37 protein-coding genes and 1 tRNA gene (2 of these 38 only partly in view) are annotated in these 57671 nt (G+C 51.2%); 26 read left to right on the forward strand and 12 right to left on the reverse strand.

Features of this window, described 5'->3' with window-relative positions; all coding sequences use genetic code 11:
- The 4 genes from B9Y59_RS00890 to B9Y59_RS00905 all read left to right on the forward strand — a co-directional run.
- Positions 1–14, forward strand: the end of a protein-coding gene (locus tag B9Y59_RS00890; protein WP_085531222.1) for a DUF4349 domain-containing protein. It extends 994 nt beyond the left edge of the window; the window shows 14 of its 1008 coding nt (coding positions 995–1008); its start codon lies off the left edge, out of view; its stop codon occupies positions 12–14.
- Positions 15–29: 15 nt separating this feature from the next.
- The gene (locus B9Y59_RS00895) at positions 30–1292 is read left to right on the forward strand and encodes a serpin family protein (protein WP_158088905.1); all 1263 of its coding nucleotides are present in this window, start codon (positions 30–32) and stop codon (positions 1290–1292) included.
- A 36-nt stretch (positions 1293–1328) separates the two neighbouring features.
- Positions 1329–1934: a hypothetical protein gene (locus B9Y59_RS00900; protein ID WP_085531226.1), complete on the forward strand. Its 606-nt coding sequence runs from the start codon at positions 1329–1331 to the stop codon at positions 1932–1934.
- A 590-nt stretch (positions 1935–2524) separates the two neighbouring features.
- Positions 2525–7915, forward strand: a complete 5391-nt coding sequence (locus tag B9Y59_RS00905; protein WP_085531228.1) for a TIM-barrel domain-containing protein — start codon at positions 2525–2527, stop codon at positions 7913–7915.
- Positions 7916–8784: 869 nt separating this feature from the next.
- Here B9Y59_RS00905 and B9Y59_RS00915 read toward each other — a convergent pair.
- From B9Y59_RS00915 to B9Y59_RS00945, 6 genes are all read right to left on the reverse strand, one after another.
- Entirely contained in the window at positions 8785–9207 is a 423-nt protein-coding gene (locus tag B9Y59_RS00915) for a winged helix-turn-helix transcriptional regulator (protein WP_085531232.1), read from the reverse strand.
- 65 nt (positions 9208–9272) lie between these two features.
- On the reverse strand, positions 9273–9572 hold the full coding sequence (locus tag B9Y59_RS00920) for a hypothetical protein (protein ID WP_085531234.1): 300 nt from the start codon (positions 9570–9572) through the stop codon (positions 9273–9275).
- Between the two features lie 774 nt (positions 9573–10346).
- Positions 10347–10769 carry a winged helix-turn-helix transcriptional regulator gene (locus B9Y59_RS00930; RefSeq protein WP_085531232.1) on the reverse strand — a complete coding sequence of 141 codons (423 nt, stop codon included), beginning with the start codon at positions 10767–10769 and terminating at the stop codon, positions 10347–10349.
- Positions 10770–10834: 65 nt separating this feature from the next.
- The gene (locus B9Y59_RS00935) at positions 10835–11992 is read right to left on the reverse strand and encodes an MFS transporter (protein ID WP_085531239.1); all 1158 of its coding nucleotides are present in this window, start codon (positions 11990–11992) and stop codon (positions 10835–10837) included.
- 155 nt (positions 11993–12147) lie between these two features.
- The gene (locus B9Y59_RS00940; protein WP_143255345.1) at positions 12148–12786 is read right to left on the reverse strand and encodes an epoxyqueuosine reductase QueH; all 639 of its coding nucleotides are present in this window, start codon (positions 12784–12786) and stop codon (positions 12148–12150) included.
- On the reverse strand, positions 12783–13511 hold the full coding sequence (locus tag B9Y59_RS00945; RefSeq protein WP_054325045.1) for a metallophosphoesterase: 729 nt from the start codon (positions 13509–13511) through the stop codon (positions 12783–12785). The genes B9Y59_RS00940 and B9Y59_RS00945 overlap by 4 nt, the downstream gene beginning before the upstream one ends.
- A gap of 147 nt (positions 13512–13658) precedes the next feature.
- Here B9Y59_RS00945 and B9Y59_RS00950 point away from each other — a divergent pair, with 147 nt between their 5' ends.
- Positions 13659–14003, forward strand: a complete 345-nt coding sequence (locus tag B9Y59_RS00950; protein WP_085531241.1) for a hypothetical protein — start codon at positions 13659–13661, stop codon at positions 14001–14003.
- Between the two features lie 361 nt (positions 14004–14364).
- A complete protein-coding gene (locus tag B9Y59_RS00955) occupies positions 14365–15702 on the forward strand; it encodes an MATE family efflux transporter (protein ID WP_085531243.1) in 1338 nt (445 codons plus the stop codon).
- 1426 nt (positions 15703–17128) lie between these two features.
- Here the strand turns inward: B9Y59_RS00955 and B9Y59_RS00965 are convergent.
- The 6 genes from B9Y59_RS00965 to B9Y59_RS00990 form a co-directional block, all read right to left on the reverse strand.
- Positions 17129–24844, reverse strand: a complete 7716-nt coding sequence (locus tag B9Y59_RS00965) for a glycoside hydrolase family 2 TIM barrel-domain containing protein (RefSeq protein ID WP_085531247.1) — start codon at positions 24842–24844, stop codon at positions 17129–17131.
- 391 nt (positions 24845–25235) lie between these two features.
- Entirely contained in the window at positions 25236–27299 is a 2064-nt protein-coding gene (locus tag B9Y59_RS15575) for a hypothetical protein (RefSeq protein WP_085531249.1), read from the reverse strand.
- A gap of 80 nt (positions 27300–27379) precedes the next feature.
- Positions 27380–29113 carry a hypothetical protein gene (locus tag B9Y59_RS15580; RefSeq protein WP_085531251.1) on the reverse strand — a complete coding sequence of 578 codons (1734 nt, stop codon included), beginning with the start codon at positions 29111–29113 and terminating at the stop codon, positions 27380–27382.
- A 426-nt stretch (positions 29114–29539) separates the two neighbouring features.
- A tRNA-Arg gene (locus B9Y59_RS00980) sits at positions 29540–29616 on the reverse strand.
- Positions 29617–29881: 265 nt separating this feature from the next.
- On the reverse strand, positions 29882–31792 hold the full coding sequence (locus B9Y59_RS00985; RefSeq protein WP_085531253.1) for a glycoside hydrolase family 13 protein: 1911 nt from the start codon (positions 31790–31792) through the stop codon (positions 29882–29884).
- Between the two features lie 242 nt (positions 31793–32034).
- On the reverse strand, positions 32035–34506 hold the full coding sequence (locus B9Y59_RS00990; RefSeq protein WP_054324598.1) for a glycogen/starch/alpha-glucan phosphorylase: 2472 nt from the start codon (positions 34504–34506) through the stop codon (positions 32035–32037).
- A 401-nt stretch (positions 34507–34907) separates the two neighbouring features.
- On the opposite strand from B9Y59_RS00990, the gene B9Y59_RS00995 reads away from it, so the two are divergent.
- The 20 genes from B9Y59_RS00995 to B9Y59_RS01080 form a co-directional block, all read left to right on the forward strand.
- The gene (locus B9Y59_RS00995; protein ID WP_054324599.1) at positions 34908–35465 is read left to right on the forward strand and encodes a cell division protein ZapA; all 558 of its coding nucleotides are present in this window, start codon (positions 34908–34910) and stop codon (positions 35463–35465) included.
- Positions 35452–37560: a peptidase U32 family protein gene (locus tag B9Y59_RS01000; RefSeq protein WP_242967169.1), complete on the forward strand. Its 2109-nt coding sequence runs from the start codon at positions 35452–35454 to the stop codon at positions 37558–37560. The genes B9Y59_RS00995 and B9Y59_RS01000 overlap by 14 nt, the downstream gene beginning before the upstream one ends.
- Positions 37561–37702: 142 nt before the next feature.
- A complete protein-coding gene (locus tag B9Y59_RS16375) occupies positions 37703–37837 on the forward strand; it encodes a hypothetical protein (protein ID WP_256366510.1) in 135 nt (44 codons plus the stop codon).
- A 54-nt stretch (positions 37838–37891) separates the two neighbouring features.
- Positions 37892–38026 carry a hypothetical protein gene (locus B9Y59_RS16380; RefSeq protein ID WP_256366511.1) on the forward strand — a complete coding sequence of 45 codons (135 nt, stop codon included), beginning with the start codon at positions 37892–37894 and terminating at the stop codon, positions 38024–38026.
- Positions 38027–38080: 54 nt separating this feature from the next.
- On the forward strand, positions 38081–38449 hold the full coding sequence (locus B9Y59_RS01005) for a hypothetical protein (RefSeq protein ID WP_143255190.1): 369 nt from the start codon (positions 38081–38083) through the stop codon (positions 38447–38449).
- A gap of 176 nt (positions 38450–38625) precedes the next feature.
- Entirely contained in the window at positions 38626–38904 is a 279-nt protein-coding gene (locus B9Y59_RS01010) for a hypothetical protein (protein ID WP_085531257.1), read from the forward strand.
- Between the two features lie 48 nt (positions 38905–38952).
- The gene (dut, locus tag B9Y59_RS01015) at positions 38953–39393 is read left to right on the forward strand and encodes a dUTP diphosphatase (protein WP_054324602.1); all 441 of its coding nucleotides are present in this window, start codon (positions 38953–38955) and stop codon (positions 39391–39393) included.
- An 11-nt stretch (positions 39394–39404) separates the two neighbouring features.
- Positions 39405–39671 (forward strand): DUF4321 domain-containing protein, encoded by a 267-nt coding sequence (locus B9Y59_RS01020; RefSeq protein ID WP_085531259.1) that lies wholly within the window; start codon positions 39405–39407, stop codon positions 39669–39671.
- Positions 39672–39675: 4 nt separating this feature from the next.
- Positions 39676–40230, forward strand: a complete 555-nt coding sequence (locus tag B9Y59_RS01025; protein ID WP_054324604.1) for a Maf family protein — start codon at positions 39676–39678, stop codon at positions 40228–40230.
- A gap of 222 nt (positions 40231–40452) precedes the next feature.
- Entirely contained in the window at positions 40453–41466 is a 1014-nt protein-coding gene (locus B9Y59_RS01030; RefSeq protein ID WP_054324605.1) for a rod shape-determining protein, read from the forward strand.
- A 275-nt stretch (positions 41467–41741) separates the two neighbouring features.
- Positions 41742–42695: a rod shape-determining protein MreC gene (gene mreC, locus B9Y59_RS01035; protein ID WP_054324606.1), complete on the forward strand. Its 954-nt coding sequence runs from the start codon at positions 41742–41744 to the stop codon at positions 42693–42695.
- Entirely contained in the window at positions 42695–43207 is a 513-nt protein-coding gene (mreD, locus tag B9Y59_RS01040) for a rod shape-determining protein MreD (protein ID WP_242967170.1), read from the forward strand. The genes mreC and mreD overlap by 1 nt, the downstream gene beginning before the upstream one ends.
- Positions 43208–43378: 171 nt before the next feature.
- Positions 43379–45532, forward strand: a complete 2154-nt coding sequence (locus B9Y59_RS01045; protein WP_085531261.1) for a penicillin-binding transpeptidase domain-containing protein — start codon at positions 43379–43381, stop codon at positions 45530–45532.
- Between the two features lie 132 nt (positions 45533–45664).
- A complete protein-coding gene (locus B9Y59_RS01050) occupies positions 45665–46405 on the forward strand; it encodes a nucleotide-binding protein (protein WP_085531263.1) in 741 nt (246 codons plus the stop codon).
- A 35-nt stretch (positions 46406–46440) separates the two neighbouring features.
- On the forward strand, positions 46441–46845 hold the full coding sequence (locus B9Y59_RS01055; RefSeq protein WP_054324610.1) for a methylglyoxal synthase: 405 nt from the start codon (positions 46441–46443) through the stop codon (positions 46843–46845).
- A gap of 457 nt (positions 46846–47302) precedes the next feature.
- The gene (gene hisS / locus B9Y59_RS01065; protein WP_085531267.1) at positions 47303–48592 is read left to right on the forward strand and encodes a histidine--tRNA ligase; all 1290 of its coding nucleotides are present in this window, start codon (positions 47303–47305) and stop codon (positions 48590–48592) included.
- A 156-nt stretch (positions 48593–48748) separates the two neighbouring features.
- Entirely contained in the window at positions 48749–50539 is a 1791-nt protein-coding gene (aspS, locus tag B9Y59_RS01070) for an aspartate--tRNA ligase (RefSeq protein WP_085531269.1), read from the forward strand.
- Between the two features lie 83 nt (positions 50540–50622).
- Positions 50623–50796: a hypothetical protein gene (locus B9Y59_RS15585; protein WP_158088906.1), complete on the forward strand. Its 174-nt coding sequence runs from the start codon at positions 50623–50625 to the stop codon at positions 50794–50796.
- A 439-nt stretch (positions 50797–51235) separates the two neighbouring features.
- Positions 51236–54496: a lectin like domain-containing protein gene (locus tag B9Y59_RS01075; RefSeq protein WP_158088907.1), complete on the forward strand. Its 3261-nt coding sequence runs from the start codon at positions 51236–51238 to the stop codon at positions 54494–54496.
- A 412-nt stretch (positions 54497–54908) separates the two neighbouring features.
- On the forward strand, positions 54909–57671 hold the 5' portion of the coding sequence (locus B9Y59_RS01080) for a lectin like domain-containing protein (protein ID WP_085531273.1). The gene runs 462 nt beyond the window's last position; 2763 of the gene's 3225 nt are visible here — the first part of the coding sequence; the start codon lies at positions 54909–54911; its stop codon lies beyond the right edge, outside the window.

A 57671-nucleotide genomic window follows, 5' to 3' on the forward strand; every position in this document is an offset into this window, starting at 1 on the left:
ATCATCAAGAATAAATGGAGGAGACAAATATGAAATCATTCAAAAAAGTTACTGCTGCTGCGCTGATTTGCGCCCTGCTGATGAGCATGCCCGGCTTGGGGGTTCTCGCAAGTACGGAACCGGTTGCAACTTTGGAGGAACCGGTCTTAGTGAACACGGACCAAGAACAGAAAAACTATACATCTGCGGCGGCTGATTTTTCCATCAAGCTGTTCCAAAACAGTATGGATTCTCAAAAGAATAGCGTGATTTCACCGCTTTCCGTCTATTTGGCGTTGGGGATGACGGCAAATGGCGCCAGCCATGAGACCTTAAACCAGTTTGAGTCGGTGCTCGGCGGGGGGAAAGTCAGCCTGGAGGAGATCAACCGCTATAATTCGGAATTGATTTATGCACTGCGTTCCAACGATGACCGGAAGCTGCGCATCGCGGATTCCATCTGGTTTGATACGGCAAAGGACCTGACGGTGAATCAATCCTTCCTGGACAAGAACGCTCAATATTATGGAGCAGGTATTTTCCAGCAGAATTTTAAAGATCCTGCAACCATGGAACAGATCAACGGATGGGTGAGTGATAACACAGAAGGAAAAATCCCGGCCATTCTGGACGAGATGGACCAGGATGCGATCATGTACTTAATCAATACGGTCCTGTTCGAAGCAAATTGGATGGTTCCGTATAATGAAAGCCAGGTTGCTCCGGGGACCTTCCATGCAGCGTCTGGGGACCAGAATGCGACCTTCATGACCTCAAAAGAGACCTACTTGAAGGACGGCGGCGCCCAGGGAATGATGAAGTACTTTAAGGATGGGCGGATGGCCTTGACAGCAGTTTTGCCTCCGGCCGGTTTGAGTGCGGAACAGTATGTCAAGTCTTTGACAGGGGACAAATGGTTGTCTCTGATGGAGTCGGCTGGTGTGGAGGAAGCAAACAGCCACCTGCCAAAATTCAAATTTGAGTATGAAAAGAAGCTGGCACAGCCTCTGCAACAGATGGGACTGACCAATGCATTTGATGTGCAAAAAGCAGATTTCACCGAGTTGGGCTCGTATACAAACCGCAATATTTCGGTCAACGAAGTTCTGCACAAGGCGTTTATTGAAGTCGATGAGGCGGGTGCAAAGGCGGGAGCGGCCACTGCGGTAGAGATGATTGCGCGGATGTCCATGCCGGTTGGGGAGCCGGTGGAGCTGTGGTTCGACCAGCCGTTTGTCTGTGCGATTGTGGACACGGAGACAAATCTGCCCCTGTTCCTGGGGGTTGTACAGAATCCAACAGCAGAGGGCTAAAAAGGGTTCAAACAGACCTGCGGGGAGGCGGAAAAGATGGGGAGAAAAATGGCCGCCGTTCTTTGTGTGGCGCTCTGCACGGTATGGATGACCGCATGCGGTGGGCTACAAGCAGGAGGTGTACATCTGAAGGAATCCCGGCAAAATGTATCCGAAAGTAGCACGAACGCATCCGCCTTAAAGGAAGGGTCAGAATCCGATGCTGTGTTGGGGGAAGTAGTGCTTTCTGAGCAGGAACAGGAGGATCTGGCCGTTGTAAAGGCCATCTTCGACTGGCTCTATCCATTGGATGATGCCCTGAACGAAGGGATCGAGTGGATTGCCCTGGATACCACAGAACTAGAGATTTCCGATGTTGTGAAGAAACAGCTTTTCGAATACATTGGGGAACAGAGTGGGTTTTCTGTCCGAGAGTCCACTGCGCAGGAGTTAAAGGACGAAGGCTTGCTGGGTGAACAGGGAATCCGTACAGGGATTTTGCTCACAATGTCCATGCAAGCAGAAGAGGCGGATACCAGGCGCTTTTCCGCAGAAAAATACCGCAGTCCGTTGGGCGCAATCGGGGTAAATGATGGAATTGTGCAACGGGACGGAACGGTGTGGAAGATAGACGACAAACAGATCCGGGTATTCATTTCCTGAGCAATCCTATAGAAACAAAAAGGCCATCCGGCACGTATCTGCCGGATGGCCTTTTACGTAGGAACCTGGACTATATATCACAGCGGTTCGAAAAGGAAAACGGTTTACCCAACAGAAACGAATATACAATCCCCGAGGGATTGACAAATGAAAAGATAAAAAATCTTTAAAAGGATTCCGATAGGACAAATGAAAAATAGCGGAAAATACCATTTAATCAATTAAAATAGCAATATAATTTAGACAATCACAATTTATTCCATTGACAGACATTTCCATTTTTCGGTATATTTTACTTAAGTTCTTATTTATTGAAATTTTTTAGAGAGATTGTCACTATTTGATCGAGTGCGTTGGTTGTAAGCCCCACGACATGCCTTTTTCGATTGGATAGAGATGTCTCACGTTTTTATGAAAGGAGAGGATGGAGCACTTTTCTAAATGTTGATCCAATGGAGGGCTGGATGATCGTGCATCCGGCGTCGTATGAAAATGGAGGCGGTGGGTACTGCCTACGAAAATAGGTGTGGAATGGAAATCTGTGATAAGATTCTGCAACCTATAGGTCGTTGAAAAGGAGGAGAAAAGTCATGAAAAGGAATAAGAGCCGGATTGTGAGTCTGGTTCTTTGCGCAGCGATTGTTTTGTCCGGCGCTCTGCCGGCGACCGCTGCATCCGCAAAGGAAGAGAGCAAACCTGTTGCCGTTCAAATGAATACGCAGGGCTATGCTTCAGAGATTATCGGCAATGTGCGTGTACAGGTCCTGTCCCCGACAGTGGTCCGTCTGGAAGAAAAGGGTCCAAAAGGATATGAAGATCGGGAAACTTTCCATGTGACGAATCGCGACAATTGGGAAGGGACGGAAGTAACCCGTGAGGAAATGGACGGAAGCGTCATCCTGCGGACAAGCGCGTTTGATATTACGATTCCTTCAGACGCCCAGGACCTTTCCGGTATCACGATCAGCGATAAGGAAGGACGGTTGCTCTGGAAGTATAAGGGCCTGCCGGGCAGCAAAGTCTATTTACCCGACCCAGGCGAGGACGTTTTGGCTTGGGAAATGGGAGATAGCCCCCGCATGACCGTGCCGGAGTGGGGCTTCGCACCACAACCGGAAGACAACAGCGAGAATCGGGAAACAAATGGCTTTGATCAGAGCAACGATGCACCGGATATGTATGTTTTTCTCCCGCAGGGCGACGGCGTACAGCTGCGCAAGGATTTCAACAAGCTGACGGGCCAAACCGAAATGCTTCCGCTTTCGGCGTTTGGCGCTTGGGATAGCCGTTACTATGCCAACACCGACGAACAGGCTTTGCAGCAGATTAAGGATTATCATGAGACCTATCAGGTTCCGTTGGACAACCTCGTCATTGACACGGATTGGAGAAAAGCTTCCAGCGGTACGGGATATGAGATCAACACCGATTTGTTCCCGGACATGGAAGGTTTTTTGCAGGACGCCCACGACTTGGATGTCAACATTATGTTTAACGACCATCCGGAACCGTCCAAAAACAGCGAGGGACAGCAGAATAATGCGATTAATCCCGACGAAGTGAAATTCCGGTATGACAATCTCACAAAGTTGTTGAATATGGGCTTAGACGGATGGTGGTATGACCGCAACTGGTCCACAACCATTGTGGCGCCGGAAGGATTTACCCATGAGGCAATTGGCGCTTCGGCATATTCGTATGCACAGAAAGCCGTCTATCCGGATCAACGCCTGTTCATGATGAGTAACGTCGATGGCAGCTCCAACGGCGTTGACATCGGCGCGCCGGATGTAGCGCAGCACCGTTACGGGATTACCTGGACCGGCGACATCGGCGGTCATCAGGAAACCTTACAGGATGAGCTGGAGTTCACAGTTCAATATGGAGCAATTGGAGGGCTGCCCTACATTTCCTCTGACGTTGGCACGCACCAGACCAGCACCAAGGATATGACCGCAGACGAGTATGTCAAATGGATGCAGTATGGCGCGCTTTCTCCGATCTATCGCCCACACTGCGCATGGGTAGGTTCTGTGGACGAAGGCCGTATGCCTTGGTTAAAGGGCGAGGATGCGCTGAACATTATCCGTGATTATGTCAATCTGCGTTATCGCTTGCTCCCGACCTACTATAATCTTTCGCATGAAAACTACGAAACCGGCATGCCGCTGGTCAGAAGGCTGGACTTCGAATATCCGGAGTATGAAAGCGCTTCGAGAAATGACCAGTACCTGCTCGGCGAAGACATCTTGATTGCGCCGACGATCACCACATCGGAAAGCGGCGATCCAGCTGTTCCTTCCGCATGGTTAAAGACTCCAGACGGCGAGCAGGGTCTCAAAGCGGAGTTCTTTAACAATCTGAACCTGGAAGGCGAGCCGGTTGTTGTCAAGAATGTTCCCAATATCGATTTTGATTGGGGGAAAGAGTCGCCTGCACTCGGTGTAAACGAGGAAGGGTTCAGCATTCGCTTCACGGGCACGATCACCATCGGAGACAAGGATGTACAGCTGCAAACCTATAGCGACGATGGTTCCCGCATTTACATCGACAACGATCTGTTTGTTGACTCCTGGAAAGATCAGGAACCGACGGCAACCACCTCCGAGGGTACCTTGAAGGCTGGACAGACCTACGACATCCGTTTTGAGTTCTATGATAAGGAGAACGAAGCCGTTTGCAAGATGCAATATGTGCAGGCGGGCGAAAAGGATGAGGCTATTTGTACCAGAACGGTTTGGATTCCAGAAGGAGAATGGATTGACGCATTCTCTGGCGAGACCATCTATGGCCCGCGCAGTATTGAGGTGGAAGCACCGATCAGTGAGAATCCGATTTATATCAAAAAAGGTTCCATCCTTCCGTTGGCGGATGAGATGATGTCCACAAAAGAAGGGGATTGGAGTCACCTGACGTTGGATGTCTATCCGTCCACCCGTTATGAGGATTCGACTACCCTGTATGAGGACGACACCATTTCCAACGATTACACCGAGGGGAAATTCCGTACAACGGAACTTTCCACGAAGTTTGAGGATGGAAAGACCATCATCGACATTGGCGCGGCGAACGGAAGTTTTGACGGCGAGCTGTGCTTTGACAACCGCAGCTGGACCGTTCGGATTCATCAGCCAGAGGGCTGGGGTGAACTGAAAAATGTTGCGACATCGGATGGACAGACGCTTGCCTTTACAAAGGTGGAGCAGGACACAGATGCCATGCCTTTGGAAATCGAAGGCGGAGCGGCAGACGGAGCAGTCTATGAAGTGGAAGTGTCCGGAAACGTCTATGAAGCTATGCAGCTGGTAGCAGAATTTGAAAATGCAGTGGACCCGGAAGTGCCGGACCTGGAATATGACGAGGCAAGGGATTACGACAGCTACAAGCAGCCGGTGGACTATACTGTGGATATCACGGAGGATATGCCGTATGTGGTCGACCTGACAACGTTGGGCAACCTGGACTGGGTACAGCCGAACGTCAATGATTACAGGGAGACCATGAGAAAAAATACAACCACGCCGCAGATTACTTTCCTCAAGCAGAATGCCCGCAGTGTGGGAGGATTTGACGACTATTGCACAACCTTTAGTTATTCAGACGGTTTGCCGATTCAGTCGGTAGACGCAACCCGAAACGGTTCGGTTATCTTTGATGACAATGCAAGTTTTGAGTTCACCGTACAGGCAACGGAACAGCCCAAACAGCTGATTCTCTTTATCGGTGGATGGAAGAGCGAAGGTAAGTTGGAGATTTTCGACAAATCCGCAGATACGGAGGTCCAAACCTTTACCTTTAGCGACCCGGAGAAGTCCTATTATCGGAAGGTCACCATCGATATGACTTCTGAAACCGGAACCGATCTGGTGGTTCGTTACACAAAGACGAGCGGTAGCAATATTACGTTTGCCGCAGCAGCACTTCGCGATCCGAATGCAGAACCAGGCGAAGAAACCAATAAGGTTGTAGAGCGTGAAGTCGAAGTACTTGACTGGTATCCGGACAAACGCAATCTGACCGAAGAGGGCAACCTAGACTGGATTCACTTGGGACAGGCAGCGACCTCCAACATCAACCGTAAGAATGTCGCAGAAGAACAGCTCGTTCTGACAAATTCGGCTGATTTGGTCGGATTTAACGATCATAAGACGGCATTTACCTGGACAGATGGTACACCGGATAAGGAGGCAACCGACCTGATCACCGGATTGCAGCAGAGTAAACTGGGAAGCGACTTTACCCTCCAGGCGAAGGCAGGTCCGGAAGAGAAGAAGCTCACCCTCTACATCGGCGGATGGAAGGGGAAAGGAAAACTTACCGTTTACGACGCATCCGGTTTAACAGAAAATCAGGTATATGAATTTGGCGATTTGGATACCAACTTCTATCGTACCGTAACCATCGATATGAAGGCAGAGCAAGAGACTACCCTGTATGTACGATATGAGTTGATTGAACAGAATGGCGGAAATATTTCCTTTGTAGCAGCAACATTGAATGCTCCAGAAGTCGAGCCGGCGGAACACATGCTGACGGTAAGCTATCCGACAACGGTGAAGCTGTCGATCGACGGGGAAGAGCAGACGATTGCAAACCTGATCGGTGCATATAAAGACGTCGTAATGGCAAACACGAATCTCGACCTGACCTTTGAGCCGAGAGTCGAAGGCAGAGAGATCGCAGGCGTGACAGTCAATGGCGAGCCGGTAGAGGCGTTTGATGTCAATGAGTATGTATACAGCCTGGCAATGCCGAATGCAGACACCACGATTGAACTGGGCTTCACGATCGTAGATAAAGAAAATCTGCGCGAAGTGATCACGATCGCAGAGAGCGAGAGCGTGAAAGCGCAGGTAGCGGCGGCAGTCCCGTCGGTACAGAAGAAGTACAAGAATGCGTTGCAGGCAGCGAAAGCGATCGAAGAAAAGAAGACCGCAAGCCAGGACGAGATCAACAACGCGATGTTTGAGCTGATCGAGGCATTGCAGTATCTGAGCTTTACAGCGGGCGACAAGAGCCAGCTGGAAATCCCGATGGAGATTGCAGAGAGCATCAATCGAGAGAACTTCACGCCGGAGAGCGTACAGGCGCTGGACGACGCATACAAGGCGGCAGAGGATCTGATGGACGACGAGGAAGTACTGGAAGCAGACATCCAGGCAGCGGCAGAAGCACTGTATGAAGCGCTTAATAAACTGGTCTTCCGTGCAGATAGGACGGATCTGGAAGCTTTGGTAGCAGAAGGCAAGAAAATTGTAGAGAATGCTTCGAAGTACATCCAGGATGAAACATGGGCTACCTTTAAAACCGTCCTAGGCGATGCAGAAACTCTGTTGGAAAATGACAATGCAACCCAGGAGGCAGTGGATGAGAAGGCCGAAGAACTGCTCAATGCGATTACAGCACTGCGTATGATTCCGAACAAGGACGCTTTGAAAGACCTGATTGGAAAAGCAGAGGCAGTGAACACCAGCAAGTACACAGCAAAGAGCGTGGCAGCGATGCAGAAGGCATTGAGCAACGCAAAGGTTGTGTTGAACAATGAAGCAGCGACCGAAGAAGAGGTCAAGAGTGCCGTAGAAGCACTGGAAGCAAGCATCCAGAACCTGGAGACAAAGACGACGACAGCGAAGAAGAGCGGCTCCACATCGAGAAATGTAAGCAACACATATGGAGCAGCGGGTGTGGTTTCCGCAAGCCAGAGTGCAGCGGCAAGTGTGCGCAGTGATGCGGCAAATGCCATCACGCTGAACAGAGGAAGCATGTACACCTTCAAGATGACCGTGGTCAATGGAAACGGACTGGTACCGAGCTTCACAGTGGGCAACGGAAGCGTTCTGAAGACACAGTTTGTGTCCCAGATCGGCAATGACTACTACTACAGAGTGTATGCAGTTGGCACACCGGGCCAGAGCACAGGCGTTTACACCACACTTCCGGGCCAGAATGCGAAGCTGCATTGCGAGGTAGCCATTGGATGAACGCCGGGAAATTTGTGTAAGGTATAAACGTGTACTATTCGATCAAGCACCCGGCAGCCGATAGCAGAAAGCTTGCGTAGGAGACGCCGTAGGCGCGGAAGATGCTGTGTGTCCACAGGAGCATGGCCCAGCCATCCTTGGCGGACATCTTAGTAAATTGAGCGAAGGGAGCCCCTTTCGCAAAGAGCAGAATCCCCGCTCCGGGAAACCGGAGCAGGGGTTTTGCTGCTTTGAGACTTTGTGTACTTGGGATGCAAGCGAAAGATAAAATGTATGGGAATTTCCAAAAGGAAGCAAAAGATTGCAGGCCAAAAGGCGCTGTGGTCCGCCGGACCAGAGCACAGGCGTTTACACCACACTTCCGGGCCAGAATGCGAAGCTGCATTGCACGGTAACCATTGGCTGAACGCCGGTCAATTTGTGTAAGGTATAAACGTGTACATATTCGATCAAACACCCGGCAGCCGATAGCAGAAAGATGCGTAGGAGACGCTGCAGGCGCGGAAGACACTGTGCGTCCACCGGGTCAGAGCACAGGCGTTTACACCACCTTGCCGTGCCAGAATGCGAAGCTGCATTGTAGTGTAGAAATTGCGTAATCTCATAGAAGTGTTTCGAAGCGCTTCAAAGGAGGAATGTTTGATTCCCCTGTAAAAAACACCTGGGGTACATTCAAGTTCGAATGTACCCCAGGTGTTTTGTTCTGGAAAAGAACTGGTCAGTTGGCCGTAAAACCATCGGCTAAACTACAAAGGCGAATCGTGAATAAAGAAACGATTTCCCCATGGCAAACAGTATTTTTCGTGTAGGCCAAAGGATCATGGCTGCAATTAGCGCTGTAGAGCAAATACGGATGGAACCAACTCCTCTTATTTGTTGCTCGCTGCCTGCGTCATCTGACGTTCCCATTCGCATAGGGCAGTCAACGCAGGCAGAAATGTTTTCCCGGAAGAAGTCAAACAGTATTCGACCTTTGGAGGGATTTCTTGGTACTGCTGCCGGTACAATAATCCGTCCAAACAGAGTTCCTTGAGACTTTGGCTGAGCATCATGTCTGTGATGCCCGATACAGCGGACTTAATCTCTCCGTAGCGGCGGGTCTGCCCATCCCGCAAGGACCACAAAATGCGGATTTTCCATTTTCCGCCGGCAACACGTAAAAAATAAGCGAGCGGCGCCTCAGAGAATGTTTCTTGGATCTTTTCCCCCTCAAGGGGGGAAACTTCTGTTGATGCGGGTGAAGAAATTGCCCGTTTCACTCGTTTTTTCTTCTTTTCCTTATCCTTTTTCATACGCCGCTCCTTTCTATATTTGCTCATAAAATTAGAGTCAATCTACAAAACCGATGGTATCATATTTACCGCTTTTTGGCAAGCACATTTCCCTGGAAACACATGAACAGACCTGAAAAGCAGAATCCAGCCCCCAAAAGAAGGGCATACACAACGGAACGCTCTGCCAAAGCGCCAAATGCCAGATTGGTTCCAACTGCGGTCATATTCATCGCAAGGGAATGGATGGAGAGGATGGTTGCTCGGCTTGACACAGAGATGTGACGGTTTTGGAGATCCACGCGCAAGGGAACAAAGGCGGAATTCGCTGCACATAAAAGCATCATCCCTACAACAGAAAGCAGCGGATGTGCGCAGATGGCCATTAAAATGCATGCCAGGCCCCCTGCACCAAAGATCAGAATAACGGTTCGACGCTCTCCCAGACGAGTAGATAACCGNCCCCTTTCGCAAAGAGCAGAATCCCCGCTCCGGGAAACCGGAGCAGGGGTTTTGCTGCTTTGAGACTTTGTGTACTTGGGATGCAAGCGAAAGATAAAATGTATGGGAATTTCCAAAAGGAAGCAAAAGATTGCAGGCCAAAAGGCGCTGTGGTCCGCCGGACCAGAGCACAGGCGTTTACACCACACTTCCGGGCCAGAATGCGAAGCTGCATTGCACGGTAACCATTGGCTGAACGCCGGTCAATTTGTGTAAGGTATAAACGTGTACATATTCGATCAAACACCCGGCAGCCGATAGCAGAAAGATGCGTAGGAGACGCTGCAGGCGCGGAAGACACTGTGCGTCCACCGGGTCAGAGCACAGGCGTTTACACCACCTTGCCGTGCCAGAATGCGAAGCTGCATTGTAGTGTAGAAATTGCGTAATCTCATAGAAGTGTTTCGAAGCGCTTCAAAGGAGGAATGTTTGATTCCCCTGTAAAAAACACCTGGGGTACATTCAAGTTCGAATGTACCCCAGGTGTTTTGTTCTGGAAAAGAACTGGTCAGTTGGCCGTAAAACCATCGGCTAAACTACAAAGGCGAATCGTGAATAAAGAAACGATTTCCCCATGGCAAACAGTATTTTTCGTGTAGGCCAAAGGATCATGGCTGCAATTAGCGCTGTAGAGCAAATACGGATGGAACCAACTCCTCTTATTTGTTGCTCGCTGCCTGCGTCATCTGACGTTCCCATTCGCATAGGGCAGTCAACGCAGGCAGAAATGTTTTCCCGGAAGAAGTCAAACAGTATTCGACCTTTGGAGGGATTTCTTGGTACTGCTGCCGGTACAATAATCCGTCCAAACAGAGTTCCTTGAGACTTTGGCTGAGCATCATGTCTGTGATGCCCGATACAGCGGACTTAATCTCTCCGTAGCGGCGGGTCTGCCCATCCCGCAAGGACCACAAAATGCGGATTTTCCATTTTCCGCCGGCAACACGTAAAAAATAAGCGAGCGGCGCCTCAGAGAATGTTTCTTGGATCTTTTCCCCCTCAAGGGGGGAAACTTCTGTTGATGCGGGTGAAGAAATTGCCCGTTTCACTCGTTTTTTCTTCTTTTCCTTATCCTTTTTCATACGCCGCTCCTTTCTATATTTGCTCATAAAATTAGAGTCAATCTACAAAACCGATGGTATCATATTTACCGCTTTTTGGCAAGCACATTTCCCTGGAAACACATGAACAGACCTGAAAAGCAGAATCCAGCCCCCAAAAGAAGGGCATACACAACGGAACGCTCTGCCAAAGCGCCAAATGCCAGATTGGTTCCAACTGCGGTCATATTCATCGCAAGGGAATGGATGGAGAGGATGGTTGCTCGGCTTGACACAGAGATGTGACGGTTTTGGAGATCCACGCGCAAGGGAACAAAGGCGGAATTCGCTGCACATAAAAGCATCATCCCTACAACAGAAAGCAGCGGATGTGCGCAGATGGCCATTAAAATGCATGCCAGGCCCCCTGCACCAAAGATCAGAATAACGGTTCGACGCTCTCCCAGACGAGTAGATAACCGGTGGGATTGCATGGAAGAAAGTCCAGAGAAGGTTACCAGGATGGTACATATGCCCATTGTCGCCGGGGGAATTCCACTGCGCAAATATTGTAACTGGTTTAGGAAAACGGTGATAGTCTGTTTGCTTTCTTCGAGCAGTGCGCAGCCGAGAAGAAAGAGAAAAAAACGCCGGTCGCACAGCAAAAGTTTACAAAGCGCCCGTAGATGTGGCCGCGGAGCGGTGATTTCTGCTGGTACCGATGGCAAGAACACAGAAAGCAGCCAAGCTGCACCATAGGAGTAGACCGTTAGAAGGGCCGAAAGGCGATAATTCTCGCGGATAAACCATGAAAAAAGGACACACGCCAACACGAGCCCGGCTGTATTCATTGCCTCCCAACAGCCAAAAATGCGGCGGGATTCCCTTTCTGGACAATTTTTCCCGCCCATTGCCAGAAAAAGATACGCGGTATCGCAGCCGGATAATCCGGATAGAACCACGGAGAGTAAAAGCCGTTCTGCTAAAAACCAGGCGAATCCGTCGGCTCGCCAGAAGAAAACTTTCGAAAGAAAAAAGAGAAAATGGCAGATCACCAGGGTATTGCGATATCCAATGCGGTCTGCAATCCAACCCCAAGGAAGTTCCATAGCAAGGCTAACTGCCAGGGAAATGCTTTCGATCAGAGTAATCTCAAAAATGCTGATCCCATTTGTCTGCCGGTAAAGAGTGGAGATCGGTGCGTAAAATAAAAGGCCCTGCAAAAATGCGATTGCATAGCAGAGCCAAATCGTTCGCTTCTGCATAACAATTTCCCTTTCAACGTAATTGGGCAACAATCCCCTAAGCCTATCGGACGATGGGCGCCGAAGGCTAAAAAAGATAAATTCCGTTGATGGAAAATCAATGCGGATGCTTCATAAAAATGTTCCTTTGATGAATCAAATTTTATTAAAACCGGTTATGTCCGGTTGGCTTCCAGGGCCAAAGCAGCTGCGCGGGAATAGACACAACCGCAGTAATTCTGCCGGTAGAGGTGGTATTCCCGGCTCAGTTCGATGGAACGCTTATAGCCGTTCCGTTTCTTAAAATCGGAGAATAGATAGGGAACCCCATAAGTTTCCGCCAGTTCTGCGCCGATGGTGTTCAACTTTTCTGCGTTTTTATAAGGGCTGATGGAGAGCGTGGTCGTGAAAAAATCACAGCCCAGTTCTTTGGCGGCTCTGGCCGCTTCGGTCAAACGCAGGTGATAACATAAGGTACACCGGTCTCCGCCTTCAGGTTCTGCCTCGTGGCCTTTTGCAAGGGCAAAGAACCGTTCCGGTTCGTAGTCACCCAACGTGAGGACTACCGGGCTGGATAACGGCATCTCCTGCAATAGACGGCGGACCTCTGCCACTCGTTTTTCATACTCCTCCTGAGGGGAGATATTGGGATTATAATAAAATAGGACGATGGAGAAATAGCGCGAAAGATATTCCAATACATAACTGCTACACGGTGCACAGCAAGCATGCAGTAGAAGCTTGGGGTGTTTTTCCTCCAGCTCCAAACGTGAAAGAACCGCGTCCAATTCTTTCTGATAGTTGCGTTTGATCATGTTTTCCACCATCCATCCTCTTTCGGTTGAAAATCCACTTGACTGGTTCCCAAAGGAAGTAGATTTTGATACACAGCGGTATGATGCTCATCGATGTCCAAATCTTTATGTACATGCCCAAAATACCATCGTTTATAATGCAGGCGGGAGTCAATCCCTTCTAAAAAGCGATTGAAGGGCTCTTCTCTCGTCCTCTTGCGAAATTGATTGACAATTTTTAGTGGCGCGGTATGGGTAACCACATAGTCTACTTCAAAATGAGCGGCCATCAACGTGCGCATGGCCACCCCATATTCCACTGCGTTCGGCATCTCCTCTGGCCACCAGGAGATCCCCTCTGTGCGGAATTCCACATCTCCGGAGGCGCCACCCCCCATAGTAAAGATTCTGTGTCCTTCCAGGGTGAAGAGTTGACCGCGCATCAGGTGGAATACACTGTCTGTCACGCGGTGCACCTTGCCGCCGTTCCACTGTTCCACGGGATATTGGTTTAAAAGCTCAAAATTTTCATGATTACCATCTACAAACAGGGTTGTAAACTTTTTGCGTTTAAACCAGCGGAGCCAAAAGTCGTCCGAACCACCAGGGCCTGTCCAAATACCGCCAAAGTCGCCGCAAATCAAAACATAATCGTGCTTTGTCAGCTTTTTTTGCGCGGGGAACGCCTTGGTTGTCAGCTTTGTCACGTCGTATGGAATGTGCGTGTCGCCCGTGATATAAATCATTTGGCATCCCCCTTTTTTCCTATTGTAGCAAGCCCCCGGAGAAAAAGCAAATGGGAAAGAGGAAGATATGCTCCTATCCTTGCATCCCTCAGGCGGTTATGTTAGAATGGGACTACCAAAGGAACGGACAACGGGAGGGAAACGGAGATGTTGGAGGAAAAGGATCTGCAAGCGATTGCGCGGCTGATTTTGGCGAGCGAGGAGCGTTTGCGCGCCGAGTTTCACGCCAAGCTAGAGATGGAAATTCGTGCGAGCGAGGAGCGGATGCGTGAAGGAATGAGCGCGGAGTTCCATGCCGGCGAAAATCGCACCCATACGTACATAGAGAACGGCGTGATGAAGCCGATTCGCCTGTTGGCCGAAGGCCATGCGCAGATCTTAGAACGTTTGCCGGGAGTGGACGCGTTGGATTCGTTGCGTGGGCGGGTATGCAATTTAGAGCGAGTGGTCACGGAACAGGGACACGAAATCGACGAACTCAAGCGTGCATAAACGATTCTCGTCCGGTGGTATGCAGAAAGAGGAATCAAGGGATTTCCCTTTTTATGGCAGGTTGCAGCTTTGGAATGGTTGGTCTGTTGTAGTCTATCAAAGGTTATCTTATTTTGATCAGGCGAGGCCGGAGAACTTTTCTCCGGCTTTTTTGTATGGAAAATGGAGAAGGATTTGATCTGTAAGTCACCTACAGAACTATAGGAGGTTTTTCTGCCTTATACTTAAAAAAGGAAGTTGTGGGTGTGCTCGATTCAGCGAAAGATTTCTTTTCATAGATTAACGGCAGAATATTCGGTAGAGTGGCGGAAAGGGGAGAAACCACACGAAGAACGCACAGAACGATTTTACAAAGGGAAGTATGGCTGGAAACATCATGGGGATGGCGATGCCCATGATGTTGGCGCAATTGATCAATCTGCTGTACAGTGTCGTAGACCGCGTTTATATTGGGCGTATCCCCGATGTAGGAACGTTGGCACTGACGGGATTGGGCCTGACGTTTCCGATCATTAATATTTTAAATGCCTTTGCAAACCTTTTTGGCATGGGCGGCGCGCCGCTCTGTTCCATTGCACGGGGGCGTGGAGAAAATGAGGAAGCTGGACGCATTATGCGCTGCTCCTATACTTTATTGTTGATGAGCGGAGGGATTCTCACTGCCTTGGGGTATCTCTTTTTGAAGCCGCTTTTGTACTTATTCGGCGCAAGCGACGCTACATATCCATATGCGCGGGATTATATGCTGATCTATCTGGTGGGTACTATCTTTGTGATGGTCAGCTTGGGGATGAACAATTTTATCAATTCGCAGGGATTTGGACGCATCGGAATGTTGACAGTACTGTGCGGCGCGGTCGCCAATTTGGTGCTCGATCCGGTGTTTATCTTTGTATTTGATTTGGGAGTCCGCGGAGCGGCGCTTGCCACCGTACTTTCCCAAGGGCTGTCCGCGGTATGGGTGTTGCGCTTTTTGAGCGGAAAAAGGGCGATTTTGCGCCTGGAACCGGCAAAATTTTTCCTGCGCGGCGGGATGGTCAAACAGATCACCGCCATGGGGTTTTCAGGATTCACCATGTCGGCCACCAACAGTGCAGTACAAATCCTCTGTAATGCACAGATGCAGACATATGGTGGCGACCTCTATGTGGGCGTTATGACCATCCTCAATTCGGTGCGCGACATTCTTACCATGCCGGTCAATGGCCTGACCAGTGGAGCGCAGCCGGTTTTGGGCTTTAACTATGGGGCGCAGTCCTACCGGCGGGTCAAAAAGGGGATTGTATTTATGACTCTTACCTGCATGGTGTACACATTGGCCGCGTGGCTGCTGGTGTTCCTATTCCCCCAATTCTTTATCCAGATTTTTAATACAGAGGATGCAGCCCTGCTGCAGGCCAGTGTACCGGCATTACACATGTATTTTTTTGGTTTCTTTATGATGACTTTCCAATTCTCCGGACAGTCTACTTTTGTAGCCCTGGGCAAGGCAAAGCATGCGATCTTCTTTTCCATATTCCGCAAGGTGATTATCGTTATCCCACTCACGATTTTGTTGCCCCGTTTGTTTGGGATGGGTGTCGACGGTGTGTTTTGGGCCGAGCCGATTTCCAACTTTGTCGGTGGTGCAGCGAGTTTCATCACCATGTTGTGCACGGTCTGGCCGACGCTAAAAGAACAAAGAAAACGCACTGCCTAGGGGCCCCTAAAATTCCTTGGAAATACGGTTATCAAGAAATGGGATTTGATCGGGAGGGGCGCCTGCAAGAAAGAATCAAAACACCCTTGTTCCTTGAATGGACAGAACCGGCCCAGTAAAGATACACAGTAGAAAAAGCCTCCCGGTGGAGGAAGATAAAAGGTTCTGCGCCTCGGCTTCTCCCGCCCCCTTTGTTGGTACAATCAAGTAACAGCTGTGAAGCCGTTGCTTGCTCGATCAACAAAGATTTAGAATGACGCTCTGGCTTTTTCATAAATTGTAAAAAATTCTTGTCGCTGAGTTGGTTTTTTATTTTCTCCGTTGCCTCATCCTCCAATCACGCTTCGCCTTCCGGGGCTCGCGTTCTTGGGAAGGGACGTCGTCGGAAAAACGCTCCACAGGAGCCTTTTTCTCTCCTCTACTTCGGGTGCGCCACAAAAACCGACTTTTAATAGCGATAGGGATACCCTGCCTTTTGCGGCGGCTGTCCCTGTTAAAAATATTGATGGGGAGATTTCTGGTTCATTTTCAACGGGTTCTGAAATGAAGATCTATTACGCTTTTCGATGCTTCTGCCAAATACCGCGCATATTCTCAAAATAGCCGATCATTAGACGTTTGTTCATACGCTGCCGATCAAGTCCTTGGAATATTCATTAAAATCAAAACTGGTCGAAAATCCTTAGCTTTAGAGGAGCATCCATGTAATGTGTCGTCCAAAGCCGCATGCTCGTCAGAACTTTTCGATTTTACCGTTGTCCATCCCCCATGGTCAGGATCGTGCGATAGGATACATCCATTACATAATACGGAATGCGTCTCACAAGCTTTGTGCCAGATACCCAATTTTGAGCTTTTTGGATGGGATTCCATACCGTTGTCGATAGGTTCCCCCATGTAAATGGTCTCATATTTTATGATAGGATTGCACTTCAATCGACATATACCTTTGGAAAAACTGCCAAAGTTTATTTTAGAAGCGCTTATCTTGAAATGAGACAATAAAAAAATGTAAGGTACGAACCGCTTGAAATCCCCAAAAATTCTCGAGGCCTATATGATGAGAGAATCTCTTTGGAAACGTTTTCAGAAAAGTTGTATCGTATAGAACGCATTCTTTATGCAATAGGGATTTACGAGGTCCTTGTTCCGTTCGATAGGGAGCCGTTTTGCTACGTCCGCCCTGATTTCGGAGTGATCTGTTCAACGTTTTCCCGGGAGATCAAAAGAGAGGGTCCATCCGCTTTCAAATTTAAAAGCGGATGGACCCTTTTGCTGGGATCTAGGCATAGATGTTGGTTATAGATTGCCTTTGCATCTAAGATTGACCGCACCATCTATGCCGGATACCTTCTGTCCGAATGGAACTTTCCGTACCTTATGTTACAAGTTTATTTGGCGGCTTTGGATTCTTGTGCGATAGCATTCAGCCAATTGTAACCGTACAATGCTTGACAGCGTTTTGGCCGGGCAATGTTGTGTACACGCCCGTGCGATCGCCCGGATTCCCAATGGCCCAAATTCTATAATAATAATCGTTTCCAATCTGGGTCAGGAATTGTGTTTTCAGAACGCTTCCGTTGCCTACGGTGAAGCTCGGAACCAGACCGCTTCCATTGACCAGGGTCATCTTGAAGCAATATGCGTTGCCATGCAGCAGTGTGAAGTCCGTGGTCGTGTCACTGCGTACGCTTGCCGGAGTGACCATGTTTTGGGCGGCTGCCACAAGGGCGATCCCACTGGAACCGTATGTATTGGAACGGTTTGCGGAGGCAGAACCGCTGGAGTGTTTCTGCGGCTGCTGAGGAGATTCGGCTTTTACCAGGCCATCCCACGCATGTTGCACGGCCGTGTATGCTGAAGCGAGTTCCTCGTTGCTTGCATGGGGATCTGCGGCAACGGCCTTCGCGACGCGCAGGGCTGCTTGCAAACTTGCCGCACTTAGGTCGGTATATTTGTCCAGATCGATTGCTTCCGCTTTGTCAATCAAGTCCTGTAGTTCCTCGCGCGACGGGATTTTCCGCAGGGCTGCCATGGCGCAGTTCAGTTCCTCGGCAGCGTTCTGCACCTCTTCTTGTGTGGCGTCCCTGTTTTCCAGAACCGTTTTGGCCGCTTCAAGCGCGGATAAGAATTCTTCCTGCCCAACTTCCAGATAGTCCGAAAGGTCGATGTTTTCAGCCGCATGGACGACGGCCTGTAGATGGGTGGTATCGGCTACGGCTTGTAAGCCGGTCAGAGCTTCGTACAGAACATCGTACGCTTTTTCGACATCCGCCTGAAGCGGTTCATCGTCCTGCAACAGGGCTTGCGCCTGTTCCATTGCAGCTTGGAGTGCCGACCAGCTGGAGGAAGTATAGTCCTCTTCTCCCAGTAAACCGGCGATGCCAAGCAATTCTTCCAGTTCGGTAGTATCGCCTTCGGCAAAGCCCAACAGATGAATCGCGTCGAGCAAGCCGCTCCATGCGTTGTTGATGTCCTCTTGACTGGCCTTCGGATTGCCCTCTGCATCCTTTGCGGCCTGTAATGCACGGTCAAATACTTTTTGTACAGTTGGAATGGCAGCATGGTATTCATCGCCATCAGCCAGACCCTCTGCAACCGCGATGACTGTGCGAAGAATCTGTTTGTCCACAGTGGTGAAAGTAAATTGTAGGGTCTGTTCCGCAGCACTCATAACCCCTTCATAGGTAAAGGAAGAAGTATGTGTTTCTTCATCAAAGACGATTTGATCGCTGTAATCCTCGCCGTTGACCAGGACATTGGAAAACTCCTTGCCCTCCACTCTGGGGGCAAAGACGAGCGTATAAGTGTCGCCCGGCTTGAAGGAGGACATATACCGGCCGGTCAGGTTTGCGATTGTTGCATCTTCGCCGTTTACAGTAACCTGTGCATTGGTAGTAAAGTTGGCTGTGAATGCGTATTTTTGATCGGGGTCCGTGGAACCGGAAACCGTCACAGTGCAGGATGCTTGCGCACCGAACCCATCCGCATAGCCATATACCGTAAAGCTGCCTTCCTGTTGGTAGGCTTCCGCGGGGATTTCCTCCCAGACGATGGGGAGGGTTCCTTCAGTACCGTCTACGTAGGTGACAGCAGCGGATTCCGGCAAAACCGGGGCTACGCCGGCCGTGGTTTCGGCCGTAGTGGCTGCAATTTCAGAAACTAGATTGATGTCGCTGTATACATACAGGCGGCAGACTGCCGGACGATCGGTGCCTTCCACTGTACCGGTGAGGACGTGTTCGCCGAGAATGGACGTTGCGCTGCTGGGATCGTCCCACGAGACAGCACGGGCTTCCTGTGCGCCGTCTGCCATGGTGACGGTCACCTGCTGCGGCAGAGAAGCCGTTCCTTGGAGCGGCGCCGAAACGCGGCTTTCCTCTACTGTGGAAACAACATTGGTCTTATGAACGTCAACGGTACATATGGCCTTGATGGAGGTGCCCTCTACAGTGCCTTCTACCGTGAAGGAGCCTTCCTGGGCATAGTCACTGGATGCTATATCGGCCCATTTCAGACCAATCATACCGCTCGTATTGTCCGAATATGTGACACGGACCTCTTCGGGAAGGTTTGGCGCTTGGCCCACAAGGGTAGCGACAGCCTCTTTCTGAACAGCGGTGATGGTCGGCTCCTCCTCGTAGACGCTGACAGGGATGGAATAATACTGGGACTCAAAGCCCTCCTTGTTGAGAGAGACCAGAACTTCAGAATGTCCAGTCTGTTCGCCGGTGATCTGGTTGTTCTGTATGGAAAGTGCGTTATCCGTAGATGCCACGCCGTAGGAGATGGTTACATCTGCGGGAACGGTCTCCACAGAGAGTGTATAAGAAGAACCCTTTTTCAACTGAATTTGTTCGGGTAGGCCGGTGACTTCGATTTGTTCCAGATCGCCTTCCCCTCTGGGGAGGAACCTGGCGTTGGCCCAGTCACTGTGATCGTGTGCATTGGCCCCCAGTGGATCGACCACAAGTTTGAGTTCCTTAGCGCCAATGATATTCAAACGAACGTGTTCCGCTTCGGTGTCCTGTGTCATAACGGGGGAGATGTAGGCCTGTTCGCCGTCCACCCAGATTTCGAACCGGGCTTCACCGCGGGATTCAGAGCCGTCGCTGGCGACACTCCCCAACCAATCCAGACCAAGATACGTCTCGAAGATGTCGTAACCGAGGCCTTCAATGTCGTAGACAATTTCAGAGGCTGCATGGACCCCTAATCCACTGTAAAATTGCTTGCGCCCTCCATTGACGGTCAGTTCCATAGGATCGCCTTCAAGGTTGGTCCCTTTGGTGATCTCTTTCCAACCGGTGGTCGCGGATTTCCATACCACATTCTCCAAAGGAATCTCATCCTGTTTTGTGAAGTGGATGGTATACACCTGTGGATTCCCTTCCAAATCATCGATATAGACCTCTGCCGTGTCATCAAAGGATGTGGGCTGTTTTACATTGGCGGAAATGGAGGAGTGTGCAGGAACCGCTTCCACATGAGGGAGTTCTGTGCGGTTGCTCAGGTAGGGGATGGTGTATGTGTGTTTATCCAGCGAGAAATCGGGCAGGGGGCGTCCATCCACCTCGATGCCGTTGAGTGTCTGGGTGATAATCGCCTTTTGTGCCTGTGCCATTTTCTGTTCGACCGAGTTTGTCTCGCCGGTGACAGGACGCATTCGATAGGTAAACGTGTACTGCTTGTTGGAATTGACCTTGTACTTTTCCAGCATAGTTGGGCCGCAGCTTCCATTGCCAACGCCGGTTTGCATGTAATCCAACGTCAAATAGATTTGATCGGAGCGGGTCAACTGATAGGGATGGGCTTTGCTGTTCAGTTCAGAAGCGGAATAGTGCAGGGCGCCGAATTCCATGGGAACATCGGCTGAGAACAGAAGGCCGTCGCCCTCTTCATCGGTCAGGGAGACCCAGCGGACATCCGTACGGTTGCCATTCTCCTGGGGTTTCATATAGGGGACAAACATACCGTCTACGGTGTTGTCATATACGCCGATCAAGGAACCGGTATTTCGGTCAATGTAGTTTTCTTCCGGACCTCTGCCATAATACGTGATATTTTCATAACCCGCAGGCAGCTCCATTTTCATACCGACACGGCCCAACATTTCGGATGCTTTCGAGTCGAATACGCTGTTGACCACAAGGTCGCCTGTCGGGTAAAGCGTGTATGTAATCTGATTGGTGGAGTTGTTCAGAGTAGAATAGGAGAGCGGCACGGTAACGACAATTTTGTTCTCTGATTTCTCGACCTGTACCTCGCCTACAGTAGTTGCCGGATCGCGATACTTGGTATTAATCGTCCCATTATCGATTCGGGCACGCCAGTAATTCGGTTCCGGTGCACGATAAATCTGTTCTTTGCCATTGTTCTTAAAGGAGGTCAATTCACCTTTTTGGATGTCAAAAGTGACTTCAAATCCTTCTCCCTTTGCAGTCAACTGGTTTCCAGATTCACTCACTTCCGTAAATTTCAGAGAGGTATCCAATGCCTCACCGGGTTCTGTTGCATCAAAACCCAATTCAAACTGTTCGAAAGCTACGACGGTGCCTTTGTCCGCCCAAAGGGTATCTTCTTTCAGACGGAACGCAATGTTTAGTAGGAACTCGCTGCCTTCACGGACGGATTCGGGCGCATGGTAACCGATGGTGACCACCTTGGTTTCACCGCCTGCGATGTCCAGTTGATCGTCCGACAAGACGCCGGACTGAACTTTTTCATGGTTGTTATACAGAGTCCAGATTCCCTCGTATTCATTTAAATTGGTGAATTCGAGGAGATTTTCAATCTGAATTTCGCCGGCTTCCAGGTCCTTTGCCGTAAGTTTTACACCCTGATACGCTTTTTTAACCTCTTGGTATGCAGGGTGCAAAGTGCGGTCGGGAAAAACAACGCCGTTGCTGCAGAAATTGCCATCATTGGTATTGTCGCCCCAGTCGCCGCCATAACCGAAATAGGACTGTTCATTCTCACCAGTGTCCACTTCGGTAATGGAGTTGAAGTCCATCCAAAGGACGACGCCCTCGTCGTTCGGGGTACGGCCTTCATCACAGATCTCCTCGGGCGAAAGTGCACGGTTATAGATGCGCACGTTATCGATCTTTCCTTGGAATTCGCGGCCGGTACGTTCGGTATCCGTACCAATGGCAACCGCATAGTCATTGGTGGAGATGGTCTTTTGGCTGACTTCTTTGCTGGCTGCCAGTTCCCCATCGATATAAATGTTGATGGTGCCGGCCGTTGCATCAAAGGTCGATACCACCTGATGCCAGTTCTCAAACCAGTCGGCTGGAACCTGAGCTTCCAAGCTGATCCACTTGGCGCTCGAACTGCCGGTTGCTGTGGCATCGTAGATAAAGAATTCTATGACGCTTTTATTTTGGGCCGTGTCGCCGATATATTTCATTGCATATTGGCTGTTGCCCTTCGTCACGATGGCGCCGTTCGTGCTACCCGAAACTTTCTTTGGATAGACGAGCGCTTCCAGCGTCAAACTGCCGGTCAAATTAAGTGCTTCGCTGGCTGGCAATGTAGCGGTACCTTCCAGGGCTGTGCCGTTGCCAATGCCGCCGCGGGCTTCTAAGGTCCCCTTATAAGTAGCATGAAGCCCCTTTGGACCAGCATCCATCAGCTTGTTTTCTGAATCCACTGCATTAAAGTCGCACCAGAATAGGACGGATTCATCAGCGGCAGAAATATTTGCCTGTTCAACCTCCCGTGCAGTCAAAGCACGGTTGTAAATACGCACTTCGTCGATCAAACCGGTAAATTCGCGGCCAGGACGTTCCAAATTTTCTCCGATTGTCACAGCATACGTGTTGGTATTGCGTACATTTTTACCACCAGTGGACACAGACTTGATCTCTTGGCCATCGACGTAGATCTTTAAAGTGCTGTCCTCTGCACAGAACACACCGGTGATACGGTGCCAGTGATTCAGCCAATCCGCAGGCGCAGGGACAGTTGCGGAAACCCAGGAACCTCCACTTTTAAAGCAGAATTCCAGATTTCCTTTGGTATATTGCAGTGTGAGTTGTTCGTTACCTTTTGCAAGGATGGTATCATATCCCTCGCTGTTCTTACCGGTCTGGCAGACCAACGCCTCTACAGTAAAACTTCCCGTTGTGTCAAATACTGCGTCAGCAGGAAGTTCCGCAGTACCTTTGAGGGCATTGTCCGCATCTTTTCCAGCAACAAGGGAACCAGTGAAATCGGCTTGCAACTTATTGGGGCTGCTGTCAGTCAGGACGTTTTTCTTTTCACCGCCCAGTTCAACGCGGATCGACTGGTCTACCCAATCCCAGATACAGCCGCCGATCAACTTATCGTACTTTTCAAATACATCCACATATTCTTGGAGGTTACCTGTGCTGTTGCCCATGGAGTGTGCATATTCATGGGCAAGATACGGCTTTGGATTGTTATCGGTTGCAACCTCCGGCAAACTGATGCGGCCGGAGAAAGACCCATCTACAGACGGATAGGTCGAGGAGCGGGTATCCGAATAATCGGCGTTACCGTCTCCTCTGGAATTGAAGTAATGGACAGGCCGGGTGGCATCGCGCGCTTTGGTCCAATCGTATAAGGTTTGGAAAACTTCTCCCGCGCCAGATTCATTGCCCAACGACCACATAATAACACTCGGATGGTTTTTATCGCGCTCAACCATACTCTTCATACGGTCCAGATGGACAGCGCCCCATTTCTCTTCGTCATCGCCGGGAATTTTATGCATAGCCCCGTGGGCTTCGATATTTGCCTCGTCGATGACATACATCCCATATTCGTCACACAGCTCATACCAGTAAGTGTCATTGGGATAGTGCGCTGTGCGGACGGTGTTGACATTGGCCTGCTTCATCAGGATGATGTCCTGTTCCATCAGTTCATGGCTGACCGTGCGGCCGGTATCCGGAGACGTTTCGTGGCGATTGAATCCCTTGATAATGACGTTCTGCCCATTCACAAATAGACCCGTGTTGTCGCGCAGCTCCACTTCACGGAACCCAATTCGAGAACTGGCAAATTCTACACTGGCGCCGGTTTCGTCACGCAGTTCAAGGACCAGTGTGTATAAATTTGGCTTTTCAGCGCTCCATAGCTTTGGAGATAGCACCATCTGTTCATAGTCCATGGTACAGACCGCATGTCCCATTTCATCGACATTGCTGCCAAATTGAATCGGGAAATCCTGCTCAACGATGGCATTTTGTGCGTCGTCCAACAGGCGAGCGTGAACTGTATAACCATCGGGCGCGTTTTGCGCCAGCTTGCGTGCTTTAATAGAGAGCGTAAACTGTGCATTTTCGTACTGGTCGTCGAGATCCGTAGTGACCTCATAATCGAAGATTTCGACCTCATCTTTGGAATACAAATACACATCGCGGAAGATTCCGCTCAAACGGATAAAGTCCTGATCCTCCATGTAGCTGCCGTCCGACCAACGGTAAACCTGTACGGATACAGAGTTTTCCCCCTCATGTAAATAAGGCGTTATATTAAAATCGGCTGGGGTGTAGCTGTCTTCGCTGTAGCCGACTTGGTAACCATTGATCCAAAGATAAAATGCGGATTCTACACCTTGGAAGGAAATAAAGACCTGTCGGCCACCTTCTAACATCTCTGGTTCTACGGTAAAGCTCCGACGATAGGACCCGACCGGATTATATTCCGTAGGTGCAGTGGCATTGGTAGAGTCGTTTTTACCACCACCGTTTAATGTCCATGGGTATGTGGAATTGGTGTAGATTGGTTTGTCATACCCTTGTGTCTGCCAGTTGCCAGGGACCTGAATGGTATCCCAATCACTGACATTGTAATCCTCTTTATAAAATTCCGTGTTTCGGTCCGCAGGTTTTTCCGCATACTGAAAGGCCCACTCCCCGTTGAGGAGTTGGTAATAGGCAGAGTTTTCCTCGGATCGGGCGAGTGCTTTCTCTTCCGTGTCATAAGGAATGAATGTCGTGTGTGCCGGCTCTCGGTTTACTTGGAATTGAGTGGGCTGTCCTGTCCACTCACTGCCCGTCCACTGAACGCCCGGTTCGGCGGGTGCTGCCATGGAAACAACATTTCCAAGGCCTGTCCCGCTGAACAGCATGGTTATTGCCAGCAGCCAAGCGATCTTTCGCTGTTTCATAATTCTTCTCCTTTTCAATAATCTCTCTTCCCAACATCACACAAAACCTAATAGAATAAGATCGGCCACCTCCTTTTCGGCGAATAGTATAGTACTTTTAAACTTTATCACAAATTTTTCTATGTATTTTTCTTGATCGTTTGTAATTATTTTATTCGCTTAATTTTTTGTATCCAAATTATGGGAAAACGCTCAGAAAGAAGAGAATACAACAATTCCATTGTATTCTCTTCTTTTGACGGGAGGAATTGATAAAAAGTTAGATGTGAATGGATGAAAAGTAGTACTTTTCCGACGATGTCCCATCCCAAGAACGCGAGCCCCGGAAGGCGAAGCGTGATTGGAGGATGAGGCAGCGGAAAAAATAAAAAAACCAACCCAGTGACAAGCACTAAGTTGGTTTTTGTGGCACGCCCGAAGTAGAGGAGAGAAAAAGGCTCCTGTGGAGCGTTTTTCCGACGACGTCCCTTCCCAAGAACGCGAGCCTCAAAAGGCGAAGCGTGATTGGAGGATGAGGCAGCGGAAAAAATAAAAAAACCAACCCAGTGACAAGCACTAAGTTGTTTTTTTGTGGCGCGCCCGAAGTAGAGGAGAGAAAAAGGCTCCTGTGGAGCGTTTTTCCGACGACGTCCCTTCCCAAGAACGCGAGCCTCAAAAGGCGAAGCGTGATTGGAGGATGAGGCAGCGGAAAAAATAAAAAAACCAACCCAGTGACAAGCACTAAGTTGTTTTTTTGTGGCGCGCCCGAAGTAGAGGAGAGAAAAAGGCTCCTGTGGAGCGTTTTTCCGACGACGTCCCTTCCCAAGAACGCGAGCCTCAAAAGGCGAAGCGTGATTGGAGGATGAGGCAGCGGAAAAAATAAAAAAACCAACCCAGTGACAAGCACTAAGTTGTTTTTTTGTGGCGCGCCCGAAGTAGAGGAGAGAAAAAGGCTCCTGTGGAGCGTTTTTCCGACGACGTCCCTTCCCAAGAACGCGAGCCTCAAAAGGCGAAGCGTGATTGGAGGATGAGGCAGCGGAAAAAATAAAAAAACCAACCCAGTGACAAGCACTAAGTTGTTTTTTTGTGGCGCGCCCGAAGTAGAGGAGAGAAAAAGGCTCCTGTGGAGCGTTTTTCCGACGACGTCCCTTCCCAAGAACGCGAGCCTCAAAAGGCGAAGCGTGATTGGAGGATGAGGCAGCGGAAAAAATAAAAAAACCAACCCAGTGACAAGCACTAAGTTGTTTTTTTGTGGCGCGCCCGAAGTAGAGGAGAGAAAAAGGCTCCTGTGGAGCGTTTTTCCGACGACGTCCCTTCCCAAGAACGCGAGCCTCAAAAGGCGAAGCGTGATTGGAGGATGAGGCAGCGGAAAAAATAAAAAAACCAACCCAGTGACAAGCACTAAGTTGTTTTTTTGTGGCGCGCCCGAAGTAGAGGAGAGAAAAAGGCTCCTGTGGAGCGTTTTTCCGACGACGTCCCTTCCCAAGAACGCGAGCCTCAAAAGGCGAAGCGTGATTGGAGGATGAGGCAGCGGAAAAAATAAAAAAACCAACCCAGTGACAAGCACTAAGTTGTTTTTTTGTGGCGCGCCCGAAGTAGAGGAGAGAAAAAGGCTCCTGTGGAGCGTTTTTCCGACGACGTCCCTTCCCAAGAACGCGAGCCTCAAAAGGCGAAGCGTGATTGGAGGATGAGGCAGCGGAAAAAATAAAAAAACCAACCCAGTGACAAGCACTAAGTTGTTTTTTTGTGGCGCGCCCGAAGTAGAGGAGAGAAAAAGGCTCCTGTGGAGCGTTTTTCCGACGACGTCCCTTCCCAAGAACGCGAGCCTCAAAAGGCGAAGCGTGATTGGAGGATGAGGCAGCGGAAAAAATAAAAAAACCAACCCAGTGACAAGCACTAAGTTGTTTTTTTGTGGCGCGCCCGAAGTAGAGGAGAGAAAAAGGCTCCTGTGGAGCGTTTTTCCGACGACGTCCCTTCCCAAGAACGCGAGCCTCAAAAGGCGAAGCGTGATTGGAGGATGAGGCAGCGGAAAAAATAAAAAAACCAACCCAGTGACAAGCACTAAGTTGTTTTTTTGTGGCGCGCCCGAAGTAGAGGAGAGAAAAAGGCTCCTGTGGAGCGTTTTTCCGACGACGTCCCTTCCCAAGAACGCGAGCCTCAAAAGGCGAAGCGTGATTGGAGGATGAGGCAGCGGAAAAAATAAAAAAACCAACCCAGTGACAAGCACTAAGTTGTTTTTTTGTGGCGCGCCCGAAGTAGAGGAGAGAAAAAGGCTCCTGTGGAGCGTTTTTCCGACGACGTCCCTTCCCAAGAACGCGAGCCTCAAAAGGCGAAGCGTGATTGGAGGATGAGGCAGCGGAAAAAATAAAAAAACCAACCCAGTGACAAGCACTAAGTTGTTTTTTTGTGGCGCGCCCGAAGTAGAGGAGAGAAAAAGGCTCCTGTGGAGCGTTTTTCCGACGACGTCCCTTCCCAAGAACGCGAGCCTCAAAAGGCGAAGCGTGATTGGAGGATGAGGCAGCGGAAAAAATAAAAAAACCAACCCAGTGACAAGCACTAAGTTGGTTTTTGTGGCGCGCCCGAAGTAGAGAAGAGAAAAAGGCTCCTGTGGAGCGTTTTTCCGACGACGTCCCTTCCCAAGAACGCGAGCCTCAAAAGGCGAAGCGTGATTGGAGGATGAGGCAGCGGAAAAAATAAAAAAACCAACCCAGTGACAAGCACTAAGTTGTTTTTTTGTGGCGCGCCCGAAGTAGAGGAGAGAAAAAGGCTCCTGTGGAGCGTTTTTCCGACGACGTCCCTTCCCAAGAACGCGAGCCTCAAAAGGCGAAGCGTGATTGGAGGATGAGGCAGCGGAAAAAATAAAAAAACCAACCCAGTGACAAGCACTAAGTTGTTTTTTTGTGGCGCGCCCGAAGTAGAGGAGAGAAAAAGGCTCCTGTGGAGCGTTTTTCCGACGACGTCCCTTCCCAAGAACGCGAGCCTCAAAAGGCGAAGCGTGATTGGAGGATGAGGCAGCGGAAAAAATAAAAAAACCAACCCAGTGACAAGCACTAAGTTGTTTTTTTGTGGCGCGCCCGAAGTAGAGGAGAGAAAAAGGCTCCTGTGGAGCGTTTTTCCGACGACGTCCCTTCCCAAGAACGCGAGCCTCAAAAGGCGAAGCGTGATTGGAGGATGAGGCAGCGGAAAAAATAAAAAAACCAACCCAGTGACAAGCACTAAGTTGTTTTTTTGTGGCGCGCCCGAAGTAGAGGAGAGAAAAAGGCTCCTGTGGAGCGTTTTTCCGACGACGTCCCTTCCCAAGAACGCGAGCCTCAAAAGGCGAAGCGTGATTGGAGGATGAGGCAGCGGAAAAAATAAAAAAACCAACCCAGTGACAAGCACTAAGTTGTTTTTTTGTGGCGCGCCCGAAGTAGAGGAGAGAAAAAGGCTCCTGTGGAGCGTTTTTCCGACGACGTCCCTTCCCAAGAACGCGAGCCTCAAAAGGCGAAGCGTGATTGGAGGATGAGGCAGCGGAAAAAATAAAAAAACCAACCCAGTGACAAGCACTAAGTTGTTTTTTTGTGGCGCGCCCGAAGTAGAGGAGAGAAAAAGGCTCCTGTGGAGCGTTTTTCCGACGACGTCCCTTCCCAAGAACGCGAGCCTCAAAAGGCGAAGCGTGATTGGAGGATGAGGCAGCGGAAAAAATAAAAAAACCAACCCAGTGACAAGCACTAAGTTGTTTTTTTGTGGCGCGCCCGAAGTAGAGGAGAGAAAAAGGCTCCTGTGGAGCGTTTTTCCGACGACGTCCCTTCCCAAGAACGCGAGCCTCAAAAGGCGAAGCGTGATTGGAGGATGAGGCAGCGGAAAAAATAAAAAAACCAACCCAGTGACAAGCACTAAGTTGTTTTTTTGTGGCGCGCCCGAAGTAGAGGAGAGAAAAAGGCTCCTGTGGAGCGTTTTTCCGACGACGTCCCTTCCCAAGAACGCGAGCCTCAAAAGGCGAAGCGTGATTGGAGGATGAGGCAGCGGAAAAAATAAAAAAACCAACCCAGTGACAAGCACTAAGTTGTTTTTTTGTGGCGCGCCCGAAGTAGAGGAGAGAAAAAGGCTCCTGTGGAGCGTTTTTCCGACGACGTCCCTTCCCAAGAACGCGAGCCTCAAAAGGCGAAGCGTGATTGGAGGATGAGGCAGCGGAAAAAATAAAAAAACCAACCCAGTGACAAGCACTAAGTTGTTTTTTTGTGGCGCGCCCGAAGTAGAGGAGAGAAAAAGGCTCCTGTGGAGCGTTTTTCCGACGACGTCCCTTCCCAAGAACGCGAGCCTCAAAAGGCGAAGCGTGATTGGAGGATGAGGCAGCGGAAAAAATAAAAAAACCAACCCAGTGACAAGCACTAAGTTGGTTTTTTATGGCGCGCCCGAAGTAGAGGAGAGAAAAAGGCTCCTGTGGAGCGTTTTTCCGACGACGTCCCATCCCAAGAACGTGAGCCCCGGAAGGCGAAGCATGATTGGAGGATGAGGTAGCGGAGAAAATAAAAAAACCAACTTAGCGACAAGCACTAAGTTGGTTTTTTATGGCGCGCCCGAAGTAGAGGAGAGAAAAAGGCTCCTGTGGAGCGTTTTTCCGACGACGTCCCTTCCCAAGAACGCGAGCCCCGGAAGGCGAAGCATGATTGGAGGATGAGGTAGCGGAGAAAATAAAAAAACCAACTTAGCGACAAGCACTAAGTTGGTTTTTTATGGCGCGCCCGAAGGGACTCGAACCCCTGACCTTCTGATTCGTAGTCAGACACTCTATCCAGCTGAGCTACGAGCGCATAAGCAGCTTACTTAAAGCTGCCATAGTATAATAGCATGTTTGTCCGAAAATTACAAGGGGTTTTTTAAAAATTCTTCCAATTATTTGTCGGTTGCTTAGAAAAATCTTTAATAGAGGGAAAATCGTCTTCCATCCGGCCACCCAAAAGAAAAATACCATTCTGTAAAGAAGTACAAAACGTAGGAAAACTTGATAGCAAAGCGCAGAGACCGCATTGTCCCTAAACCCTATATAGGAAAAGCAAAATGCGGCTTTCGGCCGGCCTATTGAAGATCCTTTGGACCGGGAGCTGGTTGAGCTGGCATTTCCTTTTCTGTTGGATAAGCCCATTTTAGAACGGTACATTCAAGAGGTGCAAGGGAAAGTGCGTTGCGGTCGTCTGGTAATTTACCAATCATTGGATCTGCCTCCTGCCATTCTGGGGGAAGATAGATACAGTGATCCTGTGCCCCAGCGTTGATGGCGACCAACAGGCGCTCTTTTCCGTCGTCACGCACATAAGCCATACAATGGTCCCCTGCCATCAGGGGATAAAGCGCGCCTTCTTTTAAACATGGACATGCGTTACGAAGTTTGGCGAGATGGCGGTACCATTCGATCAGTTCCTCGTCCTCCTTGCCCCAAGGATAGCAGCCTCGGTTAAAGGGATCGCGGTATCCTTCCAGACCAGCTTCATCCCCGTAGTAAATGCAGGGAATTCCCGGCAGCGTGTACTGCATCAATGCGGCTAAACGCAGTAGACGCAACCCCTTTCGCCTGCGTTCACGGGTGAGATGGGTGGTACTCTGCCAATGACGGCCGTGATTATGCATCGGTTCCCCGGCCAATACGGTGATTGCCCGTTCCGTATCGTGTGTACCGATGTGGTTCATCAACATGCGTAAAACCTGAGGAGGATAATTCTCCACGATATTCATAATGATTTCCATCATGTTGGAGGCGTCTGCCCCAGTCAGGAAACCCAGAATGGCATTGCGGAAGGGGTAATTCATCACGCTGTCGAGCTGATGCCCCTGGAAATATTTACGGCGCTGTCCATAGGCTTCCTTGTTGGAAGCATCTTCCCAGACTTCCCCCAAAACAACGGCGCCGGGTTTCTCTGCTTTCGCTGCTGCTCGCAGGTTTTCCAAAAATTCGTCCGGCAACTCATCGGCGACATCCAGACGCCATCCATCTGCACCAAGGGCCAACCATTTGCGGATGATTCCATGTTCCCCGTTGATATAGTCATTGTAGGAAGGGTCACACTCGTTGACGTCTGGCAAGGTATCAAAATTCCACCAGCAGTCGTAGTGATCGGGCCAGGGATGGAAATTGTACCAGGAAAAATAGGGGGATTGCTGCGAGTGGTAGGCGCCTTGAACCGAATAGCGTTTTTCACGGTTAAAGTAAATGCTGTCGCTGCCGGTATGGTTAAATACGCCGTCCAGAATGATATGCATCCCGTGTGCTTTCGCCGCCGTACACAAATGCTGGAAGTCGGCCTCTGTGCCAAGCAGGGGATCGACTTTGGAATAATCTGCGGTGTTATAACGGTGATTGGAATGCGCCTCAAAGATGGGATTGAGATAGATACAGGTCACGCCGAGCGATTTCAAATAGGGAAGTTTTTCTTCAATGCCTTTTAAGTCACCGCCAAAATAATCGGAATTGGTGATTTTTCCCTGTGCATCGGGCTGCCAGTCTGGCTGTTCACCCCATTGTTCATGTAACTTACGATCTTCGGGCACATTTGCCTTCGGCGTACCCGAATTATAAAAGCGGTCCGGAAAAATTTGGTACATAATTCCGCCGGACAACCACTTGGGGGTTTCAAATGCAGGGTCATAGACGGTAAGTTGCCACGGGCCATTGTGCGACTCAGTGGACCCTTCACCCCCAAATCCTTTTTTTAGTTCCAAGGTACCGCGCCATGTGTCGATGTAAAAGCGGTAGAAATACAGTCCAGGCGCCTTCGGCGTGAAGTGGCATTCCCACCATTCATGGGTTTCACCATCCATACCGCACCAGAACATGCCGAAATTTTCCGTTTGTCCCCAGTTGTCGTCCTGAACCACCAGACGCGCCGCAGAGCATTTTAAATCGCGCGGAACGTTGATGCGGAAATGAACCGGTGATTTTGCGGGCACTGCGCCCGTTGGGTTTCGGTAAGCTGGATTGCGTGAATTGAACATCGTGTTCTCCCCTTTTAAATGAACAATAGAATCGTTGTATTGATATCCTCTAGTACCATATCTTTCTCGGGACTTACCACATTTACCGTACAAAGCGGGCCCGCCATGGAACACGCCGTGTTCCATTACAAAAGCTGTGCACAGCTTTTGTGCCGAGCGCCGTGAGGCGCCCGGCGGCGGGCCCGGAATCCATTTTTGATCCGAGAATTGGTAGGAAAATGGAAGCGAACTCCCGATCGCTTTTAGCGCATTTTCTTGAAGATAGGCTTTTTGACCGCTGTTTTGACAGTCTTATCCACAGGTGGTGCCGGCGGGACAGGCGTTGCGTGCCAGATATTGTCGGCGTAGTCCCGGATGGAGCGGTCTGCCGCAAAACGGCCTGCTTTGGAAATATTGACCAGGCCCATCTGGTTCCAACGGCTCTGATCCTTAAAGAGCTCTACAGCGCGGTTCTGTGCCTGTGCGTAAGATTCAAAGTCCGCCAGGACCATGTACGGGTCTTGGTTCAGAAGAGAGTCCGTAATATCGTGGAACGACACGCCACAGAAGCCCTTGTTCATTTCATCGATAGCGTTACGAATCACCTGGTTGTTCTCATAGAAGACGCGCGGACGGTAACCGGAACGCTTCAGAGCCGCAACCTCGGGCGTAGTCATGCCGAACAGAATGATGTTCTCGTCGCCGACCGCCTCATGGATTTCCACATTTGCACCGTCGAGCGTACCCAAGGTAACAGCACCGTTAATCATGAACTTCATATTGCTGGTGCCCGAAGCCTCGGTGCCAGCCAGGGAAATCTGTTCGCTGATGTCTGCCGCCGGGGTGAGGAGTTCGGCCAGTGTAACGCGGTAATCTTCCACATAGACGACCTTGAGCTTCTGATTTACGCGGGGATCGTTGTTGATGGTTTCCGCCAAATCGACGATAAAGCGGATCATCTGCTTTGCAAAGTAGTACCCTGCCGCGGCCTTTGCACCAAAGATATATGTGTGCGGTGTAAAGTCGGCATTCGGGTTGTTGCGCAGCCACTGATACAGGGTCAGAATGTGCAGTGCGTTCAGGTGCTGGCGCTTGTATTCATGCATACGTTTGATCTGGATGTCGAAGATGGAATCCGGGTCGAGCGTGATGTTATTCGCTTTTTTGATATATTCAGCAAGACGAATCTTATTGTTGCGTTTTATTTTGCCAAGCTGTTCCAACACGGAGGCGTCATTTTTGAATTCGAGGAATTTTTCCAACTGAGCAGCATCGTGGATATAACCATCGCCGATTTTTTCTGTCAGCAAAGCAGCCAACTCCGGATTGGACTGGTTCAACCAGCGGCGGTGTGCAATGCCGTTGGTCACGTTCTGGAACTTCTCGGGCATTTCCGTGTAGAAATCGTTGAAAACAGTCTCCTTTAGAATGTCGCTGTGCAACGCAGACACACCATTGACGGAGTGGGCGCTGATGACCGCCAGGTTAGCCATTTTGACATAACCGTCATTCAACGGCGCCATACGGCCGACCTTATAACCATCTACATGACGCTGATGCATCTGCTCACAGAACCGGCGGTTGATCTCCTGGATAATCTGATAAATACGCGGCAGACGGAACTTGAAGAGCTCTTCGCTCCAACATTCAAGCGCCTCGGACATGACGGTGTGGTTGGTATAGGCGGTTGTGCGGGTAACAATATCCCACGCAGCTTCCCAAGTATAACCGCACTCGTCCAGCATCACACGCATCATCTCCGGGATGGCAAGCACCGGGTGGGTGTCGTTCAGATGAATTGCAACCGAATCCGGCAGATTGTCGAGCGTGCTATATTTGAACAGGTGACGGCGGATGATGTCTTGAATCGTCGCAGAGACCAGGAAATATTGCTGCGACAGACGCAGGCTCTTCCCCTCGAGATGGTTATCCTCCGGGTACAAGACCTTTGTGATGACCTCGGCCATGGCATTCTGCTCCATAGCGCGGAGGTAGTCGCCGCTGTTGAAGCGGGACATATCGAAGGCCTCGCCGCGGGCGGACCAAATGCGCAGGACGTTGATGCCTCTGCCGTCCATGCCAGATACATACATATCATACGGCACGGCCATCACTTTGTCGTAATCCTTATGGTTCACAATATGGTATTGGTTGTTCCAGTATTCTTCGATATGGCCGCCGAAGTGGACCTCGACGCGCTTTTCTGGAACTTCCTGCAACCAAACTTTGCCGCCCGGCAGCCAGAAGTCCGGCAGCTCGGTCTGCCAGCCATCGACCAATTTCTGGCGGAAGATGCCGTATTCGTAACAAAGGGAATAGCCCATTGCCGGATACCCTTGGGTGGACAAGCCGTCCAGGAAACATGCAGCCAAACGGCCCAACCCGCCGTTGCCAAGGCCTGCGTCCGGCTCTTTTTCATACAGGTTGTCGAGCTTCAGCCCCATTTCGGAAAGCGCCTTGCGGAAGTCCTCCTCGATTCCGAGGTTGAACAGATTGTTTTTCAGAGAACGTCCCATCAGGAATTCCATGCAGAGATAATAAACACGCTTGGTGTGTGTTTCCTCTGCGCGGGCCTTGAATTCCAGATAACCCTTTGCCATGAGGTCGCGCACGACGAGGACAACCGCCTTATAACATTGATCATCGGTTGCATTTTCCAGCGTCAGGCCAAAGTTATGCTGCAGCTTAGCTACAATTTGTTCTTTGATCGTATTGATCGGCAGCCGGTAGTTCATAAGAAATCCTCCAAATGTCCAAGAAGTATATATATGTGAGAGAACGACCTGTTGGTCATACATACTTATTATATACCAATTATTACTAATTTACAACAAAATCATTCGTTTATCCGCGGATTTCCTTTCCGGGGGAAATTCCGCATGGGGAAGCCAAAAAAGCCAAATTTACCACAGGAAGGGGCTCTGCGTGCCTTGCAAATGATTTTTGGATGAAATTTATGCACTTTTACTAAATTTCAACAATATGACTGTTTTGCAGAGCTTTCCCCTTTTTCAGAAAAGAAACGCTTCCTTATTTGACCAAAATAGACTATAATAATAGCTGCTATAGAGATTAAAAAGCCGGAACGGACGGTTTCCCGCGCCGTTTTCGGCTGGGAAATAGGGGGTATGTTTTCATGAGCAGGAACCGTATCCGGTTAAACATCTGCGGGGCGGAATTTGCCCTCACCTCAGACGACAGCGAATCGTATATCCATGCGATAGCAGAGGAGGTGGAGGCCGGAATCACCGAATTGGTGGAAAAGAATCCGCACATTTCGATCACAACAGCAGGGATTATTTCGGCGCTCAACTACTGCGACGCAAAGCATAAAGCGGAGGATGCAGCGGACAACCTGCGTTCTCAGATCAAGGATTACCTGGAGGATTCCTCTCACGCGCGTACAGAGGCAGAAGAGGCACGCCGGGAGGTGGAACGCCTGAAGAAAGAAATGCAGACCCTGCGGGCGCGCCTTTCTGAGCAAACCGAACAGATGGCGAAAGCTGCTCGCGAGCCACAAAAGGCCATCGATGTAGAACCGGCGGTACAACAAAAACCATCCAAGGCGGTTCCGCGGCAGCAGGGTTATGCCCGTACGGCGAGAGAACATATCCCAGGCGAGCGCGCCCAGACTGTGGTGGAGGACCCGGAAGGCTTTATGAGCTTCTTCGAGAAAAAAGATGATGAACGATAATCCGATGCCACCAAAGGTTCCCGAGGTTTTAGCGCCGGCAGGTGGCCCGGAAAGCCTCCAGGCTGCGGTACGCGCGGGGGCAGACGCCGTGTATTTGGGGGCGTCTGCATTCAGCGCCCGTGCCAATGCAAAGAATTTTGACGGGCAAGCGCTCAAAGAGGCCGTGTACTATTGTCATGCGCGCGGCGTAAAAGTATATCTTGCCTTGAACACGCTGTTACAGGAAAATGAGCTGTTGCCTGCGTTAGAGTTGTTGCAATACGCCTGTACCCTTCCGGTGGATGCGGTGCTGGTGCAGGATATGGGCCTTTTTCTCTTGGCGAAGAGATGCGCGCCGGGGATGCCCATCCATGCGTCCACGCAGATGTCGCTTCATACGCCGGCCGGCGTTCGTGCAGCATATGCGTCCGGAATGGCCCGCGTGGTGCTCTCCAGGGAAATGTCGCTTCGTGAAATCGCCGAGGTTCACACCGCCTGTCCGGTGGAATTGGAGGCGTTTGTTCACGGAGCCCTGTGTATGTCCGTTTCCGGACAGTGTTATTTCAGTTCCATGCTGGGCGCGCGCAGCGGCAACCGGGGATTGTGTGCTCAGCCGTGCCGTCTGCCGTTTTCCACGCCGGGTGGAACCGGCCATGACCTCAGCCTGAAGGATCTCTCGATGATTGAACGCATAGGAGAGCTGGCGCAGGCGGGGGTTGTCAGTGCCAAAATCGAAGGACGTATGAAACGTCCGGAATATGTGGCGGCGGCCGTGCGCGCATGCCGTCTTTCCGCCGATGGACATGCTCTTCCGCCAGATCTGATGCGCAATTTGGGCGCAGTGTTCTCCCGTTCCGGATTTACCACGGGGTACCTCGACGGACATCTGGGCCGGGAGATGTTTGGAACACGGACGAAAGAGGACGTGACCGGAGCGACGGAAGCGGTGTTTTCAGATCTGCGGAACCTGTACCGCCAAGAGATGCAGAGGGTACCGGTTGCCTTTTCACTGAAGGTCCATGCGGGGGAACCCGTGTGCCTCACGGCCCGAGACCACGATGGTCATGAAACCTTTGCGCAGGGACCTGTGCCAGAGCCTGCGCTGCGCCGGCCGGTGACCGCAGAGCGGTGTACGGACCAGCTGCAAAAAACGGGCGGTACGCCTTTTGGGGTGGAGAAGATTTCCTGCGACCTAGAGGACGGCCTGAGTATTCCGGTTTCGCTGCTGAACCGGTTGCGCCGGGAAGTATTGGAAAAGCTGGAATGGCTCCGCGCGGTGCGGGAACCCGTCGCATTTTCCATGAAACCATTCTCTCCCATGCCGCACCGGGTATACCTCCCCGGTGGAAAATTGCCATTGCGTGCACGTTTTTCAGGGATTGATCTTCCGGAGGCAGCAAAGGAATGCGAGCAGGTGTACCTTCCCTATACGGCCGCGCCGGAGAAACTGGCGGCATTGCGAAAAGAAGGGGTCCGCGTTGCTTTGGAGCTGCCGCGAGGGATGTTCGGTATGGAAGAAGCGGTCAGAACGCGGTTACAGGCGGCAAAAGAGGCCGGCATCACGCATGTGTGGGCGGGGAACCTGGGCGCTGCGGCGCTTGCAAAGGAGCTGGGGATGACCGTCCACGGCGGCTTTTCATTAAATGTGACGAATTCCGCAGCCCTGGAATGGTATTCTGATTTTGGTTTGACGGACACAGAGCTGAGCTTTGAATTGGCGTTGTCCGCAGCTGCTCAGCTGGGTGGGACGTTACCCCGCGGTTGGGTGCTCTACGGGCGATTGCCGCTGATGTTGACGAGGAACTGCCCTGCGGCCAATTCTGAGAAAGGATGCCTGCATTGTACAACGGCGCCGGAACTGACCGACCGCAAAGGGGTTCGCTTTCCGGTGCAATGTTACGGGGCGTGCAGCGAAGTGCTCAATTCCGTTCCGCTCTGGATGGCCGACCGCTTGAATGAGGTCAAGCATGTGGATTTCGGAGTCCTGCGGTTTACCACGGAGACAAAAGAAGAGCAGCAACGGGTGTTGGAAGCGTACCTACATGGAAAGGGAGTGTCTCCTCCATCCGGGACGTTTACCCGGGGGCTTTACTATAAAGGATGGGTGATGAGCTGATCGGAAAAGGGAACGTTTAAAAGCAGTGTGTGCGGGACCTTGTTATTTGGAAAAGCTGCCCGAATCATAAAAGGCTGGTGGTGGCTAGAACCTCGGCAGGTAGTTCTATTGGGATGAGTCCATGGAGAGGGAAGGATGTTCTTTGAAAAAGAAGACTTTTACGGTCTTTGCATGGATGGTGGCAATGGCTCTGATTGTCTCTGGCTGTTCGCTACTCAACCCTGGAGGGGCGGAAGCGATGGACTTTGATGCGGCGAAAAGAACTGGTGGTGGCTAGAACCCCGGCAGGTAGTTCTATTGGGATGAGTCCATGGAGAGGGAAGGATGTTCTTTGAAAAAGAAGACTTTTGCAGCCTTTGCATGGATGGTGGCAATGGCTCTGATCGTCTCCGGCTGTTCGCTGTTCAACCTTGGAGGGGCGGAAGCGATGGACTTTGATGCGGCGAAAAGAACTGGCGGTGGCTAGAACCCCGGCAGGTAGTTCTATTGGGATGAGTCCATGGAGAGGGAAGGATGTTCTTTGAAAAAGAAGACTTTTACGGTCTTTGCATGGATGGTGGCAATGGCTCTAATCGTCTCCGGCTGTTCGCTGTTCAACCTTGGAGAGGCGGAAGTGATGGACTTTGATGCGAAGATGGAGTTAAAGGCCCCGAACCCGGTGCCGGGCGAGACACCAAAGATTCTATTTGTCGGGAACAGTCATACGTTTACCAATGACTTGCCGGGAACCTTTTACGCATTGGCCGCGGAACTCGGCTATGAAGCGGACGTTTACGATCTAACCGAAGGGTATTATACGTTGGAAAACTTTGCCGATCCAGAGGATGAACTGGGTTCGGCGCTTGACTTGACGCTGTCCAGCGAACCGTGGGCTTTTGTTGTGCTGTAAGAGAATACCAGCAATGCGGTATCTCCCACCGCGGACGAAACGATGTTTCCCTATGCGCGTACATTGGAGGAAAAGGTCAAGCGTGCGGGGGGATAAACTGCTTTTTTGATGACCTGGAGCCCTAAAAACGGCGTGAAAAGCGATCTGTTGAAGCTGGACCGCAAGAGGTACCGTCCATGTTGGCGGAGAATTATATTTCAATTGCCGGGGAGTTGGACGACCTGTTAATCCCCGCGAGGGTGGCGTTCATGCGCTGTGCCGACCCGTATCCAGAGGTGGAACTGTGGGATGAGGATGGGCAGCATCCGTTGCCGGTGGGGACTTATCTTGCGGCATGTACTACGTTTGCAGTCTTTTTCCAGGAGTCGCCGGAAGGATGTCCCTATACGGCGGAACTGGATGCGGACACGGCGGCGAAGTTACAGGGGATTGCCGCCGATCTAGTGTTGGTATAATTCTTGGAATCGATTTTGTTATTATTGTGGAAGTGAAGGATGTTGTCTATGAAATCCTTAAAAATCAAACGTTTAAATGAAAATGCCATCCTGCCGGAGCGGGCAAGCGCTGGTGCGGCGGGGATGGATTTACATGCCTGCATCCCGTCTCCCGTGACGATTGCACCGCGTGAATTGGTGCGGATACCGACGGGGCTGGCGATTGCACTGCCCGACGAAAATACCGTTGCGTTGATCTTTGCGCGCAGCGGCCTGGGAATTAAACATGGGGTTTCCCTCTCCAATGCGGTGGGGGTGATCGACAGCGATTACCGAGGGGAAATCTGTGTCGGCCTGTGCAACGTAGGAGGGGAACCGTACACCATTGAGCCGAATGAACGGATCGCCCAAATGGTGTTGATGCCGGTCTTGCAGTTGCCTTTGGAGGAAACAGACGACCTGGGCGAGACGGAACGCGGGACAGGCGGTCTGGGTTCCACTGGCCGGTAAGGGGCGTTGCTATGAAAAAGACCTTGATTCGGAGCTTATTGCTCATTGTTTTGCTGCTTTTGGCTGTGGTGCTGGGCAGTGTCATCGGTTCAGCGGCCCAGGAGACTTCCTTCCTGTCCTGGTTGGGGATGAGCACTGGCTTTGGGCTGGAGCCTGTCACGTTGGATCTTGCTATTTTGCAGCTTACCTTTGGTCTGTCCATCCGGGTCAATGTGGCGCAGGCGATTCTGCTTTTGGCAGCCATCCTGGGGTATACAAGAATCCATGTAAAGGAGTAATTTGATGCTGTATCTTGCTTCCTCTTCTCCGCGCAGACAGGAGCTTTTGGCTCTGGCGGGGATTTCTTATACCGTTGCGCCGTCCGATGTGGATGAACATTTTGCGGATGGGACGCCGCCCAAAGAGGCCGTGTGCCTGTTAGCGCGGCGGAAAGCAGAGGCGTGTTTTGCACGTCATCCGGGCGCCGTTGTTCTGGGAGCGGACACGGTGGTCGCGCTGGAGGGGCAGATCCTCGGCAAGCCCAAGACCCCGGAGCACGCCGCGGATATGCTCCGGATGCTCTCCGGCAAAACGCATGAGGTATTCACCGGCTTTTGCATTTGCACCGATGACCGTTGTGACGTGGCGGCAGAGCGGACCGAGGTGACCTTCTATCCGCTCTCGGAGGGGGAAATTCAATCCTATGTCGCCACCGGGGAACCCATGGATAAGGCGGGCGCCTATGGCATTCAGGGAAGGGGCGCGCTGTTGGTCAAGGGAATTGACGGCGATTATTACAATGTGATGGGCCTTCCGATTGCCCGTGTAGCGCGAATTCTGCGGACATTTGCCGTTTAAAGTCGATTTTCTTCATGGCAAAATGTGGAATTTGCCAAAGTTTATTTGTTCACAATTTTTCTGTTGAGAATTGGCATACCAACGGGTATAATAAAGTTTATGTAAAATACCCGTGCCCTGTAGAAATGCGGAGCCGCCGGGTTTACTCATATACAAAGCCGTGCAGCGCGCCGCTTGATGAAAGCCCGGTTGTGGGCGTTGTTTGAAAGGGGAATGTTGGCCATGTTTTCGAAGGACATTGGAATTGATCTGGGTACAGCCAATACACTTGTATATATGAAGGGCAAGGGCATTGTCATGCGCGAACCCTCTGTTGTCGCGGTAGACGTCCGAACCGACACGGTGTTGGCGGTTGGCTCGCATGCGAAAGATATGATCGGCCGTACGCCCGGCTCCATTGTTGCCGTGCGTCCGCTAAAGGATGGTGTGATCGCTGATTTTGATATTACGGCGACCATGCTCAAGCATTTTATCAAAAAGGCGGTGAAGTCCACCGCTTTCAGCCGCCCACACATTGTGGTGTGTATCCCTTCCGGGGTTACGGAGGTCGAACGCCGCGCGGTTGAAGATGCGGCCCGGCAGGCGGGAGCCAGCCAGGTGGAGCTGATCGAAGAGCCCATGGCGGCGGCGATCGGGGCGGGCCTGCCGGTGGCGGACCCAACCGGCAGTATGGTCGTTGATATCGGCGGCGGTACGGCGGAGGTTGCCGTGATCTCCCTGGGCGACATTGTAACGTCCTGTTCCGTGCGCGTGGCAGGCGACAAATTTGACGAAGCGATCATCTCCTATGTCAAAAAGAAGTATAATCTCCTGATTGGAGAGCGTACTGCGGAGGAAATCAAGATTGCCATCGGTTCGGCTTTCCCAACCGGCAGTGAAGAGGACCGCGCGTCTGTCGAAATCAAGGGACGGAATCTGGTGGACGGTCTGCCGAAAAACGTGACGATCAGCGCAGAAGAGGTCCGTGAAGCGCTTTCCGATCCGCTCGCTGTCATTGTGGATGCGATCAAGAGCACTTTGGAAAAGACCCCGCCAGAGCTCTCGGCGGACATTATTGACCATGGAATCATGCTGACCGGCGGCGGCGCGCTGTTGCGCGGGTTGGATCAGCTGGTGGAGCAGGAGACAGGAATGCCTGTACATGTGGCGGACAGCCCGCTGGATTGCGTGGTGGATGGCACAGGCAAACGGTTGGAGGTTTCCATGCCTTCCTCCTATTATAAGGCGCGCAGATAATCGATGAGAAAACGGTGATGTCCATCGCGGAAGTTCCCAGTTGGGAGTGTATCCGCAGAAGAGAAGGTTTTATCCAGTCGCCGGGCGGCTGTAGCAGGGGAAACGGCCTGCTTTGGATGTGCCCCCGATGGGATTCTGAGAAAGGCCCCTGGAATTGTGAGGGACTTTCAATAAACGGAGAGGTTCCAAACAATGAATCACGGGCGTGCTTTGTGCGCCCGTGATTTTTGCAACGGCCCCTTTTCCCTCAAAAAGCAACGGGAGGTGTTTGCAAGATGAGAGACTTTATGCATGGAACAAGTGCGAAGGTCCTGCTGGCAGTGGTGTTTGTCATGCTGGCACTGATGCTCTATACAGCGGCCCAGGGCGGGTCGGTTGTGGCAAATGCATTGGGGTTGGTGGCAACACCGATGCAGCGCGTGAGTACCATTATCACAAACAACGCCGCTGTTGCAGCGGAGCCGCTTACTTACTCAAAGGAAGAGCTCCTGGAGGAAAACGCCGCGCTAAAAAAAGAAATTGAAGAGCTGCATGCAAAGTTGGTCAACTACGATCAATATCGTATGGAGAATGCGCAGCTGCGAAAGTACCTAGAATTGAAGGATGAAAACCGCGATTTTAAGCCCGTGCCGGCGGCCGTCATAGGGCGGGACCCGAATGTCCTGTACAAATTTACCATTGATAAGGGCACCAACGACGGGGTTTCGAAAAATGATCCTGTCATTACAGATGCGGGTGTCGTGGGTTTTATTTCTGCGGTAAATGCGAATTACAGCCAGGTGACGACTCTGCTCTCACCGGATACGAAAATTGCCGCGCTTGTGACGACAGAGGAAAAAACAGCGCCGGTCAAGGATTCCGTCGGGGCAGTTCCCTCCATCGACCAAGCGGAACCCACTCTGCGGCGCGACAGCGGCGTGGTGAGTACAGACATCAAATTGGCGGAGGATGGGCTCGTAAAGCTGGGGTTCTTGGCAGCGGACACCCCGGCCAAGGAAGGGGACATTGTGACCACCAGTGGATTGGGCGGTGTTTATCCGAGCGGTTTGGCCATTGGTGAAGTGGTTTCTGTGCAGAACGAGGAATATGATGTATCGCTTTATGCGGAGGTTAAGCCGTTTGTAGATGTCAACTCGGTGCGCGATGTGATGGTAATTACCGAATTTGAGGGGCAGGGACAGGCGCTGGATGATGCGTTCGGCACCAGCTCTGCGGCGGAGGAGCCGTGATGGACCGTTATAAAATCATTCGGTACTTTGCTTATACGATCGAGATTCTCATCTTGTACATGGTACAGGAGACCCCTGGTCTCTTGCCGGAAATTGGAGGCGCACGCCCGGTTCTGCTGATTCCAGCGGCGATTTCCATCGCCATGTTTGAAAGCGAGTTTGCGGGGATTGGCTTTGGGCTTCTCTGCGGGCTGTTTTTGGACATTGGAATGGGAGGTGTGCTCGGCTTCCACGGCCTGCTGCTGGCGGCCGCATGTTATGGAGTGGGGTTGCTCACGGCGGATCTGATTCAGACGAATTTTCTCACGTCCCTGCTGCTGGCAGCCGGAGCGATTGTTGGAATTTTATTTCTGCAATGGGTGTTTTTCTACCTGTTGTACGGTTATGACCATAGCGGCTATGCCCTGCTCACACGATATTTGCCGAGGATGGTATATTCCTTCTGTACCATGCCCCTTTGTTATGCATTCAACCGTGCTCTGGCGCAGCAGATTCGTTCAAAAGCCGAATAAACAACCAGGGTCCGGTTCCGCCGGAGAACGAAGGAACCGGACTTTTTTTGACGAATTCTTTTAAGGCGGGAAGGAATCCAGGGGGAAAATGGTATTCTTCTTGGAGGACGATGGGACAGTAGACATAAGAAGTGTCTCCATTGGTTTACATGGACACGGAGGTGAAACGGTATGAAGTCAAAAATATCGCTGCGCAGTTTTGCACTTGTGGGAATTGTGGTAGGGATTCTTGCAATTTATACGCTGCGATTGGTGGATTGGCAGATTCTGAACGGTGCAGATACGCGCCAACAGGCGGACTCTACCAGCGCTTCGATTGTGACCATGGATGCGGCCCGCGGAGAAATCGTCGATGCTGCTGGAAATCCGTTGGCAGCAAACAAAACGGGGTATGCCATCCAATTTGAACGTCCGTATATGACCTATGGTACAGAAAACGAGAGCATCCGTTTGCTTACAAATTTGCTGGACAGCCGTGGTGAAGAGTGGACCGACGAGTTACCCATTCAGATCGATGAACAGGGCGCTTATGCGTTTATGCCGGATTCCGAAAAAGAAGTGGAGCGTCTCAAAGGCAAGGACTTTGCCGATTTGAATTCCTATGCCACGGCGGACGACTGCATGAATGCACTGATTGAGAAATATGAAATTGATGCGACCCTTCCCAAAAAGGAGATCCGCAACATTGCGTCCGTTCGCTACGGGATGACCAAGGCGGGCTTTAATGCCTCCACACCGTATATTTTTGCCCCGGACATCTCCGGCGAAACAGTGGGGATTGTCAGTGAGAATACGCAGCTTTTGCCCGGTGCAAGCATCAAGATCACGACGGCGCGCACTTATCCGGGCGGGGACTTGGCGGCTCAACTGATCGGTACAATGGGGCCGCTTTCTCAGGAACAATATGAGGAACGTAAAGACCAGGGGTATGCCTTTAACGACCGCATGGGCCAGAGCGGTATTGAATATGCCTTTGAGGACGAGTTGCGCGGAGAAGCGGGCGAAAAGCAGGTGGAGACCACCAGCAAAGGCGGCGTCGCTTCGGAAACAGTCATCAAAGCGCCGAAATCCGGCAATACAGTGTTTCTTACCTTGGACAGCAACCTTCAACGCGTAACGCAGGCCAGCTTGGAACAGAACGTGGAGGCAGCGCGCGAGAACGGTGAGAGGCTTACCAGCACCAAAGGCGGGTGGAACGGTCAGGATTGTAAAATTGGAGCAGCTGTCGTCCTCCGGGTGAAGGATAATGCCGTTTTGGCAGCTGCCGGCAATGCCAATTATGATTTGGAGAAATACACATACGACAGCGCCTACAAGAGCGAGGTGCTGAAGGATGAAAACCATCCGTTGGTCAATCAAGCGTTTACGGGCATCTTTACCCCCGGCTCGTGTTTCAAGCCGGCGGTCGCATGTGCGGCCTTGCAAGAAGGGGTCATCACCAACAACACAACGTTCCGCTGCACGCACACATACCAGCGTTTTGCAGATGTAGGGTTTACGCCGCGTTGCTTGGGAACACATGGGACGCTTTCCTTGCGCCGCGCGTTGGCGGAATCGTGTAACATCTATTTCTTTGAAACCGGGTATTACACCGGGATCGACACCATGAACCTGTACTGCCGGAAATTTGGTTTGGGCGTAAAAACCGGCGTGGAGCTCAATGAAAGCGAAGGAATCCTGGCGGGGCCAGAGGAGTACGCCGAACGAGGGAAGAACTGGGTAGGAGGCGACGTGGTCCAGGCAGCGATTGGCCAGAGTGACAACCAGTTTACCCCCCTCCAGCTGGCAACCTATGTTTCTACGATCGCGAACAACGGTGTGCGCTATCAAAGCCATATTGTCAGTAAGATCACAGACTATGCGCGCAAGGAAGTCGTGCGGGAAAATAGCCCGGAGAATCCCACGATTGTGGCAGAGACAGGCGTTTCACAGGAGAACATCAACTATGTAAAAGAGGGGATGCGCGCAGTAATCACCGATTCACGGGGATCTGCGCACCGCAACCTGGGAAACTATCCGGTTCCAATCGCCGGCAAGACAGGCACGGCGCAGGGCCCCGGCTCTGACAACGTAGCGTTTGTTGGTTTCGCCCCATACGATGACCCCGAGATCGCCTTTGCAGTGATTTTGCAACACGGCTCGACGGGCACCTATTGTCAGAACGTTGTGCGTGACATTTTAGACGCTTATTTCTATGGAAAGACTGTGGATGAGGAGGGGAACCTGGTCATGCCAGACGAGATTTCCGCATCAAGCGCTGTTTCCAACGCGTCTGGTGAAAGTTCGTCGAACTCCACGTCTGCGGGAACCTCTTCTGTCGGATGACTGTGTGGATTGGCGTGAGATGTCCAATTTGGGAAGTTAAAGTGATTTTTTGTTTTAAATGGATAAAATGAACAATAAAAATCTTTTGACACCCGCAAAATTTTGTGTTAGTATAAAAATGAGGTTTTGTAAATGGGAGCTGTGACGGTTATCACATCAGGAAAAGGCGGCGTGGGCAAGTCCACGCTGACCGCCGGTTTAGGGCTGGCGTTGGTTCGCCGAGGCAGGCGCGTCCTGCTGATCGACGGCGACGCGGGCCTGTCTTCACTGGATCATATGCTTGGCGTTTCGGAACGCCAGGTGTTTAATATCGCAGACATGGCCGCCGGAGAGGCGGACCCGGGCCAAGCGATTTATCCATGTGAATGGGCGGAAGGGCTTTATCTGTTGCCTGCCCCCGGGCGCGAAGAGGATATTGTAAGCCCGGAGATTATGAAGCGGATGGTATCCGTGCTCTCCCGGTATTACGACCACGTGCTGATCGACTGCCCCGCCGGTGTCGGCAGTGGTTTTATGAGCGCAGTTGCACCTGCACAACGGGCGTTGGTGGTTTCTACCCCGGACCCTGTATGCCTGCGGGACTGCAATAAGACACGTATTGCGCTGGAATACGCCGGTGTGCGAAGCCAGCGCTTGGTGGTCAACCGTTTCAGTGGAAAAAGCTTCCGTAATCTGGGGGCGTATCGAGATCTGGATGCAGTCATCGATGCGTCTGGAATTCGCTTGATTGCGATTGTTCCAGAGGATGCGGCGCTTGCTGTTGCGGGGGCATCGGGTTTGCCCGCACCGCTGAAAAGTACGGGAACGATGGCGCTTGGCCGGCTTGCGGCCAGATTAGAGGGGGAGCAGGTGCCCTTGGCGGTCCGCGTCTAGGAAGCCTGTGCGTTTTATTGAAAGGAATGATACACATGAACATCGCACTCATCGCTCACGACGCCAAAAAAGAATTGATGGTCCAGTTTTGTATTGCTTATTGCGGCGTACTCAGCCGCCACTTCCTGTGCGCCACAGGGACAACTGGAAAGATGGTAGCGGAGGCTACCGGTTTGGAGATCCAGCGCTTTTTGAGCGGCTCGCAGGGCGGCGACCAGCAAATCGCTGCGCGAATCGCCTGTAATGAGGTGGATTTACTTTTGTTCTTCCGCGATCCGCTGAACCCGAAGCCACACGAGCCCAATGATATGAATCTGTTGCGCCTGTGTGATATGCACAATATACCGGTGGCGACCAATATTGCTACAGCCGAGGTATTGATCCACGGTTTGGAGCGCGGCGATCTCGATTGGCGCAACATTTTGAATCCGAAGGGTTGACCAGCGAGTATGACCTGGATAGTCCGTACAGATGGACAAGCAGTTAGAGCTGCTGTATCTGGGGAATATGAGAATTTTATCTAATGTTGCATATTAGAATTATAAAAGGAACAGAACCGTGTAAAATCACGTTAGGCTTACACGGTTCCTTTTGTTTGCGTATCAGCGCAGACAGACGGCGATGATACGGGAAGAGTACCCGGTTTTCCTGCCACAGAGAGGTGCGCAAAGCTGAGAGCGTGCTGCAAATGGAAGGCCGGCGAAAGACACCCGCGAGCTACGCGCAAGCCCCACGCGGGGACCGGATTTTGGGGCGCTTTGAGGGAGATTTCGATAAGGGAATCTCTGAAAAAGGGTGGCACCGCGAGGATTTTCCCCTCGTCCCTTTCATCGGGGACGAGGGGTTTCTTTTTACGCCGCCGAGGGGAATCGAACAATGCAATAGGGAGGCAATCAGATGGAATTGATTAAGGCACAAAAAGGGACGCAGGACATCCTTCCGGGCCAGAGCGAAAACTGGCAGGTGGTGGAGGATGTGATGCGCAGTGAAGCGGCTATGCACGGTTTCCAGGAGATCCGCACGCCGGTCTTTGAGGATACGCGTCTGTTTCAGCGTTCCGTGGGGGAGACCACCGACGTGGTGCAAAAGGAGATGTATACCTTCCAGGACAAGGGCGGCCGTTCGATCACGCTGCGGCCGGAGGGGACCGCAGGCGTTGTGCGCGCCCTTTTGGAGCACGCGCTATACAATAATGGGCTGCCGGTCAAGCTGCACTATTTTACCACCTGTTACCGTTACGAGAATACGCAGGCAGGCCGCCTGCGCGAATTCCATCAGTTTGGAGTCGAGATGTTTGGCTCTAACAGCCCCAGTGCAGACGCTGAGGTGATCGGTCTGGCAAAGGGAGTATTTGACCGGCTGGGGATTAAAAACCTGCGCTTAGAGATTAATTCAATTGGGTGTCCAACTTGCCGCGCAGAGTTCCACAAGGCTTTGAAGGCGTACTTTGCGCAGTATAAAGATCAACTGTGCGAAACATGTCAGGGGCGTTTGGAACGCAACCCGATGCGGATTTTGGACTGTAAGAGCCCGATTTGTTCCGAAATTGCAGAAGGTGCGCCGAAGATTTTGGACTATCTTTGCGACGACTGCAAGGCGCACTTTGAATCCGTACAACGGTACTTGACCGCAGTGGGAACAGAATTTACGGTAAATCCGACGATTGTGCGCGGGTTGGATTATTATACCAATACAGTCTTTGAATTTATCAGTGGAGATCTCGGCGCCCAGAGCACGCTCTGTGGTGGCGGCCGCTACAATGGACTTGTCGAAGAGATGGGCGGCCAGCCGCTTGCAGGGCTGGGATTCGCCATGGGGATCGAACGTTTAATGATGGTGATGAACAAACAGAACATTGAGATGCCGGAACCGGACCGCTGTGAAATCTTTATTGCTTCGCTGGGAGAGGCGGCGCATGTGGAAGCATTCAAGCTGGCGGACTGCCTGCGTAAATATTCCATCATTGCCGCCTGCGATGAAAATGATCGAGGACTCAAGGCGCAAATGAAATATGCGGATAAGATCGGCGCAAAATACAGTATGGTATTGGGCGACGACGAGATTGCCAGCCAGAAGGCGGTCTTAAAAAATATGAAAACCGGCGAAAAGAAGGAGATCGACCTGTCCAAGAACTTTGTCGAGCAGTATGTCTGCCTTTCTACCGAGCAGGAAGATTTCACATTCTGATCGAAAAGGTCGTTTTAGAGCAACCATTGTGCGTACAGGAGCGGTTGGTTCTGCGGCGATGTCTGCACTTGTTTGAAAACCAGCCCCTTAGAACGGTTTGGAAGAACGGCTGGTGCGGATGTATAGGAATCGATTATCATTTTGGAGGTGCCATCTATGGCGGAATTTATGACGGGTTTGAAACGGACCCATTACTGCGGCGAGCTACGCAGTACGGATATTGGAAAAGAAGTGGTCGTCTGTGGTTGGGTACAGCGCCAACGCGATCTGGGGCAGCTGATCTTCATCGATCTGCGGGACCGCACCGGCATTGTACAGTTGGCATTTGATGAGGGAACGGATCGTGCCATTTTTGAGAAAGCCTTTGCTGCCCGCGCTGAATTTGTGCTTCTTGCGAGGGGAACTGTGCGCGAGCGTACCTCAAAAAATCCGGAGCTGCCCACAGGAGACATTGAGCTGGAAGTCGTTGAACTGCGTGTCCTGGCGAAGTCCGAGACGCCGCCGTTTGAGATCGTGGAGGATTCCAATGTCAAGGAGGATACTCGCCTCAAGTATCGTTATCTTGATTTGCGCCGCCCGGATATGCAGCGCAAGATCATCGGCCGCCATAAGATTGTTAAAGTGGCGCACGACTACTTTGACCAGAATGGCTTTATCGAGATTGAAACGCCGGATCTAATTAAATCCACGCCGGAGGGGGCTCGCGACTATCTGGTGCCGTCCCGTGTGTTCCCGGGCAGTTTCTTTGCGCTTCCGCAGTCCCCGCAGCTTTTTAAGCAGCTGTTGATGCTTTCCGGTTTCGACCGCTATATGCAGATTGCACGTTGCTTCCGCGACGAGGACCTGCGTGCAGACCGGCAGCCGGAATTCACCCAGATTGACCTGGAAATGAGTTTTGTAGATCAGGACGATGTGATGGCCATCGGCGAAGGGTTTATGAAGCGTGTTTATAAAGAGGTGCTGAACATCGACATTGAAACCCCCTTCCGCCGGATGACCTGGCACGAAGCAATGAATCGGTTCGGCTCAGATAAACCGGATTTACGCTTTGGGATGGAGCTAATTGATTTAAGTGATTCGCTTCGAAATACAGAGTTTAAGGTGTTTGCTGGCGCCTTGGCGGGCGGCGGTTCGGTCCGCGGCATCAACTTGAAGGGGAAGGCGGAAGCGCTCAGCCGGAAGGAGATCGACAAACTGACCGAATGGATTAAGGCCTATGGCGCAAAGGGCCTGGCGTGGACAAGGCTTGCAGAGAAAGAGACTTCTTCGTACGAAAAGTTCCTCTCTTCGGATGAGGTATCGGCCATCCGCGATGCGATGGGGGCTGAACCTGGAGATGTGCTGCTGCTGGTTGCCAGCGATGAAAACAAGGTTGTGTGGGACTCGCTTGGGGCGCTGCGCTGTAACTTAGCCGAGCGCTTTGATATGATCGACAAGAGCAAGCCGTGTTTGCTTTGGATCACAGATTTCCCGATGTTCGAATACAGCAAGGAAGAACAACGCTGGGTGGCGATGCACCACCCCTTTACAATGCCGCGTCCGGAGGACATCGAAAAACTGACGTCGGACCCTGGCGCTGTATGTGCGGTAGCGTATGATATGGTGCTCGACGGCAATGAAGTTGGCGGCGGTTCACTGCGTATCAATGACTCGGAATTGCAGGCAAAAATGTTTGAAGCACTCGGCTTTACTCCAGAGGAGGCGCAGCATCGCTTTGGATTCTTGATTGATGCGTTTAAGTACGGCGCTCCGCCGCACGGTGGCATGGCCTTTGGTCTGGACCGCTTGGTTATGTTGATGCTCGGCTGTGATAGCATCCGCGAAGTGATCGCTTTCCCAAAGGTGGCATCCTCAAGCGATCTGATGACGGAGGCGCCCACCGATGTAGATGCCAAACAGCTGCAAGAATTGGGCATTGCTGTTGTAGCAGCGCAACCACAGGAATAGGATGACAAAATATTCCACTGGATTTTTCTACCCCTTCTTCCTTATAATAAGAGCAGGAGCGTATGAGGGGTGGAGGTGGCGCGTTGCATTTGACAGAAGAGGAATTGGAGAAGATTCTCCAGAAAGTGGCGCGTACAGCTGTGGAGGAATTGGAAAGAGAGGCCGAACAGCAGCCAGTGGAGTTATCCGAAACGGAACGGAAGTCCTTACAGCAAAAGCGAAAGGAACGTCTGACTCGTCGTTCCTATGGAGAATAAAAGGCAAAGAGGCCGGAGAGAATGCATTCTCTCCGGCCTCTTTTTGCGCGCCGTGACTATTTTTATGATGTGGCAATCCGACGAAAAATTCGTATATTCTTTGTATAATTTTTCAGGGCTTTGGTATAAAAACGGCAACTGAAATTGCCAAAGTAGTGACTTGGTTTTGTTAAAGTAAATCGATAAATAGATAAATTAAAGAAAGAATTAAAAAATTGCATGCAAAAAATATCCGAATACCCAAAATAAGATGCAGATTTATGGTTGATTTCACATGTATATGCAGGATTGTTCAAATTAATATGCAAAAAATAATCAAATCACCTTGACAGAGAATCTTTTCAGGAGTATCATCAGTCCTATGAACAGAATATGAATAAACATGAATCGTCAGTTGTTTTTATTCTGTTTAAATCAAAGACAAAGCGAGGTTGAGTTTATGAAGACAGGAAAGAAGGTCTTATCCTTACTGTTGGCTTGCTCGATGTTGGCAGCTTCCTTTGCAGGGACGAGCGCTTTTGCAGCGACGGACAAGCCCGTACCCGTAGAGGGTGAGATCGAGACCGGTGCGGTCATGGGATATTCCGGCCCGGGGATGGATACATCCTATATGTTGCGGGATACTGTGAAGCCCAATGTGCTTTCAAGAGCCGCCCGGACAGAATTGCCGTCCGCCTATAATACAGTGGATGCAGGGCGTGTCACCCCAGAGGTACGCGACCAGGGCGGCTGGGGAACCTGTTGGGCGTTTGCCGCCACAGGCGCGGTCGCTTCGAGCCTGTATGATAAACTCGAGGAAGATACACCCGTGCTTTCTCCGACCCATCTGGCCTATTTTGCCTTCCATGGAAAGGCCAATCCGGGCGATCCGGCGGACCAGACGGATGGGGACACCTATCTGCCCTATGAATATGACGAGAGTATGATCGAGGATGATTATCGGGAATATGTCGGCGGCGGCAACACATTCTGCAGCAATGCTACGCTTGCCAGAGGCGTTGGCCCTGTTTTGGACGAAGTGGCTCCGTATCCAGATCCTTTCTATGAGGTGGACAAGACGCCGTGGCTCGATCTGAATCCGGAAATTCAATTTCAACAGGAGTACCGCCTGAGCAACAGCGACTATCTGCCGACCAGGAATGCGGACGGAGAACTGGATACAACCGCTATCAAATGGGCGCTCTTGGAAAATGGCGGCAGCCTGGAGGTTGCCTACGATTCCAACGGGACAAAGGCCCTTTACTATGAGGAAGATTACCAGCCGGCGATGATTGGGGATGACGGCCAGGGAAATAAGGTCATTATGACACATTACACGGGCTCTGAGTTTGGCGATTGCAACCATGCGGTGCAGATTGTCGGTTGGGATGATAATATCCCGAAGGAGTATTTCCAGGACGCACAGGGCAATTCGCCGGAGCACGACGGCGGCTGGCTGATCCGCAACAGCTGGGGCGACTGGTCTTATATGCACGGTTATTTCTACATGTCCTACGATGAGGGGACCATCACAGAGGTTTCCCAGTATCAGGTAGGGGATGCGGATGAATTCGACCACACCTATCAGTACGATGGAACCGGTTGGTCCATGTCCGCAGGCGCAGAGGACAAGTCCGCGGCAGTACCCATGGCCAATATTTTTACCGCGACAAGCGATGAAACCTTGAAGGCGGTTTCTTTCTACACCACCGATGCAGATGCAGAGTATTCCATCCAGGTGTATACAAACACCAACAATTATAACCCAACCAGCGGCAACAAGGCTTATGAGGAGCCGCAGACAGGTACGGAGAAGTATCCGGGGTATCATACGGTTTACCTCGATGAGCCGGTCAATCTGAAAGAGGGCGAAAACTACTCCGTGGTGGTAACCATGAAGAACCCGCTTGGCAGGGCGTTCCCGGTTGCCTGTGAAATGAATGCCACTCTGGACAATTTCCGCGTACAGGCGGGGATCGAACGCCACCAGAGCTTCATCAGCGTGGACGGCGGCGACAGCTGGATTGATTTGGCGGAGGTCGGCGAGAATTACACGGCGCATTCCAAGCGCGTGGACCCGAATTCGCAGAACCAGGGAGATTGGACAGGGAACATCAAACCCGGTACCAGTGGCGTGCACATTGAGGTTGCGGGCGACTTTGACGGCGACGTATGGGACGATTTGGCCAACGTCTGCTTGAAGGCATTTACCACGGAAGGAAACGAAGACAGTGCCATTACACCGGCAGAGGCAAAGATTCTTACAATCAACTATGACGCGAGCGTCACGCTCAAAGTCAATGGTTCCGCGGATACCCTGGTCAACGCGCCGGGCGTCTATATGGGAAAAGTTGTCCCTGGAAAGCAGTTGACCTTCTCCTTTGCTCCAGTTGTTCCGGGCAGAGAGATCACCGGTGTCTCCATCAATGGGGAACCCACGGACGATTACAGTCAGAATCTGTTTACCTATACATGGACTATGGGCGAAGAGAATACGTCCATCGATTTTGACTTCCGTATTGTCAATAAGATCACCTTAAACGCTGCTTTGCAGTTGGCAAAAGAAGCCCAGAAGAGTGACGAATATGACGAAGCGTTGAGTGACGTACAGGAGGCGCTGGATCTGGCGATTTCCAATGGGGAAAAGATTGCTGCAAGCACGACGGCTACCCAGGAAGAAATTGACGATGCATGGAAGTTCCTGTTCGATGCTGTACAGGCCTTACAATTTAAGAATGGCAATATGGCTGGCCTGGAGGCAGTACTTGATATCGCAAATTCCCTCAATCAAAAAGACTTCACGCAGGACTCCTGGAATGCAATGGTTGTGGTGCGGGACGAAGCACAGGCGCTGTTGGACGGACAGGATTCCTTGCAGCAGGAAATCGACGAAATGACCCAGGCGTTGGCGAATGCACTGAATGATTTGGTTCCTGCGACAGCGCTGGACCAGCTCCAGGCTTTGGCGGAGGAAGCACATTCTTACCAGGCAGAAGACTACATTCAGGATAAGAACTGGGAAGTCTTTGAAGAGGTTCTGGGACGGGCAGATGCGCTGCTTGCCTCTACCGATCCTTCCCAGGAGGATGTTACGGCGATGATTGTCGAGCTTACCACGGCGATGGCCAATATCCGTTTGATTCCGGATACAAGCAAGCTCGAGGACTTGATCGCAAAAACCGAGGGCAACACCGATGCAAAGGTGATGGCGCTGCGCAAGCAGGCGATTGAACTGCTTGCAGGCGGGATGGCATCTCAGGAAGAGGTTGACGCGCTGGCAGATGCGCTTGAGACAGCGATGAAGAACGCAAACAAGCCTTCCGGTGGAGGCAGCTCTTCTGGCGGACATAAGGGGAGTTCCTCCGGCTCTGGCGGCGACACTTCGTATGCAGGGGAAGGAATTGCATCAGCGGTTGTAGGTTCTTCTGCAACGGTCGGCACGGCGGCAAAGTCGGTGATTTCAGACACAACAGCGCCATTCATTCTGAAGAGGGGCAGCGCTTATTGCTTTAAGATGACGGTCGTAAATGGCAGCGCGGCCACGCCGAACTTCACGGTTGGAAACGGTAGCGTACTAAAAACACAGTATGTTGCGAAGGTAGGCAACGATTACTATTTCCGCGTTTACGCGATTGGTACACCCGGGCAGAGTACGGGCGTGTATACGCAGATGCCGGGAGAAGCGCCGGTCTTGCAGTGTGTTGTGTCTGTAGGAGCATGAGAATGATTTTATGTCCATTTAGATCCTAGGAAAATCCTCTGAAAGCAATGGCCCTCGAAAAAACCTTCGAGGGCCTGTTGTTTTCATGGGCGATTTATATAGTTTTTTATTGTAAAGTGTTGTGTTTTTACACGAAGTTTAGTGCGCTAAATTAGTGAATTTATGAAATGTTGCAAGAGAAAAAGAAAATCCTTCAAAAATAAGGAAAATTATAGTAAAAACACGCCGTTATCGCAGGAAATTTAGACAACAGATGCAATGAAGATTTGTTGTATATGCAAAACAAAGCTAAAACAGCCTTGACAGGTTTTTCCCGCAGGAGTATGATTCTAATAATAGACAAAATGCGGATCGGAAAGGGCATGTTTTGACACATGTTTTCTAAATTCTTTTGTGAAGTGAGGTTGAGTTTATGAAGTCAGCAAACAAAATCTTGTCCGTATTGTTGGCATGTTCCATGTTGACGGCTTCCTTTGCCGGGACGACAGCAGCGGCAGCCGCGGACAAAAAACCGCAGGAGGGAGCGGTCATGGGAAAAACCATGTCCTCGTATTCCTCCCCCAATATGGATCTGTCGTACATGCTGAACGCTGCTCCAACTGCCAAGAAAATGGCGCGTACTCTGGCAGACAATGAGGAATTGCCCGAGGCCTACAATGCGATTGAGAGCGGAAAACTGACAACGGAAGTACGCCAGCAGGGAGGTTGGGGAACCTGTTGGGCATTTAGCGGCACCGGCGCCATGGCCTCCGATTTATTTGAGGAGATGGGTGAGGACGCGCCTGTGTTCTCGCCGATCCATCTGGCTTACTTTGCTTTCCACGGCCGCGCCAACCCGGATGATCCCGCGGACGGCACCGAAGGCGATACCTATCTGCCGTTTGAGTATAACGAATCGGACGGAGACAAGAAATTTGCAGAGTATACCCGCGGCGGAAACACCTTTATTGCAGCGGCGACTCTGGCAAGAGGCGTAGGTCCAGTATTGGAGGAAGAGCTTCCCTATCCGGCGTCCACCGGTTCGCCGGAAGCCGACAAATATGAGGATCTGGACCCCGATATTCAGTTCGATCAGGAGTACCGTTTGGAGAGCACAAACTACCTGCCGACTCGTGACGCCGACGGCAACCTGGACGGTACAGCGGTGAAAAAGGCCTTGTGGGAAGGCGGCAGCTTGGGAATTTCCTATAATTCCAATGGATACAATTATGTGGAATACAACGGCGTGCCGGTTAAGACCCAGTTCTCTGGTTCGGGATTTGGCGACTGCAACCATGCGGTACAGCTGGTCGGCTGGGACGACAATATCCCCAAGGAGCTGTTTGCTAATGACTTTGGAATGCCGGAACACGACGGCGGCTGGCTGATCCGCAACAGCTGGGGCAGAGACGCCTATGACGGCTTGTTCTACATGTCCTACGACGAGGGCAGTATTACCGAAGTGATGCAGTATAATCTGGACAAGACCCCGATTGATGAAGAATCGTACGACCACCTGTATCAGTACGATGGCACGGGGTGGAGCATGTCTGTGGGCGCAGAGGAAAAGGACGCCCCGGTATCCATGGCCAATGTATTTACTGCCACAGAGGACGAGACGTTGAAGGCGGTTTCCTTCTATACGACGGACGCGAATGCAGAATATTCCATTCAGGTTTACACACAGCTCCCGGATTATCCAAATTCGCCCATCGGCGCAGCGAAGGCGTATAGAGAGCCCATCACGGGCACGGAAGCATATCCGGGCTATCACACGATCTACTTGGATGAAGACCAGTGGGTCAACCTTGCAGAAGGCGAGAAATATTCCGTTGTCGTCACGATGGAGAACCCGCTCGGCAGGGCTTTCCCGGTGGCAACGGAAATGAGCGGAAACTTTGACAATGTTCGCTGTGTCGCCAATATTGGAGCACGCGAAAGCTTTGTCAACGTCAACGGCCAAGACTGGCTCGATCTCGATGAGGTCGGCGAGAATTACACAGCGCATTCCAAGCGCGTGGACCCAAGGTCGCAGAACCAGGGAAATTGGACAGGGAACATCAAACCCGGAACCAGTGGTGTGAACATCGAAGTAGCAGGCGATTTTGACGGCGATATGTGGGGCGCATTGGGCAATGTTTGCCTGAAAGCGTTCACCACGTCGGGAAATGAAGATAGCGCAATTACACCGGAAGCCGGCAATACGCTGATGGTTACCTATACCCCTTCGGTGACCATGGAAGTAGATGGCTATGCGGATGCAATCCTGGATGCGGCAGGCGCCTATCTGGGGACCGTAGCACCTGGCGATGAGGTTACTCTTTCCTTCGCCCCAGCTGCTTCTGGTAGGGAGATTGCGGGCGTTTCCGTCAATGAAGAACCCCAGGACGACTATGAGAAGAACTTGTACACCTATACGACCACAATGGGTGATGAAGATCAGAAACTTCACTTTGACTTTACCATCGTCAATAAGCTGACCCTGAACACTACCTTGCAAATTGCCAAAGAATTGCAGGGAAGCGATGAGTACAATGCGGCATTGAGCGATGTAAGAGAAGCGTTGGATAAAGCGATCGTCGAAGCAGAAGCAATCGCAGAGAGCGCTACGGCCGATCAAGTTGCCATTGACGGTGCGTGGAACAAGCTGTTGAATGCGATTCAGTGCCTGCAATTCAAGAATGGCGACATGACGCTGCTCAAGGCATTGCTGGATGCTTGTGAGAGCCTTGACCCCGCCCTCTATACGGCAGCTTCTTGGGAAGCTTTGACCGTTGTTCGCGACGAGGCGCAGGCGATGTATGACGCACAGGACTCCTTGCAGGAAGACATCGATGAGATGGCGGATCAACTGATCGAAGCGATGAACAGTTTGGAACTGGGCGCAGATCTGGATGGCCTCAAAAATCTAATCGCTGTTGCAAAGACTTATGAGGAAGATGAGTATATCAAGGATGCAGCGTGGGATGAATTTGTTGAAATCCTTGCAGAAGCGGAGGAACTGGTGGAGCAGCCCGATCCGGCCCAGGCAGAGGTAGAAACCATGACCAGCCGTCTTGCAGTTGCGATGGCGAAACTCCGCTTGATTCCGGATACAACCAAACTGGAAGAGTTGATCGAAAAGACCAAGGATTATACAGATGCAAAGGTTGTAACCTTGCGAGAGGAAGCGATTGCGTTGCTCGCGGACGGCATG

It is taken from the genome of Anaeromassilibacillus sp. Marseille-P3371 (assembly GCF_900169665.1).
Taxonomy (GTDB): Bacteria; Bacillota; Clostridia; order Oscillospirales; family Acutalibacteraceae; genus Anaeromassilibacillus.

Bases quoted from the DNA above. Each gene is read 5' to 3' on its own strand.
- B9Y59_RS01020 (WP_085531259.1), top strand. From the start codon at position 39,405: ATGAAAAAGACCTTGATTCGGAGCTTATTGCTCATTGTTTTGCTGCTT.
- B9Y59_RS00930 (WP_085531232.1), bottom strand. From the start codon at position 10,769: ATGAAAAAGGATAAGGAAAAGAAGAAAAAACGAGTGAAACGGGCAATT.
- mreC (WP_054324606.1), top strand. From the start codon at position 41,742: ATGAGAGACTTTATGCATGGAACAAGTGCGAAGGTCCTGCTGGCAGTG.
- B9Y59_RS00940 (WP_143255345.1), bottom strand. From the start codon at position 12,786: ATGATCAAACGCAACTATCAGAAAGAATTGGACGCGGTTCTTTCACGT.
- B9Y59_RS00935 (WP_085531239.1), bottom strand. From the start codon at position 11,992: ATGCAGAAGCGAACGATTTGGCTCTGCTATGCAATCGCATTTTTGCAG.
- B9Y59_RS00945 (WP_054325045.1), bottom strand. From the start codon at position 13,511: ATGATTTATATCACGGGCGACACGCACATTCCATACGACGTGACAAAG.
- B9Y59_RS00965 (WP_085531247.1), bottom strand. From the start codon at position 24,844: ATGAAACAGCGAAAGATCGCTTGGCTGCTGGCAATAACCATGCTGTTC.
- B9Y59_RS01075 (WP_158088907.1), top strand. From the start codon at position 51,236: ATGAAGACAGGAAAGAAGGTCTTATCCTTACTGTTGGCTTGCTCGATG.
- B9Y59_RS00985 (WP_085531253.1), bottom strand. From the start codon at position 31,792: ATGTTCAATTCACGCAATCCAGCTTACCGAAACCCAACGGGCGCAGTG.
- aspS (WP_085531269.1), top strand. From the start codon at position 48,749: ATGGCGGAATTTATGACGGGTTTGAAACGGACCCATTACTGCGGCGAG.
- B9Y59_RS00955 (WP_085531243.1), top strand. From the start codon at position 14,365: ATGGCTGGAAACATCATGGGGATGGCGATGCCCATGATGTTGGCGCAA.
- B9Y59_RS00900 (WP_085531226.1), top strand. From the start codon at position 1,329: ATGGGGAGAAAAATGGCCGCCGTTCTTTGTGTGGCGCTCTGCACGGTA.
- B9Y59_RS01055 (WP_054324610.1), top strand. From the start codon at position 46,441: ATGAACATCGCACTCATCGCTCACGACGCCAAAAAAGAATTGATGGTC.
- dut (WP_054324602.1), top strand. From the start codon at position 38,953: ATGAAATCCTTAAAAATCAAACGTTTAAATGAAAATGCCATCCTGCCG.
- B9Y59_RS01000 (WP_242967169.1), top strand. From the start codon at position 35,452: ATGATGAACGATAATCCGATGCCACCAAAGGTTCCCGAGGTTTTAGCG.
- B9Y59_RS00995 (WP_054324599.1), top strand. From the start codon at position 34,908: ATGAGCAGGAACCGTATCCGGTTAAACATCTGCGGGGCGGAATTTGCC.
- B9Y59_RS00920 (WP_085531234.1), bottom strand. From the start codon at position 9,572: ATGGCCATCTGCGCACATCCGCTGCTTTCTGTTGTAGGGATGATGCTT.
- B9Y59_RS00990 (WP_054324598.1), bottom strand. From the start codon at position 34,506: ATGAACTACCGGCTGCCGATCAATACGATCAAAGAACAAATTGTAGCT.
- B9Y59_RS01010 (WP_085531257.1), top strand. From the start codon at position 38,626: ATGTTGGCGGAGAATTATATTTCAATTGCCGGGGAGTTGGACGACCTG.
- B9Y59_RS01050 (WP_085531263.1), top strand. From the start codon at position 45,665: ATGGGAGCTGTGACGGTTATCACATCAGGAAAAGGCGGCGTGGGCAAG.
- B9Y59_RS00905 (WP_085531228.1), top strand. From the start codon at position 2,525: ATGAAAAGGAATAAGAGCCGGATTGTGAGTCTGGTTCTTTGCGCAGCG.
- B9Y59_RS01030 (WP_054324605.1), top strand. From the start codon at position 40,453: ATGTTTTCGAAGGACATTGGAATTGATCTGGGTACAGCCAATACACTT.
- B9Y59_RS00915 (WP_085531232.1), bottom strand. From the start codon at position 9,207: ATGAAAAAGGATAAGGAAAAGAAGAAAAAACGAGTGAAACGGGCAATT.
- mreD (WP_242967170.1), top strand. From the start codon at position 42,695: ATGGACCGTTATAAAATCATTCGGTACTTTGCTTATACGATCGAGATT.
- B9Y59_RS00895 (WP_158088905.1), top strand. From the start codon at position 30: ATGAAATCATTCAAAAAAGTTACTGCTGCTGCGCTGATTTGCGCCCTG.
- B9Y59_RS01025 (WP_054324604.1), top strand. From the start codon at position 39,676: ATGCTGTATCTTGCTTCCTCTTCTCCGCGCAGACAGGAGCTTTTGGCT.
- hisS (WP_085531267.1), top strand. From the start codon at position 47,303: ATGGAATTGATTAAGGCACAAAAAGGGACGCAGGACATCCTTCCGGGC.
- B9Y59_RS00950 (WP_085531241.1), top strand. From the start codon at position 13,659: ATGTTGGAGGAAAAGGATCTGCAAGCGATTGCGCGGCTGATTTTGGCG.
- B9Y59_RS01045 (WP_085531261.1), top strand. From the start codon at position 43,379: ATGAAGTCAAAAATATCGCTGCGCAGTTTTGCACTTGTGGGAATTGTG.